Genomic DNA, 52,905 nt, shown 5'->3' with positions numbered 1-52,905 from the left:
CGGGACGACGCACTCCGACGCTAGGCACCGGTACCCGTTCGGGCCAGGGACAGATGTCCAGAACCGACCGCCGTGCTCTCATACAGATGTACAGCTCCAACGGCGGGAGGCGGCGGGATGCGGGACGACCTGCAGGAGCTCGTCGACGAGGTCTCGCGGCTGCTGTCCGCGCCGGCCACGCTCGAGGACGCCGACTTCACGCTGCTCGCGTTCTGCGCCCACGACGACAGCGCCGCGGGCGCCATGGACGCCGTCCGCACCCGATCGATCCTGACCCGCGGTTCCCCGGCAACCACCCGCACCTGGTTCGAGGAGTTCGGCATCGCTGCCGCGGAAGGGCCGCTGCGCACCCCGGCGGACCCGGCGGCCGGCATCCTGACCCGGCTCGTGGTCCCGGTGCGCCACGCGGGCCGGACGCACGGCTACCTCTGGCTCCTGGACGGCGGCCGGATCGACCCGGCCGACACGACCGATCCCGGGCTCGCCGCCGCCGTCGAGCTCGCCGCCGAGGCGGGCCGGCTGCTGGCCTGGCGCGCCGCCTCGGACGACGACCTGGGCCGGCCGCTGTCCGATGCGCTCGGCGGGAGCGCCACCGGCCGCGCCCAGGGCATGCGGACGCTCGCCACGGCTCTCGCCGACGAGCTCCCGCTCGTGGTGGTCGCGCTGGTCCCCGGTCCCGACGGTCTCCCCGTCCGCTGGCAGCGGCCAGGAGCCGGCGCGGTCGCGGCCGTGCTCGACGACCCCGCCGGACCGGTCGCGGCCGTCCTGGTGCCCCTGACGCGATCGGCGGACCTCCGCCCCGCCGGTGCGCTCGCCGCCGCGTCCCTGGCCGGACTCCCCGCGGGAGCACGGCCGGGGTCTCCGAGGTGCGCGCGGGCGTCGCCGACGTGCCCCGCCAGTGGGCTCAGGCCCGGGCCGCGGCGCGCGTCGCCGCGGTCGAGCCCGCCCTCTCCCCGTGGCGCACTGGGCGGAGCTCGGGGCCTGGCGGCCGGTCACCGAGCTTCCCGGCCCCGACCCGGTCGTCGTCCCCTCCTCGCCGACGCCGTGCTCACCGGGACGGCCGAGGCGTTCCTGGACTGCGCGGGCAGCGCGTCGCGGGCGGCCACGGCGCTGCGCATCCACCGGCAGACGCTCTACTACCGGCTCTCCCGCATCGAGGCGGTCACCGGACTCGACCTCGCCGACGGGGGCGCACGCCTGCTGCTGCACACATCCCTGCGCGCAGCCCGCCTGGGCGCCGGCGGCTGAGGGCCCGACCGGGACGGCCACCGGTCGCCTAGGCTCGACCTGATGGCTCCGGGGCAGAGTGCTGCGCGCGCCGGCGACCGCAGCGGGACCGACGTGCTGCGCAGGCTCCGCGCCGGCACGGCCGTGGAGCACGAGCACGTCGAGCGCATCCTCGACCTGCTCGACCGGGACCTGCACCGTGGACGGCTGGCCGACGTGCTGGACCGGATGCACGGATTCTGGGCCGCCGCCGAGGCAGGTCTGGACCGGTGGGCCGCCCGCCACCCGGACGACGCCGCGGCCGTCGACTGGCCGAGCCGACGGAGGACCGGGCTCTTCGCCGCCGACCTCGTCGCCCTGGGTGGGGCACCGACCGACGCCGCACCGGACCTGCCTCCGCTCGACGGCACCGACGCGGCCCTGGGCCGGCTGTACGTACTGGAGGGGTCCACGCTCGGCGGCGTCCTCATCGACCGGCACCTCGCCGCGCTCCCCCACCTCCGCGACGTCCGCCTGCGCGCCTTCTCCCCTACGGCGCCGAGACCGGCGCGATGTGGGCGGCGTTCCGTCGGGCGACGCGCGACCGCGTCGACGCCGGCGGGGACGCCGACAAGATGGTCGAGTCCGCTCGGGCCACGTTCCGCGCGCTCGGCGACTGGTGCCGCACGGCCGCCCCCGCGGCGCCCGCGTGACCGCCCCCGGTCGGCCCGTCGACCACCGGGCCCCGGGAAGCCCCCGTCGACCTCGGCAACGGCGAGCGCGAGCCGATACACCGGCCGCCCCGCGGGAGGGCTGGGTCAGTCGTCCAGCTCGGGCGCGGTGAACAACGGCGTCAGCCCGTCGTCGGGTGGACCGCCCTGCCCGGGCAGCGGCCTCTCGTCCTCGGCGGCGCGCACCTGCAGCAGCGATTCCTCCACCGAGGGCTGCCGCAGTCCGCGGGCGTCCCGCTCCAGTGCAGCCAGGAGCCGTTCCTCGTCGGGCGCCAGGTCGCCGGGGCCCAGGTGCCCACCGGCTCCGCCCGCGTCGGAGCCCGACGCCATGCCGGTGTCCGGGTCGCTGCCGTGCGGTCCGGCCATGCTCATGACGTCTCCTCGTCGGCCTGGCTCGTCGGTGGGATGGCTCATCGGGGAAGTTCGGCTCGAGGCGAGGCACGATCTGCATCTCCGGCACGAAGCTCGTCGGGTGCAGGCACACCAGGGTGCAGACCATGTCCGCCACCGCCGACGGCGGCATCATCAAGTGGGACGGGATCCCCCACTGCGCCATCATCGGGGTGTCCATCGCAGCCGGGATGACCGCCTGCACGCGGCACGGGAACGGACGCTCGGAGCCGTCGGGCTGACGGACCGCCTTCTCCCGCAGCTCCCGCTGGATGCACCGGGTGGCGTTGAGGAATCCGGCCTTCGAGCCGTTGTAGGCGATCGCGCCGCTGCCGGAGGTGATGGCCGACAGGGACACGACGTGCACGACGTCGGCCGTCCGGCCCTCGGGCAGGTCCTGCACCCGCTTCATGAACTCACTGGTCAGGAAGACCGGCCCTCGCAGTTGACCGCCTGGACGCGGCGGTAGTCGTCGAGATCGATGTCAGTGATGTAGCCCGGGCGGTCGATGCCGGCGACGTTGACCAGGACGTCGAACGCGTCGCCGTGCCGGTCGAACAGGTCGGCGACGACCTCCCGGCGGCTGCCGTCATCGGTCACGTCCAGGGGGACGACCTCCGCCGCTCCGCCGGCTTCGGTGACCCGGGCCCGCGTCTCCTCGCTGCCCGCGGCGTCGATGTCGGCGACGACCACGTGCGCCCCGGCCTCCGCCAGGGCCACCGCCGTCGCCCGGCCCAGCCCGCTCGCTGCGCCCGTCACCAGTGCGACCCGGCCCTTCAGGGCACCGTCGTCCCCCATCACCCCTCCGTTCCCCGCGCGGCTCCGTCCCCCACAGCCTGTCCGAAGACGCGAGCGCGCGCAGGTCGGCCGCCGCCGGTCAGGAGATGGCGGCCCGCCCGTGCGCGGTGCCGCCGCGCAGCCGCTGCGCAGGGGTCGCCCAGACGTCGGCGAGGGTGACGGTGCGCAGCCCGCGCTCGGCGATCAGCGCGAGCAGGTCGCCGTACACGGTGGTCACGGTCGGGTGGTTGGCGTGGCCGACGACGATCCGCTGCGCCGTGCACCACGTCCGGGCTGCCGCCATCAGCTCCTCGGCGGTCAGGACCCGGGAGTCCTCGAGCGTCCCGTCCCACATGACCACGGTCGGGTGCCCCTGGTCGGCCGCGATCCGGTCGATGCGCTCGTCGCGGGATCCGAAGGGCGGCCGGAAGAAGGGGCTGTCGCGCACCCCGAACACCGTGCGCAGGAAGTCCCGGTTGCGGCCGATCTCCTCGGCCACCTCGCGATCGCCGAGGGTCCGGAGACCGGGGTGGGACCAGGTGTGGTTGCCGAGCGCCACCTGACCGGACTCGACGAGGGGCCGGATCAGCCGGGCGTTCTCCTCCCACGAGCGGTAGCAGCCGTTCGGGAAGAAGGTCAGCCGGACGCCGCTGTCGGCGGCGAAGGTGGCGAAGGCGGCGACGACCTCAACGCTGGTGCCGTCGTCGATGGTGAGCGCCAGCGACGCGCCGTCGCCGGGCAGCCCCTGGACGACGCCGGTGGGCGGTAGCAGGAGGTCGGCGGCGGGCGCCTCGACCGCGCTCGCCGCGACGGGCGCCAGCGGCGGCGCCGGTGGGGCGGCGACCGGCAGGGGCCGCTCCTGGCCGACAGTGCCGCGGCCCACCGCGGCTCCGGCGAGCCCGGCCGCGAGGGCGAGCAGGAAACTCCGTCGCTCCATGCCGCGGGACCGTATGCAGCCCTCCGGGCGTGTCCGGGAAGCGACATCCGCGACGCGCCGCACCACTTCGGGGCGCTGTCGAGCGGCCGCGAACCGTGACCGGAGCAGTTACCGCTCGTACGCGGGACACGACGTGCCGTCACCCGAGTGAGTGGAACCGCTCCAGCGAGCTCCTCAAATGTTTCAGCACTTCGCCGCGCCTGCCGAAGGGACTCCGCACACACATGGAAGTGCGGATCCACCAAGGAGGTGTACGGAATGAGCAGCAGCAACCTGCATGGACACCCTCCAGACGCGCCGAGTCACGGCGTCACCTGGGGCGGGGTACCCATGCACGCCACGCGGGCGATGACCGTCGCCGTGGCCACGCTCGTGGCGGCAGGGCTCACCGGCCCCGCTACCGCGTCCGCGGCCACGCTGACGTCGTCGGCCGATGCGGTGTCGGTCATCGTGCGCGAGGCCGCCGGTTCGGGGACGCCCCGAGCGCGCGGTCGCGGCGTTCGGGGCTCGGTCACCCGCCAGCTCGGGATCATCGGCGGTTTCACCGCCCAGGTCCCGGCTGACCGGATCGAGGCCCTGCGCGGCGTGCCCGGCGTCCAGTCGGTCAGCGAGAACGCGAGCCTCGCCCTGCAGAACACCGACGTGCAGAGCCAGGCGGCGCAGGCCGGTTCGCTCTACACGATCGCCAACGAGGTCACCGGCGCCTCGGCGATGTGGGACGCCGGCTACACCGGCGAGGGCGTCGACGTGGCGGTCATCGACTCGGGCGCCGTCCCGGTCGACGGCTTCACCGCCGACGGCAAGCTCGTCTTCGGCCCGGACCTCTCCTTCGAGGTCGGCACGCCGCTGGAGAATCTCGACACGAACGGTCACGGCACCCACATGGCCGGCATCATCGCCGGCCGGGACGACGCTGCGAGCGCTCCGTACTCCGGGGATTCGAGCAACTACATCGGCATGGCGCCGGACGCCCGCATCGTCAGCATCAAGGTCGCTGACGCCCTGGGGCACACCGACGTCTCGCAGGCCATCGCGGCCATCGACTGGGTCGTCGAGCACGGGGACGACAACGGGCTGAACGTGCGCGTGGTCAACATGTCGTTCGGCACCGACGGCGTGCAGAGCTACCACCTCGACCCGCTGGCCTACGCGGCCGAGCAGGCGTGGCACGCGGGCATCGTGGTCGTCGTCGCGGTCGGCAACGAGGGCTTCGGGACGGGCAAGGTCAACAACCCGGCCACCGACCCTACGTCATCGCCGTCGGCAGCAACGACGCCAAGGGCACGGCCGACCCGTCCGACGACGTCGCCTCGGCGTTCTCGAACGACGGTGACGGCACGCGCAACCCCGACGTGGTCGCCCCCGGCGAGCGCGTGGTGAGCCTCCGAGCCCGAACTCCTTCCTGGACCAGGAAGCTCCGGCTGCCCGCATCGGGGAGAAGCTGTTCCGCGGGAGCGGCACCTCGCAGGCGGCAGCCGTCGTCTCGGGCGCCGCGGCCCTGCTGATCGACCAGCGGCCGGACATCACGCCGGACGAGGTCAAGGCCCTGCTGATGGGGACCGCCAAGCACCTGCCGAACGCCACGGCGAGGCAGCAGGGCGCGGGGCTCATCGACCTGGCGGCGGCCATGGACGCGCCCACGCCGCAGGGCGTCGTGCAGTCGTACCCGCGCTCCACCGGCAACGGTTCGCTGCAGGCGGCCCGTGGGTCGGTGCAGGTCGAGGTCGAGGGCCAGGCGGTCACCGGTGAGGTCGACGTGGCCGGTCAGGCCATCGGTCACTCGAACGCCCAGACGCTCGCCAAGGGCGTCAAGGACCGGGTCGAGAAGCAGGCCCGCGGGCGTGCCGCGGCGATCGGGAAGCTGCCGGCCGGCAAGCAGGTCCGGGAGATCGCAGCGCTCCCGGCTGCGCAGAAGGCGGCGGTGCTCGACAAGCTGCCGCCGGGGCAGCGGGCCAAGGTGCTCGCGCAGATGCCGGCCCAGGAGAAGACCCAGCTGTCCGGGGTCAGCTGGAGCGGCGTGAGCTGGTCCGGCGTCTCCTGGTCCGGGGTCAGCTGGAGCGGCGTCAGCTGGTCCGGCGTCTCCTGGTCCGGCGTCTCCTGGTCCGGCGTCAGCTGGAGCGGCGTCAGCTGGTCCGGCGTCTCCTGGTCCGGCGTCAGCTGGTCCGGCGTCTCCTGGTCCGGCGTCAGCTGGTCCGGGTCGGACTGGGCGTAAGAGGGAGGTGACGACGATGACGAACGGTGTCTCCGACGCCCGGACCGGTGCAGACCGGCTGAGCGTTCCCCAGCGGATCATGCTGCTCACGGCCGTGCTGGCCGCGGTCGCGGTGGCACTGTTCGTCGTCGTCGTCCGCCCGCTGCCCGCAGCATCCACGGCCGTGGCCCTGCCGTGGGTGCTCTGGGCGGCCGCCTTCGCGCTCAGCGAGGCCTTCCCGGTGCACGTGCAGGTCAAGCGGGATGCGCACACCTTCTCGGTGAGCGACCTCGTGATGGCCGCCGGCCTCGTCCTCACCACCCCCGGCGATCTGGTCCTCGCCCAGGTGGTCGGCGTGGCCGCCGCGCTGGTGCTGCACCGTCGTCAGCGCGGGCTCAAGCTGGCCTTCAACACCGCACTCTTCGCTCTCACCGCGGGCGTGGCCACCAGCCTCTACGCGGCGCTCTGCGCCCCGATGACCCCGGACTGGTTCTGGTTCGCGGCACTGGTGGCCATCGTGGTCGCCACGGTCGTCGGCAACGCCTGCATCTTCGTCGTCATGAGCCTCTCCGAGGGGCGGGTCGACCCGAGCAACCTCCTCGCGATGTGCACCCTCACGGTGCCCGCGGCGGTCGCCGCCGCGGCCATCGGGCTCCTCGTGGCGCGCACCGCGGCGCACGACCCGGCCGCGCTGGCCCTGCTGGCGCTGCCGACCATCCTGATCATCGCCGCCTACCGCGCCTACACCGGCGCACGGGAGCAGCAGGAGAACCTCCGGCTGCTGCACGAGGTCACCTCCCTGCTGCACGCCGGCGACAGCCAGGCGGCGCTGGGCGACTTCCTGGACTCGGTGCGCACGGCCTTCCGGGCCGAGATGGCGGAGCTGGTGCTGATCGGTCCCGGTGGTCCGGAGGGCGCCACCGTGAGCCGGAGCCGCGAAGGCGCGGAACCGGTCGTCATGGCCCCGCTGGACGCACCGGAGAACCAGCAGCGGCTGCTCCGCCTGACCACCGCCTCGGGCGCCCTCACCACCCGCACCGGCACCGGCCGCAGCGAGCCGCTGGACACCTACGCCGCCGCCTGCGGCCTCAAGGACGCCGTCGCCGCGGCGCTGCGCACCGAGGACCGGGTCCACGGGCTGCTGCTCGTCGGTGGCCGCGTCGGCGACGTCACGACCTTCACCTCGCGCGACCTCGCGCTGCTGGACACCTTCGCCCGCCACGTCGCCACCTCGCTGGAGCGCGGCCGGCTCGAGGAGAACCTCCGCCAGGTCACCGACCTGAAGGAGCAGCTGCGGCACCAGGCCTTGCACGACCCGCTCACCGGGCTGCCGAACCGCACCCTGTTCCTCGACCGTGTCCGGCAGGCCGTGGACGCCTCCGGTCGCACCGGCGTCTGGCCGGCCGTCCTCTACCTGGACCTCGACGGCTTCAAGCCGGTCAACGACACCTTCGGCCACGAGGCCGGCGACATCCTGCTGCGCACCGTGGCCGACCGGTTGCGCGGCTGCCTGCGCCCGGCCGACACCGCCGCCCGGCTCGGTGGCGACGAGTTCGTCATCCTGCTCAACGGCCCGATCGACCGGTTCGGCGTGACCCGTGTGGTGGAGCGGATCCGCGCGCAGCTCGAGGTGCCCGTGCTGCTGGGCGACGACGTCGTCACGACCGTGGGCGCCAGCATCGGCGTGGCACTGGGCGAGCCCGGCATCCCCGACGCCGACACCCTCGTCCGGCACGCCGACGTCGCGATGTACGCGGCCAAGCGCTCGGCGGGCACCGACTTCGTCGTCTACGAGCCGGGGCTGGGCAACACCACGTCCACCCGGAAGGACGTCGTGGCCGAGCTGGCCCAGGCGATCGAGGACGGCGAACTGCGGACCGTGTACCAGCCGCTCATCGACCTGCGCAGCGGCCGGCCCATCGGGGCCGAGGCACTGGTCCGCTGGCAGCACCCCGTCGACGGTCTCCGCTCGCCGGACCAGTTCATCGGACTGGCCGAGGAGAGCGGGCTGATCACGAGGATCGGCGAACTGGTGCTGGGCGACGCCTGCCGGCAGGCCGCCCGTTGGGTCGCCGAGTGCCAGGGCCAGGACGACCTGCTGGTGACGGTGAACCTCTCCGCGCGGCAGGTCGCCGACGACCAGATCGTCGACCAGGTGCGCGAGGCCCTCGCCGCCTCCGGGCTCGACCCGCACCGTCTCGTCCTGGAGATCACCGAGACCGTCCTCATGCAGGACCGCGACGCCGCCGCCGCGACCCTGTGGTTGCTCAAGGGTCTCGGGGTGCGGATCGCGATCGACGACTTCGGCACCGGGTACTCCTCGCTGGCCTACCTCCGCCGCTTCCCCATCGACATGCTGAAGGTGGCCCGGGAGTTCGTCGACGGGCTCGGTCGCGACGCCCACGACGACGTGATCACCCGCGCGATCGTGGAGCTGGCCGGGACGCTGGGTCTGCTCACCGTGGCCGAGGGCGTCGAGACGACGCAGCAGTCGGAGACGGTGACCGCGCTCGGGTGCGACATCGCACAGGGCTACCTGTTCTCGCGGCCCATCGAGGCCGACGCGGTGAGCGCCGTCATGTCGGCGTCCTGGCTCTCGGACAACGTCCGTCCGCTGCCGGTCGAGCTGGGCCGCTTGGGCTCGACCGGCGAGCTCGCCTCCGCCTGAGTTCGGCAGCAGGGTGATCTCGGGGTGGAAGATGAAGGGTAGGTGGAGCCGCTCCACGGGATGTTGAGCCGCGTCACGGCGCGGCTCGACGTCCGTTGGCGCGGCTCGACCCGCATGCCGACAGGGCGCTGAGGGACTCGGCAGGGCCTGTCATGACGGGCGGGGACTCCCCACCCGGGAGTCACCTTGCTGCCCAACTCACCCCGGCTTGACGACTCAGGTGGCGGGAACCAGCCCGGCGTCCTCGATCATGCGGGCCTGCTCGCGGCACCACGGGGACCAGGCGTCGCCCTCGGTCTCCTGCCGCCGGCGGAAACCGGCCCAGTCCAACAGCTCCCACTCCTCCACCTCGCTGGCGTCGGGATCGGGCGTGCCGGTGAAGCGACCGAGGTACACCGGGCAGATCTCGTTCTCGACGACGCCCTGGAACTCGGCGCGGTATCGGTAGCCGGGCAGCGCCGGGCGGATGTCGGCCACCCCCAGGCCGAGCTCGAACCGGGCGCGCCGGGCGATCGCGGTGGCGTCGTCCTCGTCGGGACCCGGGTGCCCGCAGACGGTGTTGGTCCACATCCCGGGAACGTCGCCTTGTCCACCGCCCGGCGGGTGATCAGCAGGCGTCCGGCAGCGTCGAACAGGTAGGCGGAGAAGGCGCGGTGCAGCGGGGTCTCGCCGTGGTGCACCAGCGGCTTGGGCATGGTGCCGATCGACCGCCCCTCGTCGTCGACCAGCACGATCAGTTCCATGAAGGGCATTGTCTATTACTTCTGTCGTCCTCCGGACGACACCGCGGCCAGGTGCCCTCCCGCTGCTGCGTCGAGCCCTTCCCGGCCTTCCTCGCGACACCCTCCGGGCGCCACTCGTCACGCCGCCTCGCGGGGCGGCTCCGTCGCCTCCTCAGCGGACCCTCCGGGCCCCCTTCGTCGCGACATCGCGCTTCGCGCGAGGCAGCATCTGGTGAGTGGACAGCTTCCGCCGCGACGGCCTGACCTTCGACGTCCTCGACGCCGGCGCCTCCGACGGCGATCCCGTCGTCCTGCTGCACGGCTTCCCGCAGGACGCGACCGCCTGGGCCGGTGTGGCCCCCGCACTCCACCAGCACGGGCTCCGGACCCTGGCCCCGGACCAGCGGGGCTACTCCCCATGGCCCGGCCACGCGGGCGGTCCCGGTACACGCTCCGTGAGACGACGGCCGACGTCCTCGCCCTGCTCGACGCCGCCGGACTGGAGGGCGCGCACGTCGTCGGCCACGACTGGGGCGGCCTCGTCGCCTGGGCCCTGGCCAGCTGGCACCCCGACCGGGTGCGCACGCTCACCGCCCTCTCCGTCCCGCACCCCGCCGCGATGAGCAAGGCGATGGTGACCAGCGACCAGGCACTGCGCTCGTCCTACGTGGGGCTCTTCCAGCTGCCCCTGGTGCCCGAGCAGCTGCTGCTCGCGGGCGGCGGCGCGGCACTGCGCCGGATGCTGCGCTCCGGCGGGCTCCCCGACGACGCGGTCGAGCACTACGTCGCCAGGATGCGCGAGCCGCGGGCGCTGTCGTCCGCGCTCGGCTGGTACCGGGCGCTCCCTGGAGCGGGCGCGACCCGGTGGGCAGGGTCCGCGTGCCGACGCTGCACGTGTGGAGCACCGGCGACGCCTTCCTCGGGCGGGCGGCCACCGAGGCCACCGCGCAGTTCGTGGAGGCTCCCTACCGGCTCGAGGTGCTCGACGGCGTCAGCCACTGGATCCCCGAACTGGCCCCCGACCGCGTGGCGGAGCTAGTCACCGCCCACGTCCGCACCTCCTGATCTGCGATGACGGAGACCGACACCTCGCTCACCCGGGCCGAGCGGCTCGATCGGCTGCCCTTCACCCGTGAGCACGGCCGGCTGGTCGTCGGCTCCGGGCTCGGCTGGGCGCTCGACGCCATGGACGTCGGGCTCATCTCCTTCGTCATGGCCGCCCTCGCGGTGCAGTGGCAGCTGTCGGCCACCGAGCTCTCCTGGATCGGGTCGATCGGCTTCGCCGGGATGGCGATCGGGGCCACCGTGGGCGGCCTCCTGGCCGACCGGTTCGGACGGCGGCAGGTCTTCGCGATCACCCTGCTGGTCTTCGGGCTGGCGACCGGTGCCGCCGCGCTGTCCTGGTCGGTCGGTGCCCTGCTGGTGTTCCGGTTCGTCATCGGGCTGGGCCTGGGTGCAGAGCTGCCGGTGGCCTCCACGCTGGTCAGCGAGTTCGCCCCCGCCCGGGTGCGCGGCCGCATGGTGGTGCTGCTGGAGGCGTTCTGGGCGGTCGGTTGGACGCTCGCCGCCCTGATCGGCTATTTCGTCGTCCCCGGCAGCGACGACGGGTGGCGGTGGGCGCTGGCGATCGGCGCCGTGCCCGCCCTGTACGCGGCCTTCGTCCGCCGGGCGCTGCCGGAATCCGTGCGCTTCCTGGAGACGCGCGGTCGGGTCGAGGAGGCGGAGGCGGCCGTCCGGCGTTTCGAGGAGGCCGCCGGCGTGCCGGCGGTCCGGTCTCCCGTGGCTCGGCCGGCGCCGTCCCCGGGACCGCGCGCACTGTGGGCCGCCGGCACCCGGGTGCGGACGGCCGCCCTCTGGGTCGTCTGGTTCAGCATCAACTTCGCCTACTACGGCGCCTTCATCTGGCTGCCGACGCTCCTGGTGGCCAACGGGTTCTCCCTCGTCAGGTCCTTCGGGTACACCCTCGTGATCACGCTGGCGCAGCTGCCGGGCTACGCGGTTGCGGCCGTGCTCATCGAGCGGTGGGGACGGCGGGCGACGCTCGCCACGTTCCTCGCCGGCTCCGCGGTCGGCGCCGGCCTGTTCGCCGCCGCCGACGGCGAGACCGCGGTCCTGCTCACCGGAATGGTGCTGTCGTTCTTCAACCTGGGCGCCTGGGGCGCGCTCTACGCGGTGACGCCGGAGGTCTACCCGACGGTCCTCCGGGCGACCGGGGCCGGCGCCGCGGCGGGCTTCGGCCGGCTCGCCTCGATCGCCGCCCCGCTGTGCGTGCCTCCGCTGCTGGCCATCGGAGGCACCGGGATGGTCTTCGGCACCTTCGCGGCATTCTTCGTGCTCGGCGGGATCGCGACGTGGTGGCTGCCCGAGCGCCGCGGCCAGGCACTGGAGGACGTCGCGCACGACCCCGCACGATCGGCTTGAGCCGCGCGTCGCGGGGCCTGGTGGGCCCACCGCGGCCGGAGGACAGTCCCGGCCATGAGCCTGGACCCGGTGCTGACCAACCCGGAGCACTACACCGTCGTCTTCGAGAACCGCCGGGTCCGTGTCCTGGAGTACACCGATCGACCCGGCGAACGGACGACGCCCCACGAGCACCCCGACAGCGTGATGCACACCCTGAGCGCGTTCACCCGCCGGTTGCACGTCGGCGCCGCCCACCGGGACGTCGAGCTGCCGGCGGGCGCGACCGGCTGGCTCCCCGCCCAGGAGCACTGGGGCGAGAACATCGGCGAGACCCCCACGCACGTGCTGTTCGTCGAGCTCAAGGAGGTCGTGGCGGACGAGCTGGAAGAGGTGTACCTGGGCCCCGAATGATCGGCCAGGATGGCTCCTTGACCTCACCTGGAGCGTTTCCCCGCGCTATCGGCCGGCCGGCGACCGGCGCGCTCCTCGCCGAGGGATACACCGACCTCACCCAGCTCGACGGCCTGGCGGAAGCCGACCTCCTGACGATCCACGGGGTCGGGCCGAAGGCCGTCTCGGTCCTCCGCGCCGCCCTCGCGGAGCGGGGCCTGTCCCTGCGCTAGCTCGACCGCAAAGATCCCTTTGCAAAGCTTTCTTGCGGTCTACGGTCGTCGGCATGGCCGACATCCCGCCCGGCAGAGCCATCGACGTCCACGACACCCGCGCCCTCCGCGCGCTGGCGCACCCCTGCGCATGAGCCTGCTCGCGGCGCTGCGCAGTGACGGACCGTCCACCGCGAGCCGGCTGGCCGACCGGCTCGGCGAGAGCAGTGGGGCGACGAGCTACCACCTGCGCCAGCTGGCCGGGTTCGGTTTCGTCGAGGAGATGCCGGACGAGGGCAACGCCCGCGAGCGGTGGTGGCGCGCCCTGCACCGGAGCACCCGGTGGAACACCGAGGACTTCCTCGACCAGCCCGACGGCCGGGAGATCGTCGACGAGCTCACCGACCGCCTCGTCGCGCACCAGCGCCGGATGCTCGCCGCCTTCGCCGCGGAGCGGAGACGTGCGACGACGACTGGCACGCCGCCTCCTCGCTCAACGACTGGGCGCTGCGCCTGTCCCCCACCCGCGCCCGGCAGCTCGTCGACGAGCTCAACGGCGTCCTCCAGCGCTGGCGCGACGAGGAGGAGGAACCCGACGAGCCCCTGGTGCACGTACTGCTGGACCTCTTCCCGCTGCGGAACTACCCGCTGTGAACGCCGTCCTGACGCCCGACCAGGCACGCCGGCGGTTCGTCGGGCTCACCGCGCTGCGCTGGCTGCCCGTCGGCGTCGCCGTCCCGGTCTCGGTCCTGCTGGCGACGGCGCGCGGCCTCTCACCGGCCGACATCGGGGTGGTCGTGGCCCTCTACGGAGCCGTCACCCTGCTGCTGGAGCTGCCCACCGGCGGGCTGGCCGACGCCATCGGGCACCGCCCGGTGCTGGCCCTCTCCGGCCTGTTCACCACCGCCGGGCTGCTGACCATGGCCGTCGCCGACTCCATGCTCGTGTTCGCCGTCGCCTGGGCGCTCAAGGGGTCGCCCGGGCACTGGATTCGGGACCGCTGGAGGCCTGGTACGTCGACACCGTGCACCGGACGGACCCGGGTGCGGACATCACCACCGGGCTGTCCCGCGCGGCGGCGGCCGACGCGGCCGGGCTCACCCTCGGCGCGGTCCTCGGTGGCGCCCTCCCGCTCCTGACCGGTCGCGACGGCGCGGCGGCGCTGGCACTGCCACTGCTGCTCGCCGCTGGATTCGCGGTGGTCCACGTGGCGGCCGTGCTGCTGCTCGTCGTCCCGGTCGCGGCGGCCCGGGCGTCCGGCCGCACCGCGCTGCGCTCCGGTGTGCGCGACGTCCCCGTGGTGGTCTCGGCGACCGTCCGGCTGGTGCTGCACGACCGGCTGCTCCGGCTCCTGCTGGCCATCTCCTTCCTCGTCGGGGTCGTGCTCACGTCGCTGGAGCTGCTCGGGCCGCTGCACTTCGCCGACCTGGCCGGCTCCCCGGAGGTCGGGTCCGCGGTGTTCGGCGTCGTCACGGCGGTCTCGTTCGCCGCCGCGGCGGTGGGCTCGCTGCTCGCCCCGGCCGCCGGGCGCGCCGCCGGCGGTTCGGTGGTGCTGGTCAGCGCCGTCACCTCGGTGCTCGCCGCCGGCGCGATCGCGGCGTTCGCCGTGGCACCCGGCGTCGTCCTCGCCGCCGTCGCCTACTCGACGTTCTACCTGCTCAACTCGGCGGCCTGGCCGCTGCGCAAGCGGCTCATGCACGACCGGACGACGTCGTCGCAGCGCTCGACGACCGTCTCGGCGTCCTCGCTCGCCCTCATGCTGGGCGGGATCCTCGGCAACCTGCTCCTCCCCGGCTGGCCGACTCCGCCGGGCTGCCCGCCGGCCTGCTGGCCGGTGCCGCGGGGATGCTGCTCCTGGCCGTGGTGTCCCTGGGGCTGCGCGCCCGCGCGGGGATCGACGAGCCGGCGCCGGCCGTCGCGCGCTGACGACCGGTTGGTCGCGATCCGGTCGGGTAGCGGCAGCCCATGCCCGATTCCTCACCCGGCCGCCTGGACGGCCTCACGGTCGCCGTCACCGGCGCCTCCGGCAACGTCGGCACCGCCCTGCTCCGCCGACTCACCGCGCCGGGCTCCGGCGTCGCCGAGGTGCGCGGCCTGGCCCGCCGGCAGCCACCCGACGTCGCGCCGTACTCCGGGGTCCGGTTCCACCTGGCCGATCTCGGGGAGACGGCGAGCGAGGAGGCGCTGACCGACGTCCTCGACGGCGTCGACGCGGTCGTCCACCTGGCGTGGGCGCTGCAGCCGGGCCGGCGCCCCGACGACCTCCGGCGGGTGAACGTCGAAGGGACCCTGCGGGTCGCGCGGGCGGCCGCGGCAGCCGGCGTCGGGCAGTTGGTGCACATGTCGTCGATCGGTGCCTATGCGGCCGGCGCCGTCGGCCAGCGGGTGACCGAGGACTGGCCGACGACCGGCATCCCCAGCGCCCAGTACAGCCGGGACAAGTCCGAGGCCGAGCGCCTGATCCGCCAGGTGGCAGCCCGGCACCCCGATCTCACGCTGACCGTGGTGCGGCCGACGCTGGTGCTGCAGCCCGAGGCCAGCAGCGAGATCGGCCGCTACTTCCTCGGGCCGCTGGTGTTCGGCGCCGCACGGCTGCTGCCGGGGGCCATCGCCCGGCGACTCCCCTCCCGCTGCCGGCCGTCGCGGTGTCCTTCGTCCACGCCGACGACGTCGCGGACGCCCTGGTGCGCATGCTCGACCGGCGTGCCGAGGGCCCGTTCAACATCGCCGCGGAGCCGGTGCTCGACGCGAGCGCCATCGCGCGTGCCCTGGGCACGGTCCGGATCCCCGTGCCGGCGGCCGGTGTCCGCGCCGCGCTGCACGCCGCGTTCGCCGCGCACCTGGTCCCGACCGAGCCCGGGTGGCTGGACATCGGGACGGGCGTGCCGGCCCTGGACACCTCCCGTGCCCGGCGGCTGCTGGACTGGACGCCGTCGCACCGCAGCGACGAGGTGCTGGCCCAGTTCGTGGCCGCGCTCGGCCGAGGCGACGGTGCACCCGGCCCGCTGCTCTCCCCGTCGGGCGGCCGCTCGCTGGACCCGGGCGGGGATCCGGCGAACTCTCCGGGCCCGCGCACCGACTAGGTCAGTTGCGGCTGGTCCAGGCGCCGACGTCGCGGCCGGTGGCGGCGAACACGTCGGCCGCGCGCTCCGGGCGCAGCGCGACGAACAGGCCCTCGGCCTCGGCGAGCGTGGTGGCGGGGTCCTCCTCGGCGACCAGCCGGGCGGTCGCCGTGGTGCGGCGCCCGTCGATGGTCCCCATCTCGGCGGTGGCCAGCAGCGGGACGCCGAGCTGCACCGGCCGCCGGTAGGTGACCGTCAGCGTCGCGGTGAGCCCGCCGCGGACGGCCGCGCGCACGGCGCGGGCCAGCACGTGGTCGAGCAGTGTCGCGGCGATCCCGCCGTGCACCAGCCCGGGCGGTCCCTCGTGCGGCTTGCCGAGGGTCACTCGGCCCGTCGCCCGGCCGTCCGGCGTGCTCGAACCTTCCATCGGGTGCGCGACCGGGTTGCCCGGCCCGTAGACCGGGCTGTACCAGCGCTCGCCGGTCTCGGGGTCGTCGACTTCGGCGATGTCGTGCAGCCCGCGCGTGTCCGCCCGCAGACGCGCGGCCAGCGACCGGGCGACTCCGGTGGCCGCGGCGAGCTCGTCCAGGGAGACCTCGGTACGGACGGCGGAGTCGACGAGATCCCGCAGCGCGGCGCCCAGCTCGCCGACCGCCGCGCGGCGGATCTCCCGACTCACCGAGCCATCCCGGCCTCGCGCAGCAGGCCGCTGCCGATGATCACCCGCTGCACCTCGCTGGTGCCCTCGTAGAGCCGGAACAGCCGGGCGTCGCGGTAGAAGCGCTCGACCGGCGTCGTCCGCAGGTACCCCATGCCACCGTGCACCTGGACCGCGGCGTCGGTGGCCCGGCCGACCATCTCGGTGCAGAACAGCTTGGCCGACGAGGGGCCGATCGACATGTCCTCGCCGCTGTCGTAGCGCTCGGCCACCTCGCGCACCAGGCTGCGGCCGGCCAGCAGCTCGGCGTGCATGTCGGCGATCAGCCCCTGGACCAGCTGGAAGCGGCCGATGGGGGCTCCCCTGCTGGGCGGTGGCCGCGTAGGCGACCGACTCGTCGAGCACCCGCTGGGCCATGCCGACGCAGAGGGCGGCGATGTGCAGGCGACCGCGGGAGAGCACGGTGAGCGCCTTCGAGTAGCCGCGGCCCTCCTCACCGATGAGCGCGGCGGCGGGCACCCGGACGTCGTCGAAGAACACCTCCGCGGTCCAGGCGCCCGACTGGCCCATCTTCTTGTCCTTGGGCCCGACGCTCACGCCGGGCGTCGTGGTCTCGACGACGAAGCTGGAGATCCCGCGACCGCCACGCTCGTCGGGGTTGCTGCGGGCGAAGACGACGAAGAGGTCGGCGATCGGCGCGTTGGTGATGTAGCGCTTGCTGCCGTTGAGGACCCACTGGTCGCCGTCGCGGCGGGCCGTCGTCCGCAGCCCGGCCGGGTCGGAGCCGGCCTCCGCCTCGGTGAGCGCGAAGGACCCGACGAGTTCGCCGGCAGCCAGCCGCGGCAGGTACGTCGCCTTCTGCTCGTCGGTGCCGAACTTGGCGATGACCTGGCCGGCGATGCCGTTGTTGGTGCCGAACAGCGAGCGGAACGCCGGAGTGGTGTAGCCGAACTCGAAGGCGAGCTGGACGTCCTCGGTCATGGTGACCCCGAGCCCGCCGTGCTCCTCCGGGAGCGCGTAGCCGAACAGGCCCATCTCGGCGGCCCGGGCCCGGAGGTCGTCCGGGATGCGGTCCTCGTCCTCGATCTGCTCCTCGCGGGGCACGACGGACTCGCGGACCAACTGGCGCACGGCGTCCCGGATCTGGCGGAAGTCTTCAGCGTCCACGCGGCCATCGTGACGCCCCTGCGGTCGGGATCGACGACCGGGGTCCGCGCGGGGCGCCGTCGCGCAATCTGAACTTCATGCAATCACATGGTCGCTCTCCGTTGCTAAATCCCGAGGAGGCGACCTAGGCTCGGAAATGGCCACCGACGCCCGGGTGGCCGCTGCGTCCCAGTCGTCGGAGGCATGGTGCCCCTGCTCAACGCCACGCTCGTCCCGGGGCCGGACCAGGTCGTCGTCCGCTTCACCGGCGACGCCGACCTGTCCACCGCACCGTTCGTCGCCGACGTGCTCTCCCAGGCCGGCGGGGTGGGCACGCGCCAGGTCGTGGTGGATCTGGGCAGCGCGCGCTTCTGGGACTGCTCCGGTCTGCACGCGATCGCCGGGTTCACGAAGGAGCTGACGATGGCCGACCGGGCCTGCCGCGTCGTGGGGCCCAGCCGCACACCCGCCGGCTGATCGGCATGGCGAACCTGGCCGGTGACCTGCAGCTCGACGGGGTCGCGGCGGCACCGGCCCGGCGAGCCGCCCAGGTCGTGAGCACGCCGGGACCGGCGGATGCGCCGCTGGCCGGCGGCCTGGTGGCCGCCGGCCGTTGACGGTCAGGCCAGGGCGTCCAGCCGGGTCACGTCCTCGCCGGACAGGGTCAGCCGCGCGGCGCCCAGGTTCTCGGTGAGGTGGTCCACCGACTTGGTGCCCGGGATCGGCAGCACGACCGGCGACTTCTGCAGCAGCCACGCCAGCGCCACCTGCGACGGGGTCGCGTCCAGCTCACGGGCGATCTCGGCGACCGGGCTGTCGGGCGCCGCGAGGTCACCCGTGGCGATCGGGAACCACGGGATGAACGCGATGCCCTCGGCGGTCGCGTAGTCGAGCACGTCCTGGCTCTGCCGGTTGGTCAGGTTGTACAGGTTCTGCACGCTGACCACGTCGACGATCTCGCGGGCGGCCTTCAGCTCCTCGACCGACACCTCGGAGACGCCGATGTGGCGCACCTTGCCCTGGTCCTGCAGCTCCTTGAACGCACCGAGCTGGTCTGCCAGCGCCACCTGCGGATCGATGCGGTGCAGCTGGATGAGGTCGATGCGGTCGACCTTGAGGTTCCGCAGGGAGAGCTCGACCTGCTGCGTCAGGTACTCGGGGCGGCCGCACACCGGCCACACACCCGGGCCGGTACGGGTCAGCCCCGCCTTGGTGGCGATCACCAGACCCTCGGGGTAGGGGAACGCCGCCTCGGCGATGATCTGCTCGCTGACCTGCGGACCGTAGGAGTCGGCCGTGTCGATGAAGTCGACGCCCTGCTCGATGGCCGCCCGCACGACGGCGAGGGCGCCCGGGCGGTCCTCCGGCTCGCCCCAGACACCGGGCCCGGTGATCTGCATGGCGCCATACCCGAGGCGGTGGACGGGCAGGTCCCCGCCGATGCTGAACGTGTCACTGATCTGTGCGGTGGTCATGCTGCTGGCCAGCACGCCACGGCGCGCGGGTGTTCCCGTCGCCGGTGTTCGATGGCCGCATGGGAGAGATCATCGGCGGGCGGGTGGGGCAGCTGGTCGTGCTGCGGCACGGGCAGACCGAGTGGAGCCGGGACGGGAAGCACACCGGGATCACCGATCTGCCACTCCTGCCCGAGGGCGAGCACCAGGCACAGGGAGCGCGCCGGGGCCTCGCCGGGCGCAGGTTCACCGAGGTCCGGGTGAGCCCCCGGCAGCGCGCGCGACGGACCGCCGAGCTGGCCGGCCTGCGGGAGACGGCGATCGACGAGGACCTGGTCGAGGTGGACTACGGCGGCTACGAGGGGCGGACGACCGCGGAGATCAGTGACGAGCTGGGCCGGGAGTGGTCGGTCTGGCGGGACGGCACCGTGCCCGGGGAGACCCCGGGGAGACGCTGGCCGCGGTCGGCGAACGGGTGGACCGGGTGCTCGACCGCGTCCGCCCGCGACTGCGCGACGGCGACGTCGCGCTCGTCGCCCACGGCCACGTGCTGCGGATCCTCACCGCGCGGTGGCTCGGCCTGGCCCCCGAGGCCGGCGCCCTGTTCGCGCTCCCCGCGGGGAGCTACGGCGTCCTCGGCCACGAGCACCGCCGGCCGGTGCTCACCGCCTGGGCGCTCCACTGACCGGGACCACCGGCTGCCATCGACCCTCGGGCTCCTCGACCGGCGGGTCGGGCCGCACCGGTCGGCCGAACAACCAGCCCTGACCCATGTCCGCCCCCAGGGCGGTCACCTCCTCGGCCAGCCGCTCGGTCTCGATCCCCTCGGCCACCACCACGGCGCCCAGCTGGTGAGCCAGCTCCGTGACCGCCTTCAGGACCGTGCGGGCCCCGTCGTCGGGCAGCTCCTGCACCAGCCGCTTGTCGAGCTTCACCACGTCGGGCCGGACGGCGGCCAGCAGCGACAGGCTCGACCACCCGGCGCCGACGTCGTCCATCGCGACCCGCCAGCCCAGCGACCGGTAGTGGTCGAGGATCGAGACGAGATGGCCCCGGTCGGCGATCGCGTGGGACTCCACGACCTCGAAGACCAGCTGCCCGGGTGCGATGCCGACCTCGTGGGCGACGCGTTCGGTGCTGGCCAGGCAGACCTGCGGCCGGTAGATGGAGGTCGGGTTGAAGTTGACGAACAGTCCGTCGTCCCCGAGCCAGGGCACCGTGCCGGCGATCGCCGACTCCCGGCCGATCCGGTCCAGCCGGTGCAGCCACCCGGCCTGCTCGGCGACGAAGAAGAGGTCCCCGCCGCCGACTTCGCGGCCGTCGACGACGCCACGCAGCAGCGCCTCGTGGGCGACGACGGAGCGGTCGGCCAGGGAGACGATCGGTTGGTAGACCGACCAGAACTCCGCCTCCGCGAGCACCCCGACCTCGACGGTCACGCCCCGGCGGGCCAGCTCTACGGCCAGGGTCGGCGCGGTCAGCAGCCGGGCGGTGAGCGCCGCCCCGTCGGGCGGGGGTCGGTGACCATCCGGACGGCCTCGGTCTCGGCGGCGGTGAGCTCTCGGGCGAGGCGCTGGAACAGGACGTCCAGACGCCGCCCTCCGCGGTCGTCGATGATGTCGACGAGCTGCGGGGACGAGTGGACGGTCAGTCCCATCGACTTCGCCAGGCGCGAGACGGTCGGCAGGACATGGCCGATGGAGGTCGCCAGCAGGGCGCGGGTCGCCGACCCGGGCACCGCCCAGTTCTGGCGGCACCCGCAGACGCCGCCGCAGATGGTTCCCACGCCCGCAGGATGACTCACGCCACGGCACCGACCGGGCAGGCGCGCGGCGCGCCCGCCCGCCCTCGTCCCGGTGTTTGCCAGGCAGCTGACAGCGAAGTTCTGGAACGTTGCCAGCTTTATTGTCTAAGGTCAGCCGCATGACCGCCCCTGCCTCAGTCGACGTCGTCCGTCCGAGCCGGGGTGGTCGTCCCCGCGACCCCAGCCGGGACGGCGTCATCCGCGCGGCGATCCTGCGGCTGCTGGCCGAGGTGGGCTACGGGTCGCTCACCATGGACGCCGTCGCGTCGGAGGCCGGCGTCGGCAAGGCGACCATCTACCGCCGCTGGCGGACCAAGCAGGACCTCGTGGTCGACACGATCTCCGACCTGAACCGCGCCGAGGCCACGCGGATCGACACCGGCTCCCTCGAGGGCGACCTGCGCGCCATGATGCGCTCGCTGGTCTCCGTGATCACCGGCCCGGCCGGCGCGGCCACGCTGTCGCTGCTGTCGACGGTGCCGCACCAGCCGGCGCTCGCCGCCGCCTTCCACGATGGCCCGCTCGCCGTGTGGCGCCAGGCGTTCCAGGAGCTGTGGGCGCGGGCGGAAGAGCGCGGCGAGGTCCCGCCGGGGGTCGGCACCTCGGTGATCGCGGAGGTGCCGAGCGCGGTCCTCGTGCAGCGCTGGCTGCTCACCGGCCGCGCGGTGGACGAGGCCTTCGCCGACGAGGTGCTCGAGACCGTCGTCCTGCCCCTGATTCGCAGCGCCACCGCCGCCTGATCGCCGGCGGCTACCAGCCGAGGGTCCCCGGCTCGCCCTTGAACGGCCCGACGACCTCGTCGGTGATCCAGCCGCCGTAGAAGCCTCCGGCCTGAGCGCGCACCTGCTCGCCGTCGACGGTCACCCGGTCCACCCGGCCGGGATAGAAGGCCACCGCTCCCCGGAGGTGCGCGAAGCCGGGGTCGGGTCCTCGTAGGACCAGCCGACCGCCGCGGCACGGCGACCGTCGACGACGGCGTCCCAGTAGGTCGCCGCACCCTTCCACTCGCACCACGAACTACCCGACGCCCGCTCGAGCACTCCGTCGACGACGTCGTCGCGCGGGACGTAGTGGACCGGCGGGTGGCTGGTCTCGCAGACCCGGATCGAGCGTGTGGTGTCGGCGACCACGCGGCCGCCGAGCTCGATGACCACCCGCTTCGGGCTCACGTCGGCCGACGGCGGGCGGGGTAGTCCCACACCGACTCCTGGCCCGGACCGACCGGGTCGGGACGCGGGTGCACCGGATCAGTCGTTGCGGTGACGGATCTTCTGGACGACCACGACGGCGACCAGGAGCCCGACGGCAGCGGCCGTGGCCTGCCCCGCCGGGGTCTGCAGGAAGTGCTGGACGGCGTGCTTGCCCTTGGCCTTGAGGCGCGTCGGGCTGGTCCGGTACGTCAGCTGGTCCAGGGTGGCAGCCAGCGACTCGCGGGCGGCGTCGATCTCCAGCTGGATCTGTCGTGGGTCGCGAGGCACCTCGACAGCCTGCCAGACGCCGCCCGGCCCAGCTCGCCCGGGAACGGCGGCGACACCCGCGGGGGCTACTCCTAGACTCCGGGGGCCGAGCGGGAGTGGTGTAACGGCAGCCACGCCAGACTTAGGATCTGGTGCCTTCGGGCGTGGGGGTTCGACTCCCCTCCCGCACCGTGGTCAGCGCGCTCGACCGTCGTCCGGCGCCGAGGAACTGCACGTCCTGCGCCGGCACGCGATGGAGCTCGACCCGCACCGTGGCGGCGAGATCCTGACCGCGATGACCTCCGACGACCTGGATTCGGTGTCCGCGTTCACCGGGGCGACCCGACGGTCTCCGTCGTCCCACCCTCGGCCCGCTCGCTCCTGTCGCGGTTCGACGAGCATTCGATGCACGACACGTCGGTGGTTCGCTTCGGGCGCTGACGGCGCCGCTCAGATCTCGACGCGCAGGTCGATGGTGGACGACGGCGCCGAGGGGTCGTCGTCGTCGACGACGGCCAGCAGGCGGACACCGCTGTCGTCCACCCGACGCAGCGCCAGTCCCTCCACCTTGTGCACGTGGCCGTCCACCTCGGGGAGCGGCGCCACGTCCACCACGCGCTCCCCGTCGACCAGCGCGAGCGCGGTCGCGACCACGGGTCCGTCGTCGACGGCGTTGGGGCTGTCCTCCGCCGCGGCGCTCAGCAGCACCCGGCCGTCGGGCAGGGCGATGGCGTCGGTGACGGCGAGCCCGACACCGTCCACCTCGCCCAGCTCGTAGACGTGCGACCGGCCGATCGGGACCGAGTGCGCGTCGGACCGCCCGAGGACGGCGGAGACGAGCTCCTGCAGCGGCACGTCCACGCTGCTGGAGGACACCCCGCGGCGAGGTTGCCCCGGTTGAACCAGCGCACCGTGTCGCCGTGCCGGCTCGCCCCTCGAGGTTCACGGAGTCCATCGGCAGGCCGAGCCGGTCGGCGACGCGCCGATACAGCGGGCCCAGCTCGGCCGCCGTGACCTGCGGACGACCGTCGACGAGCCGCACCAGGACGCCGCGCATCCGCCGGTCCGTGGACCCGGACCCGAGCAGGAGGACGGCGGGCTCCCCGTCGACCTCGGCCGGGCAGGCCACCTCGAGGTCCGGCTTGAGCCGCTTGGTCCCCGCCGCCTCGCTGAACCTGTCGAGCCCCTCCACGGCCGGCAGCACCCGCACCCGGGTGACCGAGCTCCCATGGAGCCAGGCGGCGAGGGTGGAGTCGTCCTGCGCCACGAGCCACCCCTCCCCCAGTGGCGCGACCCCGAGGCGGCGGTCACCGGCATCCCGTCGTCGAAGCGCAGCTGCCTGACCCCGTCCACGTAGACCCGCACCGGCCCTGAGTGCCCTCGACGGGCTCCTCCTACGCAGCGGCCGGCCTCCTGCGGTGCGGCTCGGCGGCCGCCTCCTCGCCCGACGCTCGGCCCCGATGATCACCGACGTCCTGGTGGACCACTCGGCGCTCGTCCCGGTGGTCCTCGGGATCGTCGCGCTCACGTGTGCCGGCGCCGGCTACGCCGCGGTGCGGGGACCGCGGCATCGCGCGAGCGCCGGTTCCGTGCCCGCGCGCCGGGGGCATCCTCGACCGATGGGTTTCTACGGCCGCCACCTCCGGCCCCGGCTGCACACCTGGGCGTTGAACGACCGGATCACCGGTGAGGTCCGGGAGCGGGTGTGCAGCGGGCTGGCCGGTGACGTCCTGGAGATCGGCTACGGGTCCGGCCTGAACCAGCCCCACCTCCCGCCCGCCGTCACGGGTGTGTGGGCGGTCGAGCCGTCGGCCACGGCGCTGGCCCTGTCGCAGGACCGGCGGGACGCGTCGCCCGTCCCTGTCGTGGTCGCCGGGGGCGACGCGCAGTCGCTCGACCTGCCCGACGACCGGTTCGACGCGGCGTTGTGCACCTGGGTGCTCTGCGGCATCCCCGACGCCCGCGCGGCGCTCGAAGAGGTGGCACGCGTGCTCAAGCCCGGGGCGAGCCTGCACTTCGTCGAGCACGGGCTGGCTCCGGACCCGGACGTCGTCCGCTGGCAGCGGCGCGGCAACCCGCTCAACAAGGTGGTGTCCCGATGCCTGCTGGACAACGACGTCGACGCGCTGCTCGCCGCCTCGCCGCTCACGGTCACCGCGCGCTCCGCCTCGTACGAGAAGGCGGCGCCGAAGGTGGCCGGCTACATGTACGAGGGGCGCGCGACGGCCTGAACCCCTCCCCGGAAGGGGTGGGTGGGTGAGGTCGCCCCTCCGGATCGGCGGCGACCGGTCCGACGTCTCGGGTATGACCCCCAGCGCTTCCGCACAGGACGTGTCCCGCACCGGCCGCCACAGCGCACCCGAGGTGCCCGGCGCCCTGCGCATCGCGACCCCGGCCGACGTCGTCCGCCGCGGCCGGCACGCCGAGCCCGAGTGGGACGGCCGCCTGCCCATCCACGACGCCCTCCGCGACGAGCTCGCCGCGGTGGACTGGTTCAGCCTCGGCACCGGCCAGGCCTGATCTCCCCAGGACTCAGCGGGGGCCGAGGACCTCGGCCAGCACGGGCACCAGCGCCGCGAACGCCTGCCCGCGGTGGCTGCGCGCGTCCTTGTCGGCCGGGCTCAGCTCCGCCGAGGTGACCTCGAGCCCCTCCGGGACGAAGACCGGGTCGTAGCCGAAGCCGTTGGTGCCGCGCTTCTCGCGGATCAGCCGCCCGCGCCAGCGCCGCTCGATGACCCGCTCGTCGCCGACGGGCGTGACCAGCGCGGCGGCGCACACGAACGCGGCGCCCCGCCGCTCGTCCGGGACGTCGGCGACCTGCCCCAGCAGCAGCGCGGTGTTCGCGTCGTCGTCGCCGTGCCGGCCGGACCAGCGCGCGGACAGCACCCCCGGCATCCCGTTGAGGGCGTCCACGGTGAGCCCCGAGTCGTCGGCCACCGCGGGCAGCCCGGTGTACCGGACCGCCTCGCGCGCCTTGAGCAGCGCGTTGTCCTCGAAGGTCGCGCCGGTCTCGGGCGCCTCCGGGTACTGGGGCACGTCGCGCAGCCCGACGACCTCGACGCCGGGGACGGCGGCCTCCAGCAGCCGCTGCAGCTCGGCGAGCTTGCCCGCGTTGCGGGTGGCCAGCAGCAGGCGCGTCATCGATGCGCCGCAGGCCGGGACAAGGCGTCGGCCTGCAACCGGGTCAGCTCCCGCACCCGGCGACGGCGAGGTCCAGCAGCGCGTCGAGGGTCCTCCGGTCGAACACCGCTCCTCGGCGGTGCCCTGGACCTCCACGAAGTTGCCGTCACCGGTGCAGACGACGTTCATGTCGGTGCCGGCGGTGACGTCCTCCTCGTAGGCGAGGTCCAGGCGCGGCTCGCCGTCGATGACCCCGACGCTGACCGCTGCCACCGACTGCACGATCGCCGTCGGGCGCGCCAGCTTCTTGCGCTCCCCAGCCACGAGACGGCGTCGGCGAGGGCCACGTAGGCGCCGGTGATCGCCGCGGTGCGCGTGCCGCCGTCGGCCTGCAGGACGTCGCAGTCGATGGCCACGCTGTTCTCGCCCAGCGCCCCGAGGTCGATCGACGCGCGCAGGGAGCGGCCGATGAGCCGGCTGATCTCGTGAGTGCGGCCGCCGATGCGCCCCTTGACCGACTCGCGGTCGCTGCGGGTGTGGGTGGCGCGCGGCAGCATCGAGTACTCGGCCGTCACCCAGCCCAGGCCCGAGCCCTTGCGCCAGCGCGGCACGCCCTCGGTGACGCTGGCCGCGCACAGCACCCGGGTGCGGCCGAACTCGACGAGCACCGATCCCTCCGCGTGGTCGAGCCAGTTGCGGGTGATGGTCACCGGGCGGAGCTGGTCGGCGCTGCGGCCGTCGGGGCGGGTCACGGATCCCGAGGGTAGTTGGCACGGTCGAGCGCCTCGCCAGCGTGCGTCCCCCGGCGCCGACCGCGAGGATCGACCGCATGCGATCGGAGCTGCGTGCGGTCCGGACCGGCGGCGTCCCCGTCGTGGTGGACCTGACCGAGGAGTGCGCCGACTACGTCAAGGAGGAGGCCGACGGGCTGCTGCAGGTCTTCGTCCCGCACGCCACCGCCGGCATCGCGATCCTCGAGACCGGTTCGGGCAGCGACGACGACCTGCTGGCCCAGCTGGACGAGCTCCTCCCGCGGGACGATCGATGGCGCCACCGGCACGGCAGCGCCGGCCACGGCCGCGACCACGTCCTCCCGGCGTTCGTTCCGCCGCACGCCACCGTGCCGGTGCTCGAGGGCTTGATGCAGCTGGGCACCTGGCAGCGGATCTGCCTGGTCGACACGAACGTGGACAACCACACCCGCCACGTCCGCTTCTCGTTCCTGGCCGGCTGACCGGTTGCACCGCCCCGTGTGCCCACCCCAGGGCGGGACACGGCAGGATGCCTGGCATGAGCCAGACCGACAGCGGGACGGACACGGCACCCGTCCGCCTCTCCCCGGCGACCCGGCACCGGACTTCACCCTCCCGGACGCCGACGGCACGCCGGTGTCCCTCGCCGACCACCGCGGCCGCCGCGTGATCGTCTACTGCTACCCGGCGGCGCTGACCCCCGGCTGCACCACGCAGGCCGTCGACTTCACCGCATCGGCGGGCGACCTGGCCGAGGCCGGCCTGGACATCATCGGGATCTCCCCGACGAGCCGGAGAAGCTGCTGCGGTTCAAGGAGAAGGAGGAGCTCGGCATCACGCTGGTCTCCGACCCCGACAAGACGGTGCTGAAGGCGTACGGCGCGTACGGGCCGAAGAAGCTCTACGGCAAGGAGGTCGTCGGGGTGATCCGGTCGACGTTCATCGTCGACGCCGAGGGCCGGATCGAGCGTGCCTCGTACAACGTCAAGGCGACCGGCCACGTCGCCAAGCTGATGCGCGACCTGGGCATCGACTGATCTTCACGCCCGCCACGTCCCCGGTCGTGGCTGGCACTGCGGGCCGCACAGGTAGGCCTCGTCCCACGGGAACGTGCCGTCGGCGTGGTCCCAGGTGAGCTGGTAGGCGGGCACCGAGTACTCGACCGGGCGCTCGTAGAAGCGGTTCGCGGCCAGCACCACCTCGCCCGGGTTGGGCACGGCCTCGACGACGACCCGACCGCCCCAGTCGGACCAGGTGAGCAGCTCGCCCGCCACCAGGTCCCGGCCGTCGGCCACCATGCCGGCAACCCGGCCGAGGATGCCGTGCGTGTTGTCGTGGCCCAGCCCGACGATGACGAGCTCCGGATGCCCGAGACCGTAGAGGCCGATCGTGTAGCCGAATGCCGGCTCACCCGCCCCGTCGCCGGGGCCGACGTACTGCACCGCCCAGCGGTGGGCGCGGATGGTCTGCGCGAGGTGGGCGTCCTCCTGGTCCAGCCAGGCCATGGTCTGCGGGTCGCTCGTCATGCGGGACAGCGTCCGCTCCGGGACCGACAGAACGGCCGGTCGTCCACGGACCTGTGGATCGGCCTCAGACCTGGGGACGACGATCAGCCGCCCTCGCTGTCCCGCTTCGCCCTCGCCCGGCGCTTGCCCTCGTGCATGGCCTGCACCCGCGCGATCGGGATGGTGTGCCCCTCCGCGACCAGGTCGGCCGGCAGCCGCTGTGGCGCCGGCAGCGACTGCGCCCACGGATCGCCGGCGCCGAGCAGCGCGGGCGCCGTCGTGACGGTGAAGTCCACCGGGCGCACGTCGTCGAGGTCGTCCCACCCGACCGGGAACGACACCGGCAGACCCGGGCGGATCCGCGGGCTGTACGCGGCGACGATCGTGCCCTGCCCGGAGCGCGTGGAGTCGACGAAGACCCGGCCGCCCCGGTCCTCCCTGATGTACGCCGTGGTGGCGAGGTCGGGGTCCAGCGCGGCGGTGCGGGCGGCGAGGGCACGGGTGGCGGCGGCGACGTCCTCGAACGGCGAACCGCTCACCGGGACGACGACGTGCAGGCCCTTGGAGCCACTGGTCTTGACCGCGCCGGCGAGGCCGCAGTCGTCGAGGGCCCGCCTGACCAGTCGGGCGGCGGCCACGACGACCGGGAAGTCCGCACCCTCGGGCGGGTCGAGGTCGAGGACGAGACCGGTCGGGCCGGCGTCGCCCACCCGAAAGAACGGCACGTGGAGTTCGACGGCCCGTTGGTTCGCCAGCCACAGCAAGGTCCGCCGGTCGTCGCAGAGCACCTGGTGGATCTCCCGGTGGGAGCCCTCCGACCACATCGGCGCGGTCCGCACCCAGTCAGGTGCCCCTTGCTCACGTTGCGCTGCATGAAGGGCGCCTGGCCCGGCCGGACGCGCTTCACCGAGAGCGGTCGCCCGGCCACCAGTGGCACGAGCCGGTCGGCCACGAAGTCGGCGTAGTCGACCAGCGCCCGCTTGGTCACCTCGAGCCCGTCACCCAGCGGTGCGTCCAGGCTGGTCAGCCGGACGCCGTCGCGCTCCTCGTCCACCACGCGGCCACGGTGCCCGGCACCGCCGCGCGAGGCAAGCGCAGATCACCGCCGCGCGGCGCGGCCCTTCTCTCCGGGCGGGGCACGACGTGCGGCTAGATCTCGTAGGTGGCGCCCGAGCGCACCAGTTCGGTCTCGGAGAACACCGCGCTGGCGGCGAAGAGCTGCCCGATCTCGTCCACCCAGGCGGGGATGTGGGTGAGCAGCAGCCGGCCGACGCCGGCGGCGGCGGCGTGCTCGCCGGCCTCCCGACCGGTGAGGTGCAGCCCTGTCGGCAGGTCGCCGCCCGGCGGATGAGCCGCCTCGGCCAGCAGCACGTCGGCCCCGCGCGCGAGCTCGACGACCTGCTCGCTCGGGCCCGTGTCACCGGTGTAGACCAGTGACCGCCCCCGGCAGTGAGCCGGATCGCGTAGCACTCGATCGGGTGCGCGGTCCGCGCCAGCGTCACGTCGAACGGGCCGAGGACGAACGAGCCCGGGCCGACGGGCACGAAGTCGAAGACGTCGGTGATGCCATCGCCGTCGGAGTCGTAGGCGAGCGCGAGCCGTCGCTCGGCGGCGACCGGTGCGTACAGCGGCACCTGCTCCTTCGTCGCCCGGCCGGAGTACCGGTGCCAGACGACGAAGGGCGCGACGTCGAGGCAGTGGTCGGCGTGCAGGTGGGACAGGAACACCGCGTCGACCGAGGCGGGATCGGCCACTGCCTGCAGGGCGCCGAAAGCCCCGTTGCCGAGGTCCAGGACCAGCCGGAACCCGTCGTGCTCGACCAGGTAGCAGGAGGCGGCGGACTTCGGCCCCGGCGCGCTGCCCGAACAGCCGACGACGGTCAGCTTCACGCGGCGGCCTCCGGGCGACCGACACCGCTCCGCGGCCCGTCGCCCACCTGCACCATCTCCATCGCGGGTCAGGCTAGCGGCCGGCACCGACGCTTCGCCGCCCGCGTAGGGAGCGCTGCGACCCAGGGGCGACCGGCCGACCGCGCGCTAGGCCCAGAGCTGGCCCTCGAGCGAGGAGGTGGCCTCCTCGAGGGAGCCCGCGTAGGCGCCGGTGGAGAGGTACTTCCAGCCGCCGTCGCACACGATGAAGACGATGTCGGCGTGCCGGCCGGCCGCCACCTCCTTGTCGGCGACCCCGAGCGCGGCGTGCAGGATCGCGCCGGTCGAGATCCCGGCGAAGATGCCCTCCCGCTCCACCAGCTGGCGGGTGCGGTGGATGGCGTCCTCCGGCCCCACGGAAAAGCGGGAGTCCAGCAGCGAGGCGTCGTAGAGCTCGGGGATGAACCCTCGTCGATGTTGCGCAGGCCGTAGACCAGCTCGCCGTAGCGCGGCTCGGCGGCGATCACCTGCACCTCGGGCTTGTGCTCCTGCAGGAACCGGGAGACGCCCATGAGCGTGCCCGTCGTCCCGAGGCCGGCGACGAAGTGCGTGATCGACGGCAGGTCGGCGAGGATCTCGGGACCGGTGCCGTCGTAGTGCGCCTGGGCGTTGGCCGGGTTGCCGTACTGGTACAGCATCACCCAGTCCTCGTGCTCGGCTGCGAGCCCCTTCGCCACGGCGACGGCCTGGTTGGAGCCCCCGCCGCCGGGGAGAAGATGATCCGCGCGCCGAACATCTCCAGCAGCTGGCGCCGCTCCACCGAGGTGTTCTCCGGCATGACGCAGACCAGCTTGTAGCCGCGCTGCTTGGCGACCATGGCCAGCGAGATCCCGGTGTTGCCGCTGGTCGGCTCCAGGATCGTCGCCCCGGGCTGCAGCGACCCGTCCTTCTCCGCCGCCTCGATCATGGCGATGGCGGCGCGGTCCTTGATCGAACCCGTCGGGTTGTGGTCCTCCAGCTTGGCCCACAGCCGGACGTCAGAGGTCGGCGACAGGTTCGGCAGCCCGACCAGCGGGGTGCCGCCGAGGGAGTCGACGAGGGAGGCGAAGCGGGCCATCAGAACTCTTCCGTGACGGGGAGCGGGTGTCGGGCGGGCTCAGCCGCCGGCGACGGCGGGGAGGATGGTCACCGAGTCGCCGTCCTTGACCTGGGTGTCCAGGGCGCCGGTGAAGCGGACGTCCTCGTCGTTGACGTAGACGTTCACGAAGCGGTGCAGCTTGCCCTCCTCGGTGACGAGGCGGTTCTTCAGGCCCGGGTGCTGGGTGTCCAGGTCGTCGACGAGCGCGCCGAGCGTGGTCCCGCTGCCCTCGACGGTCTTGTTGCCGCCGGTGTGGGTGCGCAGGATGGTGGGGATCCGGACCTCGATGGCCATGGCGTGCGGTTCTCCTTGCGAGCTGGGTTGTCGGGGACGCCGCTCGATGGCGGCGTTCGTGCGTCTGGACGGGCCAACGCCCGTCCGCCGCCGGGGATTCCGGCGGCCCTGTCCAGGGGCCCGCCCCGAGCGTGCGAGGGCTGGGTGGGGACGGGGTCCTCGTTCAGTCGTAGACGACGGTCGTCGGGGTGTGCCCGAACAGGTAGGACTCGACGACCTCGACGTCCTCCTCGCGCACCTCGCCCTCGACGATGCGGAAGCTGCGGAACTCGACCTCGTCGTCGACCAGGCCGGTCTGCTTCTCGTGGTGCCGCGTCGAGACCAGCACGTAGTGCGTCGCCGGGTCCGTCATGGGGCCCGAGGCGTAGCTGATGTCGGTGCGCGACGGATAGGCCTCGGTGGCCGTGTGCGAGTGGTAGATGACGACCGGCACCTCGTCGCGGTCGTCCATGTCGCGGTAGAGCTTCAGCAGGTCGCCGGAGTCGAACTCGTAGAACGTGGGTGACCGTGCGGCGTTGAGCATCGGGATGAAGCGCTCGGGGCGGTCGCTGCCCTCAGGACCCGCGACGACGCCACAGGCCTCGTCCGGGTGGTCCTCCCGGGCGTGGGCCACGATGGCGTCGTAGGTCGCGCGGTCGATGCGCAGCACAGGGTCAGTCTATGCAGCCGGGTGCGGCGCCCTCGGTCGTGGGCCCGACGGTGCACGGGCGAGCGACCGGGCGATGGATGCACGCGATACGTTGCGGTACGTGCTGGTGAAGCTTCTGGTGGCCCTCGGGGTGCTCCTCCTCCCCGTGCCCGCCCTGGTCCTGGGCGTGCGGGGGCTGAAGGGGCGTCCCGGCTACAGCGTGGACGAACCGGCCGACCGGGTGTCCTACGCGCTTCTCGTGGCCCTGCGGTCGCTGGTGCTGCTCGTGGTCCTCGCCCTGTCGGCGGTGGTCCTGGTATCCACGATCGGCGCGGCCGTCGTCGACGTCCAGCTGCACGGGATGGTCTACGTGCTCTTCGGCCTCGACGTGCTGCTGGCGCTGCTGATCGTGCTCAGCTTCGGCCGGCGCGTCCGGCGACCAGTGCGTCGACGAGTGAGCCCTGCAGCGCCGTGAGCCAGTAGTAGACGGCGAGCTGCTGGTCCGCCTCGTCGGCGATCTCCTCCGGGGTTCGGTGTCGTCGCTGATCTCCAGGCGGGTGCCCAGCGCCAGCCGCAGGTCGTTGGTGCTGCGCAGCCACGCCGCGCCCTGGTCGGCGTCCAGCCGCACCTCGCCGCCCTCGGCCGGGATCGTCGCCCGCATCAGCGCGAGGTCGTCGGCCTTGTCGCTGCGCAGGGAGGCCTCGGTCAGCTCCCGGTAGTCCGCGGCGACCTCCGGGTCGCCGCGGTGCCCGTCGGGCAGGAGCCGGGTCATCACCGGATCGCCACGGACGTCGTCGGCGTCGGCCTCGAGCAACTGCTCCAGCTGGTCCAGCAGCAGGCCCATGATGCCGGCCTCGGCCGGCTCCAGGCGCGCCACGACGAGTCCCCCGCGGGCGGGACGGAAGGGCTTCATGAGTCCCGCTGGAAGCTGGCCCAGAGCCCGTAGGCGTGCAGCCGGTTCGTGTCGTGCTCCATCCGCTCGCGCGGGCCGGAGCTGACGATCGCCCTGCCCTCGTGGTGCACCTGCAGCATCAGCGTCGTCGCCGTCGGCTCGTCGTAGCCGAACAGCTCCTGCAGCACGAAGGTCACGTAGGTCATGAGGTTGACCGGGTCGTTCCACACGATCGTCACCCACGGGCGGTCGAGCTCACCGCGTTCCTCGTCCGTGGTCTCCGGCGTCCACGAGGGAGCGAGAGGTCCGGCCACCCGTCCACCTTAGGACGCCGAACTGCCCCGGTCCGCGCCCCCGCCTACGCTTCGGCGATCATGACTGTGGCTACCCGGACGGACACCGGGCTCACTCCCCACCGGCACCCGCGCTCTTCACCGACCGCTACGAGCTGACGATGGTGGCGGCGGCGCTCGCCGACGGCACCGCCGACCGGCAGTGCGTGTTCGAGGTGTTCGCCCGGCGCCTCCCGCACGGACGCCGTTACGGCGTGCTCGCCGGCACCGGCCGGCTGCTGGAGGCGCTTCCCCACTTCCGGTTCGGCGACCACGAGCTCGCCGCCCTCCGCGCGCAGGGGCTGACCGACGAGCGGCTGCTCGACTGGCTGGCCGGCTTCCGCTTCTCCGGTGACATCGAGGGCTACGCGGAGGGCGAGCTGTACTTCCCGGGCTCACCGGTGCTCACCGTCCGGGCGCCGTTCGCCGAGGGGTGCTGCTGGAGACCCTCGCCCTGTCGGTGCTCAACCACGACAGCGCCATCGCCTCGGCCGCGGCCCGCATGATCGCAGCGGCCTGCGAGCGGCCCTGCATCGAGATGGGGTCCCGGCGCACGCACGAGGAGGCTGCCGTCGCCGCGGCCCGCGCAGCCCACCTGGTCGGCTTCGCGTCCACGTCCAACCTCGAGGCGGGACGACGCTACGGCGTCCCGACGTCGGGCACCAGCGCGCACGCCTTCACGCTGCTGCACGACGACGAGCGGTCGGCGTTCCAGGCGCAGGTGGACACGCTCGGGCCCGGCACGACGCTGCTCGTGGACACCTACGACGTCGACCAGGGCATCCGGACGGCGGTCGAGGTCGCCGGGACGGAGCTGGGCGGCATCCGGCTGGACTCCGGCGACCTGCCCACGCTGGCCGCCCACGCCCGGGAGCTGCTCGACTCCCTGGGCGCGACCTCCACGCGGATCGTCGTCACCAGCGACCTCGACGAGTACGCCATCTCCGGGCTCATGGCCGCGCCGGTGGACCGCTACGGGGTCGGCACCTCGCTCGTGACCGGCTCGGGGGCGCCCACGGTCGGCATGGTCTACAAGCTGGTCGAGCGCGACGGCGTGCCGGTGGCGAAGAAGTCCGAGGGCAAGCGGTCGGTGGGTGGGCGCAAGCACGCCATCCGGCGACACGACGCAGACGGCATCGCGACCGGCGAGGTGGTCAGCAGCGCACCGGTGGCCCCACTGGCCGGCGACCGGGACCTCGTCGTCCCGCTGGTGCGGGGTGGCGAGCTCTGCGCGGACCTGAGCCCCGCGGACGCCCTGGCCCGGGCCCGTGCGCACCACGAGAAGGTCCGCCAGGCACTCCCGCAGGAGGGCTGGGCGTTGTCCCGGGGGAACCCGTGCTGTGGACGGTCTCGTCCTGAGGAGAACGCAGATGACCCGCGCACTGATCGTGGTCGACGTCCAGAACGACTTCTGCGAGGGCGGCAGCCTCGCCGTGGCCGGCGGCACCGCCGTGGCCGGGGCGATCACCGGCCTGCTCTCGGGCGCGCACGGCTACGACCACGTCGTCGCCACGCGCGACCACCACATCGACCCCGGGCACCACTTCGCCGACCGGCCGGACTTCCTGGAGACCTGGCCCGCGCACTGCGTCGTCGGGAGCGACGGGGTGGAACTGCACCCGGCGCTGGACCGGGAGCCACTCGATGCGGTCTTCGACAAGGGCGAGTACGCCGCCGCCTACTCCGGCTTCGAGGGGAAGGCCGGCGACGTGGCCCTCTCCGACTGGCTGCACGAGCGGGGAGTCGACGCCGTCGACGTCGTGGGCCTCGCCACCGACCACTGCGTCCGGGCCACGGCGCTCGACGCCGTCGGGAACGGTTTCGCGACGCGGGTGCTGCTGGGCCTGACCGCCGGCGTCAGCGAGGCGAGCACGGAGGCCGCGCTGGAGCAGCTCCGCACCGCCGGCGTCGAGCTGTCGGGCGAGGTCCACCGCGGCTGAGATCGCCGGTCGACGTCCTCCTCACCGTCCGGGGTCCTCCCGCACGGTCGACGCCGAGGGGGACCCAGAATGATCAGGTCTCCTGATCATCCTGAGGATCACCCGGCGTCGAGGACCTCGTCGCGGGTGAAGCCGAGCACCTGCAGCACGGCGTCCAGGTAGGGCTGGTTGAGCGCGGTGTGCGCCTGCTCGCGGACGAACGGCTTGGCGTTGAAGGCGATGCCCAGGCCGGCGGCGTTGAGCATGTCGAGGTCGTTGGCGCCGTCGCCGACGGCCACGGTCTGGTCGAGCGGGATCCCGTACTGCTCGGCGAACCGCGCCAGTGCCCGCGCCTTGCCCGGGCGGTCCATGATCTCCCGACCAGTCCCCCGGTGAGCTTCCCGTCCAGGACCTCGAGGGTGTTCGCCTCCGAGAAGTCCAGGCCAAGGGTCTGCGCGAGCGGCTCGGTGATCTGCGTGAACCCGCCGCTGACGATCCCGCACCGGAAACCCAGCCGCTGCAGCGTGCGGATCAGCGTCCGCGCGCCGGCCGTGAGGACGAGATGCTCGCGCACCTCGTCGAGCACCTCCACCGGCAGCCCCGCCAGCACTGCGACCCGCGCGCGGAGCGACTCGGCGAAGTCGAGCTCGCCGTTCATCGCGGCCGCGGTGATCCGGGCTACCTCGGCCGCCCGGCCGGCGCGGGCGGCCAGCTCGTCGATGACCTCGCCGCGGACGAGTGTCGAGTCGACGTCCAGCACGATGAGCCGCTTGCTGCGGCGGGCCAGGCCGACCTGTTCCACGGCGATGTCGGCGCCGGTGGTGGCGGCCACCGTCGCCAGGCCCGTGCGCAGCGTCGTCGCGTCGGCGCCCGAGACGGTCAGCTCGAAGCTGGTCACCGGATAGTCCGACAGCCGGCGGATGGCGTCGATGTTGCCGCCGACGTCGACGATCGCCCGGGCCGCTCCCGCCACCGCGTCCGGGGGCACCGGCCGGCCCAGCACGATCACGTGGTGCGGCCGCCCCGGCAGCGGCAGCGAGCCACCCGAGGACGCCGCCTCCACCTGCACGTCCATCCCGGTGTCCGCGGCCACCCCGGCCGCGAGGTCGGTGAGCCGGGCGACGAGCGCCGACTCCGGCTCCGGGGGTGCGCCCTCGGCGGGCAGCGCCGCGACCACCACGCCGAGCACCAGGTGCCCGTGCACGACGACCTGCTCGACGTCCACCACCTCCACCGGGCTGCCACCGGCGGACAACGCGGAGAACAGCCGGGCGGTCACCCCGGGCCGGTCCTCCCCGGTGACGGTGAGGACGGCGCGTGCAGCCGGGTACCGGTCGTCGACCGGGCGGGCGGGTAAGGGGTCGATCGGCACGCCGTCATCGTGCCCCACCTCGATTCGTCCCCCGCACCCGGACCGTTGGACCGGAGAGGCCCAGAACCGTGACGGTTCTGGGCCTCTCCGGTCCACTGCTGCGGCGGGCCGCTCAGGTCGGGTCGGGGTCGTTCGGACCCTGGCGAGGACCGGTGCCACCCACGAGCTCGCTGGCGTACGGCGTGTGCCGCTTGCCGGCGTGCGCCTCGTCCTGCAGCCGCTGGAGCAGGTGCGGGTAGTGCGCCTCGAACGCCGGCCGCTCCGAGCGGATCTTCGGGATCTCGACGAAGTTGTGCCGCGGCGGCGGGGACGACGTCGCCCACTCCAGCGAGTTCCCGGCCCCCACGGGTCGTCGCGCAGCGCGAGCTCCCCGTACTTCCACGACTTCACCACGTTGTAGAGGAACGGGATCACCGAGGCGCCGAGGATGAAGGAGCCGATGGTCGACACCATGTTCAGCGCGGTGAACGTGTCGGTGTCCAGGTAGTCCACGTAGCGGCGCGGCATGCCCTCGCCACCGAGCCAGTGCTGCACCAGGAACGTGGTGTGGAAGCCGATGAACGTCAGCCAGAACTGCAGCTTGCCGAGCCGCTCGTCCATCATCCGGCCACACATCTTCGGGAACCAGAAGTAGATGCCCGCGTAGGCGGCGAAGACCACGGTGCCGAAGACCACGTAGTGGAAGTGCGCGACGACGAAGTAGCTGTCGTTGACGTGGAAGTCCAGCGGCGGGCTGGCCAGCAGGACGCCGGTCAGGCCGCCGAGCAGGAAGGTGACCATGAAGCCGATCGAGAACAGCATCGGCGTCTCGAAGGTCATCTGGCCGCGCCACATCGAGCCGATCCAGTTGAAGAACTTGATCCCGGTGGGCACCGCGATCAGGTAGGTCAGGAAGGCGAAGAACGGCAGCAGCACCGCGCCGGTCGCGTACATGTGGTGGGCCCACACGGCGAGGAGAGCGCGCCGATGGAGATCGTCGCGAACACCATGCCCTTGTAGCCGAACAGCGGCTTGCGGCTGAACACCGGGATGATCTCGGTGACGATGCCGAAGAACGGCAGCGCGATGATGTAGACCTCGGGGTGGCCGAAGAACCAGAACAGGTGCTGCCACAGCATCGCGCCGCCGTTCTCATCGGAGTAGATGAGAGCGCCGAGGTTGCGGTCGGCCAGCATGCCGAAGATGGCGGCGGTCAGGATCGGGAAGGCCAGCAGCACGAGCACGCTGGTCACCAGCGCGTTCCAGGTGAAGATCGGCATCCGGAAGAGCGTCATCCCAGGGGCCCGCAGGCAGACGATCGTGGTGATGAAGTTGACGCCACCGAGGATCGTGCCCAGGCCGCTGACCGCCAGGCCGGCGAACCACAGGTTCGCGCCGGGTCCCGGCGAGTGCACGCCGTTGGACAGCGGGGCGTAGGCGTACCAGCCGAAGTCGGCGGCGCCGCCCGGGGTGAGGAAGCCCGACACGGCGATGAGGCTGCCGAAGAGGAACAGCCAGAAGGAGAAGGCGTTCAGCCGCGGGAACGCGACGTCGGGAGCACCGATCTGCAGCGGCATGATCAGGTTGCCGAAGGCGAAGAACAGCGGCGTCGCGAACATCAGCAGCATGACCGTGCCGTGCATGGTCAGCAGCTGGTTGTACTGCTCCGGTGACAGGAACTGCAGCTCCGGCCGGGCCAGCTCGGCGCGCATCAGCAAGGCCATCAACCCGCCCGCGATGAAGAACGCGAACGAGGTGACCATGTACATCAGGCCGATGGTCTTGTGGTCGGTCGTCCGCAGCAGGTTGGACAGCCGCGAACCCTTCTCCGCCACGTGGACCGGACTCGGCCGACTCACGATGGGCGCCGGTGCAATCGTCACGAGGCGCAGCTTAGACGGTGGCCGCGCGGCACCTCCGACCGACGAGGGAGGCGCGCCGGTCGCTGTACGGCAGGTGCCGCGTGACGGGGGACGCGGACACCTTCCTGCGACCTGCGACACGGTAGCGCCGGCCCACGGTCACCACCAGGGAGTGGGCGGCGGGGCCCTAGGATGCCGGCACCCGGTCCGCGCGTGCGGACCACGAGCGGAGGTCCCGTGGACGTCGGCGGCATCGTGCTCGTGCTCGGCATCGGTCTCGTGGCCGGACTCATCGCGCGGGCCGTCGTCCCCGGTAAGCAGGACCTCGGCATCATCGCCACGCTCGTGCTCGGCCTCGTCGGCTCCGTCGTCGGCAACCTGGTGGCGGGTCTGGTCCGCGACGGCGAGGTGCGGTTCGACCTGGGCGGCTGGTGGGCCTCGATCCTCGGGGCCGTGGTCGTCCTGGCGCTCTACGTCGCCGTGGCCGGCCGCCGCCGGTAGACCGCGACGTCGACCGCTGCGGTCACCTCGATCCGCTCCGGCATCGCGGCCAGGCCGGCGTCCACCGCGGCCGGCGTGGTGTGGCGGGCGTGCGGCCCCATGCCGATGAGCGTGGCAGCAGCCGCCCGGGACAGCGACAGCGGCCACCTGTGCGTCCGGGCCCGGACCGGCTGCAGGTGCGGTTCCAGGGAGGCCGCCAGGCGGGCCGCCTTGTCGGGATCCACGCGCAAGAGCCCCAGCGGGCCCACGAGCTCCCGCAGGTGCTCCGCCGCGGGAGTCACCACGACCAGCCGGCCGTCGGGCCGGAGGACGCGGGCGATCTCCAGCCCGTTGCGCGGCGCGAAGACCACGAGCACCCGATCGACGACGCCGTCGAGCACCGGCAGGCGGGCCCAGCTGTCGGCGACGACCGCCACCGCCCGCTCGTGCGCACGAGCCGCCCGCCGCGCGGCGTAGGGCGAGGAGTCGAGCACCACGCCGACCGCGTCGGGCCATCGCGCGAGCACGCCGGCCAGGTGGTGTCCGGTCCCCCACCGAGGTCGAGCAGGGATCCCGGTACCCCGTCCGCCTCCGTCGCCTCGGCGACCGCGGCCGTGATTCCGGCGTAGTGCCCCGCCTCGAGGAAGGCCACCCGGTCCGCGACCATGGCCGCGGAGTCCCCGAGGGAGCCCGGTGGCCCGGCGGCAGCAGGGTGACGTGCCCCTGGCGGGCGCGGTCGAAGGCGTGCCCCCTTCGCAGCGGAGCGCCGCCCCGTCCGGCACGGCCTCCAGCGGCCGGCCGCACACCGAGCAGGCCAGCAGGGCGACCGCCGGCCGGCACAGCCGCGGACGTGAGCTCACCGCCGCGGCGGGACGGCGTGGAAGGTCATGTCCCGCAATTCACCGGCGTCGGCGACGGCGGTGACGTAGGTGCCGTGCGGCTGCCGGCGCCGGTCGGTGGGCGAGCCGGGGTTGAGCAGCCGCAGGCCGCTGGGAGCGGTGGTGTCCCAGGGGATGTGGCTGTGCCCGAAGACCAGGACGTCGGTGTCGGGGAACCGGGCCGCGCACCGCAGCTCCCGCCCCTTGGCGTCGCCCGTCTCGTGCACGACCGCGAAGCGCAGCCCTTCGATCTCGGCGCGGGCGATCTCGGGCAGCCGTTCGCGGAGGGGGCCGTGGTCGTTGTTGCCGTACACGGCCACGAGCCGGCGGGAGCGGGCCTCGAACAGGTCGAGCAGGGCCGCGTCCACCCAGTCACCGGCGTGGATCACGACGTCCGCCTCGGAGATCGCCGCCCACAGGGGATGAGGTAGGTCACGCGCACGCTTCGGGACGTGCGTGTCCGAGGTGAACACCAGCGAAACAGGCACGACGACATGGTTGCAGGCCGCTACGTTCTTCGCGGCCGGCGACCCGGCCCGTCCCGCACGACATGAGGAACCTCCGTGACCGAACCCCGTCCCTCGACCACTGCTCACGGCACGGCGATCACTTCCGACGAGCCGTACGAGAAGCGCTGGCTGGCCCTCGGCGTCATCGCCATGACCGTCCTCCTGGTGATCCTCGACGCCACGATCGTCAACATCGCCCTGCCGGCCGTCACCGCGGACCTGGGCATCAGCGCCGCCTCCCAGCAGTGGATCGTCACCGCCTACACCCTGACGTTCGGCGGCTTCCTGCTCCTCGGTGGCCGCATCGCCGACTTCTGGGGCCGCAAGCGCACCTACCTGGTGGGCGCCGCCGGCTTCGCCGTGGCCTCGGCGCTGGGCGGCATCGCGCAGAACGAGGCGATGCTCTTCGGTGCCCGCGCCCTGCAGGGCGTGTTCGGCGCGCTGCTGGCCCCGGCCTCCCTCGCGCTGCTGACCGTGCTCTTCACCGATCCCAAGGAGCGCGCCAAGGCGTTCGGCGTCTACGGCGCCATCGCCGGCGGTGGCTCGGCCGTGGGCCTGCTCCTGGGCGGCGTGCTCACCGAGTACGCCGACTGGCGCTGGTGCTTCTGGGTGAACCTGCCGGTGGCGCTGCTCGCCATCGTCCTGGCGATACCGATCGTCCCGGAGAGCAAGGCCCCGGGCGACACCAGCTACGACATCCCCGGCGCCGTCCTCGTCACCCTCGGCCTGGCGTCCATCGTCTACGGCTTCACGCGGGTCGCCGAGGCGTCGCTGACCTTCGCGGCCGAGACCGCAGCGGCCAACGCCGAAGCCGCGGCGCAGGGCGCTCCGAGCCTGCTGACGCCGGACAGCGGCTGGACCGACGGCCTGGCGTGGCTGTTCATCGTCGCCGGGCTGGTGCTGGTGGCGCTGTTCGTCCTGCTGGAGCTGCGGACCCGCAACCCGCTGCTGCCGATGCGGATCGTCCTCGACCGCAACCGCGGCGGGGCCTACCTGACCTCGACCCTGGTGGGCGCCGGGCTCATCGGTGCGTTCTTCTTCCTGAGCCTGTACTTCCAGCAGGTGCTGGCCTACGAGCCGGTCGTGGCCGGCCTGGCGTCGCTGCCGACCACCCTCGGCGTCTTCATCTCCGCGGGCGCAGCCAGCGTGCTGGTGCCGCGGGTCGGGCCGAAGCCGCTCATGGTCCTCGGCGGGCTGCTCGCCGCGGCCGGGCTGTTCACGCTGTCGTTCGTGGGCCTCGACACCGGGTTCTGGCAGCTGCCCTTCCCGGGTCAGCTGCTGCTCGGGCTGGGCCTCGGGTTCACGTTCGTGCCGCTGTCGAACCTCGCGCTGGTCGGCGCGGGCGTTCACGACGCGGGAGCGGCCAGCGCCATGCTCAACGCCACGCAGCAGGTGGGCGCCTCCATCGGCACCGCCGTGCTGGCCTCGCTGTCCGTGGCCGCGATCAGCAGCTACACCGCCGACGCGCTCGGCTCCGGGGCCGACCCGCAGGACCCGACCGTGGCCTGGCGGCGCAGGTGGAGGGCTACACCACGGCCTTCACCTGGGCGGCTGCACTGCTGGTGCTGGGCGCGATCGTCTCCGCGGTGCTCATCAAGGCGACCAAGGAGGACCTGCCGGCCGAGGGCGACGCGGTCGTCCACGTCGGCTGAGAAAGGACCCCGCTGCCCCCACGCCTCGCAAGCTCGGCGCGGGCCCTGCAGCGGGGCCGTTCCAGCACGTCACTGGCGCTCTGCCATCGCCCTGAGCCTGGCGTTGTAGGCCTCGAGCTCGGCGTTCCCGTCCCGGTCGGCGGCCCGGTCCAGCGCCTTGGCGTGCCGGTCGTCGGAGCTGGCCCACGAGAAGAAGACGACGGCGAGCACCAGGACGGTCGGCAGCTCGCCGAACGCCCACACGATGCCGCCGGCCTCGCCCTGGTCGCGCAGCGGATCGATCCCCCATCCGGCCGGCGGCTGCGCGAACGTGTCGACCACCAGTGAGCCGGCCATCATGATCGCCACACCGAAGAAGGCGTGGAACGGAACCGGGAGGAAGAGCTCGAGCATCCGGCCCGGGTGGCTCAGCGTCCGCGGCCACGGGTCCTGCGCCACGATCGGCCCGAAGAACAGCAGCCCCGTGACGACGAAGTGGGCCAGCATCAGCTGGTGCCCCGCCGCGTTGCTCATCAGCGCGTCGAAGAGCGGTGTGAAGTAGACGCCGTAGAGGCTGGCGATGAACAGCGGGATCGTGAACAGCGGGTGCGCGAGGAACCGCGCCAGCCGGCTGTGCAGCGCGTCGAGCAGCAGCGCCCGCGGAACGCCGGCGGCGCCTCGGCCCCGGGGCAGGGTCCGCAGCGCCAGGGTCACCGGGGCGGCGACCAGGAGCAGCAGCGGCGTGATCAGGGACAGGACCATGTGCTGGGTCATGTGCACGCTGAACAGCACCATGCTGTAGCCGTTCAGCCAGGTGCCCGTGACGGCGAACAGGGACGCCGTCCCGCCGATCCAGGCGAGCACACGCCACCACGGCCACGAGACCCCGGTCCGCCGCAGCCGCACGACGGCTCCGAGGTAGACCACCAGCCCGACGACGCTCAGGACGGCGAGCACCGACCACGGCTCCAGGTGCGGGAGGAACATCCGTCCCCACGTCGGAGGCTCGCTGGGCACCCACATGCCCGAGTGGTGCCCGTGCTCCACCGATGCCTCCTCGATCCCGGTCCCTGCTTCCCCACTGTCCCACCCCAGGTGACGTGCTGGAACGGCCCCCGGCAGGGGCCAGCCGCGAGCCTGCGAGTGGTGCGGGGCCTGGGGTCTCCCGCCTCACTCGTGGACCGGCGCCTCGTGCCCGGCGTGCGACTCGGGCTCCAGCTGGAACGTGCAGTGCGCCATGTCGAAGTGCTCGCCGAGGCACTCGCACAGGGCGTCGAGGACCCGGCCACCGTGCCCGGCGGCGAGCGCCTCGTCGGCGACCACGACGTGCGCCGAGAGGACCGGGAGACCGGAGGTGATCGTCCAGGCGTGCAGGTCGTGCACCCCGAGGACGCCGTCGACCTCCAGGATGTGAGCCCGAACGTCGTCCAGGTCGACGCCCCGGGGAGCGGCCTCGAGCAGGACGTCGAGCGCCTCGCGGAGCAGGTGCCAGGCACGGGGGACGACGAGGATCCCGATGACGGCCGAGGCGAGAAGGTCCGCGGGCGTCCAGCCGGTCGTCAGGATGACGACGGCGGCCACGATCACGGCGACGGAGCCGAGGGCGTCGGCGAGCACCTCGAGGTATGCGCCTCGCAGGTTCAGGGACACCTCCCGTCCGCGGTGCAGGACCGCCAGGGACCCCAGGTTCACGACCAGGCCGACGATGGCGACGGCCAGCATCAGGCCGGACCCGATCTGGGGTGGTTCCCCGATGCGCCGCACGGCCTCGACGAGGACGTATCCGGCGACCACGAGCAGCAACAGCCCGTTGGCGACGGCGGCCAGGATCTCGGCGCGCTGCCAGCCGAAGGTCCGGCGGCCCCGCGCGGGCCGCTGGGCGAGGCTCACCGCCGCCAGGGCGAGGGCGATGCCGGCGGCATCGGTGGCCATGTGGCCGGCGTCGGCGAGCAGGGCGAGCGAGCCCGACACCAGACCGCCGACGATCTCGGCGGCCATCACGGCGAGGGTCATGGCGAGGACCACGGTCAGCCGGCGGCGCTGGCCGCCTCCCGCGGTGACGGGGGCGTGCGTGTGCCCGTGTCCCACCGACCGCCTCCTCCCCAGGTACCGGGGCCAGTGTCCCCTACGTCGACGCCCCCACCGGAAGTCCGGCAGGGGCGTCGCGTGGCGCGGTGAACTCAGATCTGGACGCCGCGCTCCCGGAGCCACGGCAGCGGGTCGATCTTCTGGCCGTTCAGACCGCCCACGTGCACCTCGAAGTGCAGGTGCGGGCCGGTGGACTGGCCGCGGTTGCCCAGCAGCGCGATGGTGTCGCCCGCACGGACGACCTGACCGGCCTCGACCAGGATCGAGTCCATGTGGCCGTAGACGGTGACGTCGCCGTTCTCGTGCTGGATGTAGACGGCCAGCCCGTAGCCGCTCGCGGGACCGGCCTCGAGGACGACGCCGTCCATGACGGCGTACTCGGGGGTGTGCATCGGGGCCGCGAGGTCGATGCCGGCGTGCAGGGTGCCCCAGCGCGGCCCGAACTGGCTCGTGAGGCGTGCCCCTGGACCGGCAGGACGGCCTTGGGACGCGCCGCCTCGGCAGCCGCCTCCGCCGCGATGCGGTCGGCTTCGGCCTGGACCTGCGCGGCCGCGGCCTGCTCGGCGTCGCGGGCGCTGCGGCTGGCCGCGAGCTCACCCAGGACCTCGGCCGCATCCGTGTCGGTGATCGCCTCGGCCGTCGTCGCCTCGATGCCGAGCTCCTCGGCCACGCTCACCGAGTGGCTCATCGTGGCGGTCGCCCGGGCAGTCGACTCCTCGGTCGTCACCGCGCTGAGGCTCATGGTGCTGATCAGTGCGGCCGCCAGGTACAGGGAGGGACGACGACCGATCGACGGCGGACGGCGACGCAGGAGGCGCGCGATCCGGGGCTCGGACGCAACCGCGGCCGGCGCCTGGCCGGCGGAGGCGGCCGGCTCGGCGGTCGCGGGCTCGGTCGACGCGGCCAAGGCCGCGAGGATCTGCGCGGCGGGCACGCTGCGCTTGTGCGGGGTGGGCCGGAGCCGCGGCGACTCGACGGACGCCGGCGCGGCCGACTCCGGGACGGAGGTCGCCGTGGACGAGGCCAGGCCTGCCTTCGTGGTGCGGGCCTTGGCGGTGCCCGCCTTGGCAGTGCCCGCCTTGGCAGTGCCCGCCTTGGCAGTGCCCGCCTTGGCAGTGCCCGCCTTGGCAGTGCCCGCCTTGGCAGTGCCCGCCTTGGCAGTGCCCGCCTTGGCAGTGCCCGCCTTGGCAGTGCCGGTCGGCTTCGCGGTGCCGGCCGGCTTCGCGGCCGTCGCAGCCTTGGCCGGAGCGGCCTCGGCAGAGGCGGCCTCCGCCCCGGCCTTCGCGGAGCCAGCCGTCGCAGCGGCGCCCGGCGTCGCGGCGGGGGCGGCCGTCGACGCAGTTCCCGTCGCCGTGGCCGAGCGGCCGCCGCTGCGGGCGGCGACCTTCGCGGTCGCCGCGGCCTTGGCAGCGGTCGCCGCCTTCGCCGTGGCGGCAGTGGCCGACGCAGCCTTCGAGGTGGCGGCCTTGACGGCCTTCGCCGACGTGACCTTCCTGGTCGCGGTGCCGGCAGACTTGGCGCGGGCGGCCAGGGAGCCGGCGGCGCCTGCGGCGGTCCTCGCTCCGGTGGTGCGCCGGGCCGTGGTCGCGGTGGAACCGTCGTCGGTGCTGGTGGTCTGGGTGGACCCGGAGCGCTGCGCCGTCCCCTGGCGCTGCGTCGGGAGCGAGCTGGTCGACTTCTCGGCAGCGGGCCGACGCGAGGTTCCGCGGGCCGTGGCGGGGGTCGAAGCGGGCCCGGTGGCGGGCTCCGATCCCTCTGCGAGGAGACCGTCCTGGTGGAGCGAACTCATGCACCTGACTTCCGTTGGCGGGCATTCCACGTGCACTCCCGGGGAGAGGAGCGGGGCCCATGTAAACATGCCGTGATGTTTTCGTGATCTGAGACCCCGGGTATTCACCTGCAGTTTTGTGTCCTGGGCCACCAGAACTCACAGATGTCATTCCGCTCAGTGTGATGCTCAAACTACGCAGCGTATGCGCCACGCAAGAAACCGTTGAAACTCGCGCGATCCAGGTCACGACGGGGCAGGAGTGCCTCGACGTGGCCGAATCACGGCCCGATCGAGGGAGAGCGAGACATGCGCGCAGTGACATGGCACGGCCGGGCGGACGTCCGCGTCGACACCGTTCCGGACCCCGTCATCCAGGCGCCGACCGACGTGATCATCGAGGTCACGTCCAGCGGCATCTGCGGCTCGGACCTGCACCTGATCGAGGTGATGGCGCCGTTCATGACGGTCGGCGACGTCATGGGCCACGAGCCGATGGGCATCGTCCGCGAGGTGGGCGCGGAGGTCACCGAGGTCAAGCCCGGTGACCGGGTCGTCGTCCCCTTCAACATCTCCTGCGGCACCTGCTGGACCTGCTCGCAGGGGCTGCAGTCCCAGTGCGAGACCACGCAGAACCGCGAGCAGGGCTTCGGCGCCTCACTGTTCGGCTACACCAAGCTCTACGGCCACGTGCCCGGCGGCCAGGCCGAGTACCTGCGCGTGCCCTTCGGCAACACGCTCCCGATCAAGGTGCCCGAGGGCCCTGCCGACGACCGCTTCGTCTACCTCTCCGACGTCCTGCCGACGGCATGGCAGGCGGTCCAGTACGCCGGGATCCCGAAGGGCGGCACCGTCCTCGTGCTGGGCCTCGGCCCCATCGGCGACATGGCTGCCCGCATCGCCCTGCACCTGGGTGCGGGCACGGTGTTCGCCGCCGACGTGGTGCCCGAGCGGCTCGCTCGGGCACGCGCGCGGGGCGTCACGGTGATCGATTCCACGAAGCAGGACGACGTCGTCCAGGCCGTTCGGGACGCCACCTCGGGGCGCGGCCCCGACGCCGTGATCGACGCCGTCGGCATGGAGGCCCACGGGTCTCCTCTGGCCTCGATCGCGCAGAAGGCGACCGCCGTCGTCCCCGACGCCATCATGGAGAAGGTCATGCAGGTGGCCGGCGTCGACCGGCTGGCGGCCCTGAACACCGCCATCGAGGCCGTGCGCCGCGGCGGCACGATCTCGCTGTCCGGCGTCTACGGCGGCGCCACCGACCCGCTGCCCCTCATGCGAATGTTCGACAAGCAGATCCAGCTGCGCATGGGTCAGGCCAATGTCTGGCGCTGGGTGCCCGACATCCTGCCGCTGCTCACCGACGAGGACCCGCTGGGCGTCGACGGCTTCGCCACCCACCACGTGCCGCTCGCCGACGCCCGCGACGCCTACATGAACTTCCGCGAGAAGAAGGAGGGCCACGTCAAGGTCCTGCTCCAGCCGTGACGTCGTCCGGGGCGCCGGCTCGGACGGCGCCCCGGCCCCCGGCGTCCGAACAGACCCACGCCGCGCGCGGGCACGAGGTCGTGCGTCATCCGGGTGCGGCCGCGCCGGCGCTCACGAACGCCTCGATCGCCACGTCGAGGGCGGCCTGCGTGGCCGCGGTGTCGCGGTCGACCAGCCAGGTCGTCGTCGCGCCGTCCACCAGCGTGATGAGCAGCCGGGCCAGCTCGGACACCGGCCGGGCCCACCGCCCACCGGTGAGCTCGGCGGCCCGCTCCAGCAGCCGGGTCGCGGCCTCGGTGTAGGCGCGGTACTGCTCGCGGGCCAGCGGCTGGAGCGCGGGGTCGCGGAGCGCGTGCAACGTCAGCTCCAGCATCAGCTGTTCGTGACCGGGCTCCCGCTCGAGGTGCTCGAGGTAGCCGGCGGCCGCGTGCCTCAAGCAGCCGACCAGCCCGCCGTCGCCGGTCATGCCGCCGGTGGCGGCGCTGAACTCCCGCCCCACGACTCCTCGGACCAGGTCGCGGAGCAGGTCGTCGCGCGAGTCGAAGGCGTAGTGGAAGCTCGCGAGAGACATCCCGGCCTCGCCGACGATCGCGCGCGTGGTGCCCGCCGCCAGCCCGCCGCGTGCCATCACCCGCAGCGCCGCGTCGACCAGTGCTGCACGCCGGTGCTCGACCGACACCCTGGCCATCTCAGCCGCCGACCGGGCCGAGCACGTGCTCGAGGTAGGCATTGGTGAAGACGCCGGCCGGGTCCAGCCGGTCGCGCAGCGCGGTGAACTCGCCCAGACGCGGGTAGCGCCGGCGGAGCGCACTGGCGTCCAGACCGTGCAGCTTCCCCAGTGCGGGCGGCCGGCGACCGTCCCGGCGATGGCCTCGAGCGCGGCGAACCACGGCCCCGGGTCCACGCCTGCGGGAACGTGCGCGGCGATGTAGGCGGTCTCGCGGCCGCCGGCCGTGGAGAGCGGGATGTCGTCGGCCGCCGCGACCCGGACCTCGACCGGGAAAGCCGTCCGCCAGCCGCTGGCCTCGTGCACGCGACGGAGCTCGGCGAGCACCGCCGGGGCGTCGGCCCGCGGCACGGCGTACTCCATCTCCTGGAAGCGCACCCTCCGCCGGCTGACGAAGACGTCGTGCGAGCGGTCGGTCCACGCGCGCGGTCCCAGCGCCCGCGCCGAGACGCGGGCCAGCGGAGGCACGAGCGCCGGCACCCGGCGGCCGGTGGCGATCACCGCGCCGAAGAGGGCGTTGGCGAGTACCTCGTCGTCCCAGACGGCCCGCAGGCGCCCGAGCGGCGCGAGCTCGGTCAACGGCACGCGGGTGTTGCGCTTGGTCAGGCAGCGGTCGGTGTGGGGGAACCAGTAGAACTCGACGTGGTCGGCCGAGGTCATGTACTCGGCGAACCCTCGATCAGCTCCGGCAGCCGTCCCGGGCCCTCCTCCGCGCGGAGCGCGAACGCCGGCTCGGCCTGGAGCGTCACCGAGCTGAGGACGCCGAGCGCTCCGAGGCCGATCCGTCCGAGAGCGAAGACGTCGGGGTTCTCGGTCGGCGAGCAGTGCAGCAGCGACCCGTCGGCGACGACGAGCTCGAACCCGCGCAGCTGCGTGGCCAGGCCGCCGAAGCGGGCGCCGGTGCCGTGGGTACCGGTGGAGAGCGCGCCCGAGATCGTCTGCCGGTCGATGTCGCCGAGGTTGGTGAGCGCCCACCCCGCGCGGCGAGCTCCGCGTTCAGCCGGTGCAAGGGCATCCCCGCCTGCACCGTCACCAGACCCGAGGCGTCGACGCCGACCATCGCCGCATGCCGGTCGAGCGCGAGCTGGATGTCCTCGGGCCGGCCGATCGCGGCGAAGGAGTGCCCGCTCCCGATGGGCCGCACCCGCCGGCCCGATGCGGCCGCCCGGCGTACCTGGGCAGCGATCTCCTCGGCACCCGCCGGGCACACGACCTCGATCCCCGCGGCGCGCTGGTTGCCGGCCCAGTTGCGCCAGGTCCGCGTGCGCAGCACGGGCCCTCCTCGTCCTCGTCCTCGTCCTCGGCCGCGGCACGGGCGCGGGCGCGGGCGCGGGCGCGGGCTCCAGGCAGCCTGGCTGTCGGCACACCTCGGGTCAAGCGTCTGGGACGGTTGACCCAGTGGTGTTGGCGGCAGAATGCTGCCCGCATGACCTCCGCGGCCTCCTCCTCCCCCGACGACGCCGCGCGGGCCCGGGCCCGGCTCGACCGGGCCACCGCGTCCCTCGATCCACCGCTGGCGGTGCTCGATCTCGATGCGCTCGACGCCAACGCCGGCGACCTGGCGCGTCGCGCTGCCGGCAAGCCCGTCCGCGTGGCCAGCAAGTCCGTACGCAACCGCAGCGTCCTGCGCCGGGTGCTGGCCCGGCCCGGGTTCACGGGTGTGCTCGCCTACTCGCTGTCCGAGGCGCTGTGGCTGGCCGGTGGCGAGGACCCGGTGAGCACCGACGTCGTCGTCGGCTACCCGTCGGCCGACCGGGGGCGCTGCGCCGGCTGGCGGCGGACGGGACGGCGGCGGAGCGGGTGACCCTCATGGTCGACTCGGTGGCGCAGCTGGACCTGATCGACGCCGTCGTCCCGCCCGGGCAGCGCGCCGAGCTCGGATCTGCCTCGACGTCGACGCCTCCCTGCGCGCCGCGGGTGGGCGGGTGCACGTCGGCGTCCGCCGGTCGCCGGTCCACTCCCCGCGGACGCCGCGGCGCTGGCCCGGGAGGTGGTGTCCCGCCGCGACTTCCGGCTGGCCGGCGTCATGGTCTACGAGGCGCAGATCGCCGGCGTGCAGGACGCTCCGGCGCACCGGCCGCTGCGCGGTCTCGCCGTCCGGCGGGTGCAGGCCTTCTCCCGCCGTGAGCTGGCCGCACGGCGGGCCGGGGTGGTCGCGGCCGTCTCCGAGGTGGCCGATCTGGAGTTCGTCAACGGCGGTGGGACGGGCAGCGTGGAGCGCACGGCCGCCGAGGCGGCGGTGACCGAGGTGGCCGCCGGCTCGGGCCTCTACAACCCGGTGCTCTTCGACGGCTACCGCGCCTTCACCGGACGCCCGGCCGCGTTCTTCGCCCTTCCGGTCACCCGTCTCCCGGCCCTCGGCACCGTGACCGTGGCGGGAGGTGGCTGGATCGCCTCGGGTCCGCCGGGTGTCGACCGGCTGCCCGTGCCGACCTTCCCGGCCGGCCTGCGCTGGCTGCCCGCCGAGGGCGTGGGCGAGGTGCAGACGCCGCTGCGGGGCGCGGCCGCGGCGGAGCTCACCGTCGGCGACCGGGTGTGGTTCCGCCACGCGAAGGCCGGCGAGATCTGCGAACACGTGGACGGGCTGCACGTTCTCGCCGGCGACGAGCTGACCGGCACGATGCCCACCTACCGGGGAGAGGGCCGCTCCTTCGGCTGAACCCAGGCATAGGTACCTATACCTGCGTGTGGAGGTCGCATCCGCACGTATAGGTACCTATGCCTGAGGAGAACGGGGTCCCTCGTCAACGGGCGCGCTGGACCCGCGTCTCGTCGAACACCGGCTCGGCCGACTCGTACACCCGGCCGTCGGTGCCGAAGACGACGAACCGGTCGAAGGAGCGGGCGAACCACCGGTCGTGGGTGACCGCGAGCACCGTCCCGTCGAACGCGGCGAGCGCCTCCTCCAGGGCCTCGGCGGAGAGGACGTCGAGGTTGTCGGTGGGCTCGTCGAGCAGCAGCAGCGTCGACCCCGACAGCTCCAGCAGCAGGATCTGGAACCGCGCCTGCTGACCGCCGGACATGGTCCGGAACGGCTGCTCGCCGGCCTCCGCCAGGCCGTACCGGCGCAGCGCCGCCATCGCCCGGCCGCGGTCGACGCCCGGGCGCCCCGGCTCGCCGTGCCACAGCAGGTCGACCGGCGTCCGGTCCTGCCAATCGGGATGGGCGTGGGTCTGGGCGAAGAACCCGGGGACGACGCGGGCGCCGAGCCGCCACGCGCCGGTGTGCGCCACGGTCTGCCCGACCAGCAGGCGCAGGAAGTGCGACTTGCCCGCGCCGTTGGCCCCGAGGACCCCGACCCGGTCGCCGTAGAAGATCTCGAGGTCGAACGGCTGCATCAGGCCGGTCAGCTCGAGCTGCTCGGCCATGACCGCCCGCACGCCGGTGCGTCCGCCGCGCAGCCGCATCGACACCTTCTGCTCCGGCGGCCGCTCCGGGGCGGTCCGGCGGCCTCGAACTTGGCCAGCCGGGTCTGCATCGCGTGGTACCGGTTGGCCATGTCGGGCGAGTTGGCCGCCTGCTGCTGGAGGGTGCGCACCAGGTCGACCAGCCGCTGGTGCTCCTCGTCCCAGCGCCGGCGCAGCTCGGCCAGCCGCTCGTGCCGCGCTGTCCGGGCCGCGTGGTAACTGACGAAACCGCCGCCGTGCACCCACGCCGTCCCGCCCTCGACGGTGACCACCCGGTCGGCGACGCGGGCCAGCAGCTCCCGGTCGTGGCTGACGAACAGCACGGTCTTGCGGGTGTCGAGCAGCCGCTCCTCCAGCCACCGCTTGCCGGGGACGTCGAGGTAGTTGTCCGGCTCGTCCAGCAGCAGCACCTCGTCGGGTCCGCGCAGCAGGCACTCCAGTGCGAGCCGCTTCTGCTCACCACCGGAGAGGGTGTTCAGCTCGCGGTACTTGCAGCGGTCGTAGGGGACGCCGAGGGCGGCGACGGTGACCGTGTCCCAGGTGACCTCGATGTCGTAGCCACCGACGTCGCCCCAGTGCGCCAGCGCGTTCGCGTAGGCCATCTGGGTGGGCTCGTCGTCGGCCTCCATCATCGCCAGCTCGGCTGCCTCGACCGCGTGCCAGGCCTCCCCGACGGCAGACGGCGCGAGGTCGACGAGCATCCGCTGGACGGTGGTGTCGTCGCGGACCGATCCGATGAACTGGCGCATCACGCCGAGCCCGCCGGTCCGCGCGATCGACCCGGCCTCCGGGGTCAGGTCACCGGCGATGATCCGCAGCAGCGTGGTCTTCCCGGCGCCGTTCTCGCCGACCAGCGCCGCGCGGGCGCCCTCACCGATGCGGAAGCTGACCTCGTCCAGCAGCACCCGGCCGTCGGAGAGGGTGTGCCGTACCGCGCTCACATCGACGTAGCCCACCCGGACATCCTCCCGGTCCGGGCAATCGCGTTCCCGGCGCGGGGCGCGCTCAGTCCAGGGAGACCCGCAGGCGCTGCCGGGCCAGGCGCTCGACCAGCTCGGGGAGGGCGCCGTCGGGCGAGCCGCGCAGCTCCTCGCGACAGGTGCGGACGACGAGCACGATCGGGCCGGGACCGAGCTCGGGGAACTCCTGCCTCAGCCGCTCGATGGCGGAACGGACGGACGGGTCGGGGACGATCGGCGGGACAGCCAACGTCATGGACGGTCCTTCGGTGCGCGGCCGCGGTGCGGCGGAGTGTTCCCCCGAGGCCACCTGGTCCGGCGGCCGATGTCGTGCTGGAACACCGTGACGTGTCGGCTGCCGGCGGGCCAGGGACCAAGGTCCCCTCGGCTGTTCGCCCTCGGCGTGGCGGCCGGTCAGGACGACGAGTAGGCGTTCCCACCGGCCGCGGTGACGGCCACCGCGTCCCGCACGAGGGCGCTCAGCTCCTCGACGTCGACCGCGTCGAGGGAGGTGAAGCGGATGCAGCTCTTGCCGCAGGAGACCTTCCCGAGCCGACCGGCGCGCTGCTCGGCGATGTACCCGCCGTCGACGACCGCGCACACGTACAGCGACAGGTGCCGCTTCTGCGCCGCCAGGGAGATCAGCGGCCACATCGTCGTCTCCTTCGCCGACCTCGGCCGGTAGGACATCAGGCCGTAGCCGAGCATCGCCGAGGAGCCCATCGGCACCAGCTGCCGGTCGATGCCGGGCGCGGCGGCCGTCACCAGCGCGTCGACCCGGCGCAGCTCCTCGCTCCGGGGACCGGCGGCGTCGAACCAGGCCTCGATCTCGTCGGACACGGCGCGCCCTCAGCTGAGCACGAGAGAGAGCAGCGTCGCCCCGACCGCGAGCACCATCGCGAACACGATCACCATGGCCAACAGCCGTCTGCGCCGGTCGCCTGCGCCGCCCATTCCCATCATGATCGGCACGCTACCGTCGGCATCCGCTGTTCAGGCAGTCCGACGACCCCACAGGACGGTGTCCAGTGCGATGCCGGCCGGGGTCTGCCGGCGCACCTGTTCCAGCCGGTCGACGGCCAGCAGCCGGGCCACCGG

The 52,905-nt window shown here is 73.4% G+C and carries 62 protein-coding genes, 1 tRNA gene and 12 pseudogenes (1 of these 75 cut by a window edge); 35 read left to right on the top strand and 40 right to left on the bottom strand.

Going from position 1 to position 52,905, the window contains the following annotated elements:
* Positions 1 to 117 precede the first annotated feature (117 nt).
* Positions 118 to 1,248: a helix-turn-helix domain-containing protein gene (locus tag U6N30_RS06025; RefSeq protein WP_324276546.1), complete on the top strand. Its 1,131-nt coding sequence runs from the start codon at positions 118 to 120 to the stop codon at positions 1,246 to 1,248.
* A 530-nt stretch (positions 1,249 to 1,778) separates the two neighbouring features.
* The gene (locus U6N30_RS06020; RefSeq protein ID WP_324276545.1) at positions 1,779 to 1,919 is read left to right on the top strand and encodes a hypothetical protein; all 141 of its coding nucleotides are present in this window, start codon (positions 1,779 to 1,781) and stop codon (positions 1,917 to 1,919) included.
* Positions 1,920 to 2,024: 105 nt separating this feature from the next.
* Here the strand turns inward: U6N30_RS06020 and U6N30_RS06015 are convergent, their stop codons facing one another.
* Entirely contained in the window at positions 2,025 to 2,309 is a 285-nt protein-coding gene (locus U6N30_RS06015) for a hypothetical protein (protein WP_324276544.1), read from the bottom strand.
* 125 nt (positions 2,310 to 2,434) lie between these two features.
* Here U6N30_RS06015 and U6N30_RS06010 point away from each other — a divergent pair, with 125 nt between their 5' ends.
* Positions 2,435 to 2,569 carry a hypothetical protein gene (locus U6N30_RS06010; protein WP_324276543.1) on the top strand — a complete coding sequence of 45 codons (135 nt, stop codon included), beginning with the start codon at positions 2,435 to 2,437 and terminating at the stop codon, positions 2,567 to 2,569.
* Positions 2,570 to 2,750: 181 nt separating this feature from the next.
* On the opposite strand, the gene U6N30_RS06005 is transcribed toward U6N30_RS06010, so the two are convergent.
* Entirely contained in the window at positions 2,751 to 3,125 is a 375-nt protein-coding gene (locus U6N30_RS06005) for an SDR family NAD(P)-dependent oxidoreductase (RefSeq protein ID WP_324276542.1), read from the bottom strand.
* A 79-nt stretch (positions 3,126 to 3,204) separates the two neighbouring features.
* Positions 3,205 to 4,041 carry a polysaccharide deacetylase family protein gene (locus tag U6N30_RS06000; protein ID WP_324276541.1) on the bottom strand — a complete coding sequence of 279 codons (837 nt, stop codon included), beginning with the start codon at positions 4,039 to 4,041 and terminating at the stop codon, positions 3,205 to 3,207.
* Positions 4,042 to 4,371: 330 nt separating this feature from the next.
* Here U6N30_RS06000 and U6N30_RS05995 point away from each other — a divergent pair, with 330 nt between their 5' ends.
* Genes U6N30_RS05995 through U6N30_RS05985 form a run of 3 tightly spaced genes read left to right on the top strand, consistent with a single transcriptional unit; the run spans position 4,372 to position 8,900 of the window.
* Entirely contained in the window at positions 4,372 to 5,421 is a 1,050-nt protein-coding gene (locus U6N30_RS05995; RefSeq protein ID WP_324276540.1) for a S8 family serine peptidase, read from the top strand.
* Between the two features lie 22 nt (positions 5,422 to 5,443).
* Positions 5,444 to 6,253, top strand: coding sequence for a S8 family serine peptidase (locus tag U6N30_RS05990; protein ID WP_324278181.1), 810 nt, complete (start codon positions 5,444 to 5,446; stop codon positions 6,251 to 6,253).
* A 16-nt stretch (positions 6,254 to 6,269) separates the two neighbouring features.
* Positions 6,270 to 8,900, top strand: coding sequence for a putative bifunctional diguanylate cyclase/phosphodiesterase (locus U6N30_RS05985; RefSeq protein WP_324276539.1), 2,631 nt, complete (start codon positions 6,270 to 6,272; stop codon positions 8,898 to 8,900).
* A 216-nt stretch (positions 8,901 to 9,116) separates the two neighbouring features.
* Here U6N30_RS05985 and U6N30_RS05980 read toward each other — a convergent pair whose 3' ends face one another.
* On the bottom strand, positions 9,117 to 9,470 hold the full coding sequence (locus U6N30_RS05980) for an NUDIX domain-containing protein (protein WP_324276538.1): 354 nt from the start codon (positions 9,468 to 9,470) through the stop codon (positions 9,117 to 9,119).
* A 388-nt stretch (positions 9,471 to 9,858) separates the two neighbouring features.
* Here U6N30_RS05980 and U6N30_RS33455 point away from each other — a divergent pair.
* From U6N30_RS33455 to U6N30_RS05940, 10 genes and pseudogenes are all read left to right on the top strand, one after another.
* Positions 9,859 to 9,984: pseudogene (locus U6N30_RS33455) on the top strand (alpha/beta fold hydrolase); the annotation flags it as partial.
* Positions 9,985 to 10,040: 56 nt separating this feature from the next.
* Positions 10,041 to 10,661 carry an alpha/beta fold hydrolase gene (locus tag U6N30_RS05975; RefSeq protein WP_324276537.1) on the top strand — a complete coding sequence of 207 codons (621 nt, stop codon included), beginning with the start codon at positions 10,041 to 10,043 and terminating at the stop codon, positions 10,659 to 10,661.
* A gap of 32 nt (positions 10,662 to 10,693) precedes the next feature.
* Positions 10,694 to 12,043, top strand: coding sequence for an MFS transporter (locus tag U6N30_RS05970; protein WP_324276536.1), 1,350 nt, complete (start codon positions 10,694 to 10,696; stop codon positions 12,041 to 12,043).
* Positions 12,044 to 12,097: 54 nt separating this feature from the next.
* The gene (locus U6N30_RS05965) at positions 12,098 to 12,436 is read left to right on the top strand and encodes a cytoplasmic protein (protein ID WP_324276535.1); all 339 of its coding nucleotides are present in this window, start codon (positions 12,098 to 12,100) and stop codon (positions 12,434 to 12,436) included.
* A gap of 17 nt (positions 12,437 to 12,453) precedes the next feature.
* A complete protein-coding gene (locus U6N30_RS05960) occupies positions 12,454 to 12,648 on the top strand; it encodes a helix-hairpin-helix domain-containing protein (protein ID WP_324276534.1) in 195 nt (64 codons plus the stop codon).
* Between the two features lie 130 nt (positions 12,649 to 12,778).
* Positions 12,779 to 12,895 (top strand): annotated as a pseudogene (locus U6N30_RS33450) (helix-turn-helix domain-containing protein); the annotation flags it as partial.
* A gap of 74 nt (positions 12,896 to 12,969) precedes the next feature.
* The gene (locus U6N30_RS05955; RefSeq protein WP_324276533.1) at positions 12,970 to 13,281 is read left to right on the top strand and encodes a hypothetical protein; all 312 of its coding nucleotides are present in this window, start codon (positions 12,970 to 12,972) and stop codon (positions 13,279 to 13,281) included.
* Complete coding sequence (locus tag U6N30_RS05950) at positions 13,278 to 13,766, top strand: MFS transporter (RefSeq protein WP_324276532.1); 489 nt, start codon at positions 13,278 to 13,280, stop codon at positions 13,764 to 13,766. The genes U6N30_RS05955 and U6N30_RS05950 overlap by 4 nt, the downstream gene beginning before the upstream one ends.
* Positions 13,767 to 14,592: 826 nt before the next feature.
* A pseudogene (locus tag U6N30_RS05945) lies at positions 14,593 to 15,111 on the top strand (NAD-dependent epimerase/dehydratase family protein); the annotation flags it as partial.
* A 161-nt stretch (positions 15,112 to 15,272) separates the two neighbouring features.
* The gene (locus tag U6N30_RS05940) at positions 15,273 to 15,710 is read left to right on the top strand and encodes a Rossmann-fold NAD(P)-binding domain-containing protein (RefSeq protein ID WP_324276531.1); all 438 of its coding nucleotides are present in this window, start codon (positions 15,273 to 15,275) and stop codon (positions 15,708 to 15,710) included.
* 1 nt (position 15,711) lies between these two features.
* On the opposite strand, the pseudogene U6N30_RS05935 reads toward U6N30_RS05940, so the two are convergent.
* Together U6N30_RS05935 and U6N30_RS05930 are read right to left on the bottom strand one after the other, a co-directional pair.
* A pseudogene (locus U6N30_RS05935) lies at positions 15,712 to 16,029 on the bottom strand (PaaI family thioesterase); the annotation flags it as partial.
* Between the two features lie 335 nt (positions 16,030 to 16,364).
* Positions 16,365 to 17,451, bottom strand: a pseudogene (locus U6N30_RS05930) (acyl-CoA dehydrogenase family protein).
* Between the two features lie 246 nt (positions 17,452 to 17,697).
* Here U6N30_RS05930 and U6N30_RS05925 point away from each other — a divergent pair.
* Together U6N30_RS05925 and U6N30_RS05920 are read left to right on the top strand one after the other, a co-directional pair.
* Complete coding sequence (locus tag U6N30_RS05925) at positions 17,698 to 17,970, top strand: STAS domain-containing protein (RefSeq protein ID WP_324276530.1); 273 nt, start codon at positions 17,698 to 17,700, stop codon at positions 17,968 to 17,970.
* A 5-nt stretch (positions 17,971 to 17,975) separates the two neighbouring features.
* Positions 17,976 to 18,110 carry a hypothetical protein gene (locus tag U6N30_RS05920; protein WP_324276529.1) on the top strand — a complete coding sequence of 45 codons (135 nt, stop codon included), beginning with the start codon at positions 17,976 to 17,978 and terminating at the stop codon, positions 18,108 to 18,110.
* Between the two features lie 3 nt (positions 18,111 to 18,113).
* Here the strand turns inward: U6N30_RS05920 and U6N30_RS05915 are convergent, their stop codons facing one another.
* A complete protein-coding gene (locus tag U6N30_RS05915) occupies positions 18,114 to 18,968 on the bottom strand; it encodes an aldo/keto reductase (RefSeq protein WP_324276528.1) in 855 nt (284 codons plus the stop codon).
* A gap of 59 nt (positions 18,969 to 19,027) precedes the next feature.
* Between U6N30_RS05915 and U6N30_RS05910 the strand changes: the two are divergent.
* Together U6N30_RS05910 and U6N30_RS05905 are read left to right on the top strand one after the other, a co-directional pair.
* Positions 19,028 to 19,333: pseudogene (locus tag U6N30_RS05910) on the top strand (histidine phosphatase family protein); the annotation flags it as partial.
* 17 nt (positions 19,334 to 19,350) lie between these two features.
* Complete coding sequence (locus U6N30_RS05905; RefSeq protein WP_324276527.1) at positions 19,351 to 19,632, top strand: histidine phosphatase family protein; 282 nt, start codon at positions 19,351 to 19,353, stop codon at positions 19,630 to 19,632.
* Here U6N30_RS05905 and U6N30_RS05900 read toward each other — a convergent pair.
* Both U6N30_RS05900 and U6N30_RS05895 read right to left on the bottom strand, forming a co-directional pair.
* Complete coding sequence (locus tag U6N30_RS05900; protein WP_324276526.1) at positions 19,610 to 20,386, bottom strand: EAL domain-containing protein; 777 nt, start codon at positions 20,384 to 20,386, stop codon at positions 19,610 to 19,612. The genes U6N30_RS05905 and U6N30_RS05900 overlap by 23 nt on opposite strands.
* 38 nt (positions 20,387 to 20,424) lie before the next feature.
* Positions 20,425 to 20,733: a hypothetical protein gene (locus U6N30_RS05895; RefSeq protein ID WP_324276525.1), complete on the bottom strand. Its 309-nt coding sequence runs from the start codon at positions 20,731 to 20,733 to the stop codon at positions 20,425 to 20,427.
* 137 nt (positions 20,734 to 20,870) lie between these two features.
* Between U6N30_RS05895 and U6N30_RS05890 the strand changes: the two genes are divergently transcribed.
* Entirely contained in the window at positions 20,871 to 21,491 is a 621-nt protein-coding gene (locus U6N30_RS05890) for a TetR/AcrR family transcriptional regulator (protein WP_324276524.1), read from the top strand.
* Between the two features lie 120 nt (positions 21,492 to 21,611).
* Here U6N30_RS05890 and U6N30_RS05885 read toward each other — a convergent pair whose 3' ends face one another.
* Positions 21,612 to 21,950 carry a DUF427 domain-containing protein gene (locus U6N30_RS05885; RefSeq protein WP_324276523.1) on the bottom strand — a complete coding sequence of 113 codons (339 nt, stop codon included), beginning with the start codon at positions 21,948 to 21,950 and terminating at the stop codon, positions 21,612 to 21,614.
* A 48-nt stretch (positions 21,951 to 21,998) separates the two neighbouring features.
* Positions 21,999 to 22,229, bottom strand: a complete 231-nt coding sequence (locus U6N30_RS05880; RefSeq protein ID WP_324276522.1) for a DUF3618 domain-containing protein — start codon at positions 22,227 to 22,229, stop codon at positions 21,999 to 22,001.
* An 89-nt stretch (positions 22,230 to 22,318) separates the two neighbouring features.
* Between U6N30_RS05880 and U6N30_RS05875 the strand changes: the two genes are divergently transcribed.
* Positions 22,319 to 22,397 (top strand) — tRNA-Leu (locus U6N30_RS05875).
* A gap of 261 nt (positions 22,398 to 22,658) precedes the next feature.
* Here the strand turns inward: U6N30_RS05875 and U6N30_RS05870 are convergent.
* Positions 22,659 to 23,114, bottom strand: coding sequence for a DUF6910 family protein (locus tag U6N30_RS05870; RefSeq protein WP_422678093.1), 456 nt, complete (start codon positions 23,112 to 23,114; stop codon positions 22,659 to 22,661).
* A gap of 64 nt (positions 23,115 to 23,178) precedes the next feature.
* A pseudogene (locus U6N30_RS33445) lies at positions 23,179 to 23,475 on the bottom strand (DUF6910 family protein); the annotation flags it as partial.
* A 193-nt stretch (positions 23,476 to 23,668) separates the two neighbouring features.
* On the opposite strand from U6N30_RS33445, the gene U6N30_RS05865 reads away from it, so the two are divergent.
* Both U6N30_RS05865 and U6N30_RS05860 read left to right on the top strand, forming a co-directional pair.
* Positions 23,669 to 24,439, top strand: coding sequence for a class I SAM-dependent methyltransferase (locus tag U6N30_RS05865; protein ID WP_324276520.1), 771 nt, complete (start codon positions 23,669 to 23,671; stop codon positions 24,437 to 24,439).
* Positions 24,440 to 24,464: 25 nt separating this feature from the next.
* Positions 24,465 to 24,728 carry a hypothetical protein gene (locus U6N30_RS05860; protein ID WP_324276519.1) on the top strand — a complete coding sequence of 88 codons (264 nt, stop codon included), beginning with the start codon at positions 24,465 to 24,467 and terminating at the stop codon, positions 24,726 to 24,728.
* Between the two features lie 12 nt (positions 24,729 to 24,740).
* Here the strand turns inward: U6N30_RS05860 and rdgB are convergent, their stop codons facing one another.
* On the bottom strand, positions 24,741 to 25,601 hold the full coding sequence (rdgB, locus tag U6N30_RS05855; RefSeq protein WP_324276518.1) for an RdgB/HAM1 family non-canonical purine NTP pyrophosphatase: 861 nt from the start codon (positions 25,599 to 25,601) through the stop codon (positions 24,741 to 24,743).
* On the bottom strand, positions 25,514 to 26,080 hold the full coding sequence (gene rph, locus U6N30_RS05850; RefSeq protein WP_324276517.1) for a ribonuclease PH: 567 nt from the start codon (positions 26,078 to 26,080) through the stop codon (positions 25,514 to 25,516). Before rph ends, rdgB begins: the two co-directional genes overlap by 88 nt.
* A 77-nt stretch (positions 26,081 to 26,157) precedes the next feature.
* Between rph and U6N30_RS05845 the strand changes: the two genes are divergently transcribed.
* Positions 26,158 to 26,562, top strand: coding sequence for a YjbQ family protein (locus U6N30_RS05845; protein ID WP_324276516.1), 405 nt, complete (start codon positions 26,158 to 26,160; stop codon positions 26,560 to 26,562).
* A gap of 16 nt (positions 26,563 to 26,578) precedes the next feature.
* Positions 26,579 to 27,117: pseudogene (locus tag U6N30_RS33440) on the top strand (peroxiredoxin).
* A 3-nt stretch (positions 27,118 to 27,120) separates the two neighbouring features.
* Here U6N30_RS33440 and U6N30_RS05830 read toward each other — a convergent pair.
* The 9 genes from U6N30_RS05830 to clpS form a co-directional block, all read right to left on the bottom strand.
* The gene (locus U6N30_RS05830; RefSeq protein WP_324276514.1) at positions 27,121 to 27,606 is read right to left on the bottom strand and encodes a DUF4262 domain-containing protein; all 486 of its coding nucleotides are present in this window, start codon (positions 27,604 to 27,606) and stop codon (positions 27,121 to 27,123) included.
* 83 nt (positions 27,607 to 27,689) lie between these two features.
* On the bottom strand, positions 27,690 to 28,424 hold the full coding sequence (gene ligD / locus U6N30_RS05825) for a non-homologous end-joining DNA ligase LigD (RefSeq protein ID WP_324276513.1): 735 nt from the start codon (positions 28,422 to 28,424) through the stop codon (positions 27,690 to 27,692).
* Positions 28,425 to 28,583: 159 nt separating this feature from the next.
* Complete coding sequence (locus tag U6N30_RS05820; RefSeq protein ID WP_324276512.1) at positions 28,584 to 29,474, bottom strand: MBL fold metallo-hydrolase; 891 nt, start codon at positions 29,472 to 29,474, stop codon at positions 28,584 to 28,586.
* 68 nt (positions 29,475 to 29,542) lie between these two features.
* Positions 29,543 to 30,190: a pyridoxal-phosphate dependent enzyme gene (locus tag U6N30_RS35295; RefSeq protein ID WP_479690577.1), complete on the bottom strand. Its 648-nt coding sequence runs from the start codon at positions 30,188 to 30,190 to the stop codon at positions 29,543 to 29,545.
* Positions 30,151 to 30,570, bottom strand: a complete 420-nt coding sequence (locus U6N30_RS35290; protein WP_479690576.1) for a pyridoxal-phosphate dependent enzyme — start codon at positions 30,568 to 30,570, stop codon at positions 30,151 to 30,153. The genes U6N30_RS35295 and U6N30_RS35290 overlap by 40 nt, the downstream gene beginning before the upstream one ends.
* 39 nt (positions 30,571 to 30,609) lie before the next feature.
* Positions 30,610 to 30,885: a ubiquitin-like small modifier protein 1 gene (locus tag U6N30_RS05810; RefSeq protein WP_324276511.1), complete on the bottom strand. Its 276-nt coding sequence runs from the start codon at positions 30,883 to 30,885 to the stop codon at positions 30,610 to 30,612.
* A 163-nt stretch (positions 30,886 to 31,048) separates the two neighbouring features.
* Positions 31,049 to 31,534, bottom strand: coding sequence for a M67 family metallopeptidase (locus tag U6N30_RS05805; RefSeq protein WP_324276510.1), 486 nt, complete (start codon positions 31,532 to 31,534; stop codon positions 31,049 to 31,051).
* A 4-nt stretch (positions 31,535 to 31,538) separates the two neighbouring features.
* Positions 31,539 to 32,390: a DUF2017 family protein gene (locus U6N30_RS05800; protein WP_324276509.1), complete on the bottom strand. Its 852-nt coding sequence runs from the start codon at positions 32,388 to 32,390 to the stop codon at positions 31,539 to 31,541.
* Between the two features lie 32 nt (positions 32,391 to 32,422).
* Positions 32,423 to 32,719 (bottom strand): ATP-dependent Clp protease adapter ClpS, encoded by a 297-nt coding sequence (gene clpS / locus U6N30_RS05795; RefSeq protein ID WP_324276508.1) that lies wholly within the window; start codon positions 32,717 to 32,719, stop codon positions 32,423 to 32,425.
* 140 nt (positions 32,720 to 32,859) lie between these two features.
* Here clpS and U6N30_RS05790 point away from each other — a divergent pair, with 140 nt between their 5' ends.
* The 3 genes and pseudogenes from U6N30_RS05790 to U6N30_RS05780 all read left to right on the top strand — a co-directional run bounded on the left by U6N30_RS05790 (position 32,860) and on the right by U6N30_RS05780 (position 34,677).
* Positions 32,860 to 33,243 carry a beta/alpha barrel domain-containing protein gene (locus U6N30_RS05790; protein ID WP_324276507.1) on the top strand — a complete coding sequence of 128 codons (384 nt, stop codon included), beginning with the start codon at positions 32,860 to 32,862 and terminating at the stop codon, positions 33,241 to 33,243.
* Positions 33,240 to 33,752 (top strand): annotated as a pseudogene (locus U6N30_RS05785) (beta/alpha barrel domain-containing protein); the annotation flags it as partial. The gene U6N30_RS05790 and the pseudogene U6N30_RS05785, both read left to right, overlap by 4 nt.
* 355 nt (positions 33,753 to 34,107) lie before the next feature.
* Entirely contained in the window at positions 34,108 to 34,677 is a 570-nt protein-coding gene (locus U6N30_RS05780) for an isochorismatase family protein (protein ID WP_324276506.1), read from the top strand.
* Positions 34,678 to 34,775: 98 nt separating this feature from the next.
* Here the strand turns inward: U6N30_RS05780 and U6N30_RS05775 are convergent, their stop codons facing one another.
* Both U6N30_RS05775 and U6N30_RS35285 read right to left on the bottom strand, forming a co-directional pair.
* On the bottom strand, positions 34,776 to 35,027 hold the full coding sequence (locus U6N30_RS05775; protein WP_324278178.1) for an HAD hydrolase family protein: 252 nt from the start codon (positions 35,025 to 35,027) through the stop codon (positions 34,776 to 34,778).
* A gap of 56 nt (positions 35,028 to 35,083) precedes the next feature.
* Positions 35,084 to 37,731 (bottom strand): annotated as a pseudogene (locus U6N30_RS35285) (HAD-IB family phosphatase); the annotation flags it as partial.
* Between the two features lie 375 nt (positions 37,732 to 38,106).
* On the opposite strand from U6N30_RS35285, the gene U6N30_RS05765 reads away from it, so the two are divergent.
* Complete coding sequence (locus tag U6N30_RS05765) at positions 38,107 to 38,370, top strand: GlsB/YeaQ/YmgE family stress response membrane protein (protein WP_324276505.1); 264 nt, start codon at positions 38,107 to 38,109, stop codon at positions 38,368 to 38,370.
* Here U6N30_RS05765 and U6N30_RS05760 read toward each other — a convergent pair.
* Positions 38,340 to 38,876, bottom strand: coding sequence for a class I SAM-dependent methyltransferase (locus U6N30_RS05760; protein WP_324276504.1), 537 nt, complete (start codon positions 38,874 to 38,876; stop codon positions 38,340 to 38,342). The genes U6N30_RS05765 and U6N30_RS05760 overlap by 31 nt on opposite strands.
* Positions 38,877 to 39,205: 329 nt before the next feature.
* The gene (locus U6N30_RS05755) at positions 39,206 to 39,715 is read right to left on the bottom strand and encodes a metallophosphoesterase family protein (protein ID WP_324276503.1); all 510 of its coding nucleotides are present in this window, start codon (positions 39,713 to 39,715) and stop codon (positions 39,206 to 39,208) included.
* 75 nt (positions 39,716 to 39,790) lie between these two features.
* Between U6N30_RS05755 and U6N30_RS05750 the strand changes: the two genes are divergently transcribed.
* Positions 39,791 to 41,497, top strand: a complete 1,707-nt coding sequence (locus U6N30_RS05750; protein WP_324276502.1) for an MFS transporter — start codon at positions 39,791 to 39,793, stop codon at positions 41,495 to 41,497.
* Here the strand turns inward: U6N30_RS05750 and U6N30_RS05745 are convergent.
* The 3 genes from U6N30_RS05745 to U6N30_RS05735 form a co-directional block, all read right to left on the bottom strand.
* A complete protein-coding gene (locus U6N30_RS05745) occupies positions 41,458 to 42,414 on the bottom strand; it encodes a cytochrome c oxidase assembly protein (protein ID WP_324276501.1) in 957 nt (318 codons plus the stop codon). The genes U6N30_RS05750 and U6N30_RS05745 overlap by 40 nt on opposite strands.
* A 123-nt stretch (positions 42,415 to 42,537) precedes the next feature.
* Positions 42,538 to 43,455 carry a cation diffusion facilitator family transporter gene (locus U6N30_RS05740; RefSeq protein WP_324276500.1) on the bottom strand — a complete coding sequence of 306 codons (918 nt, stop codon included), beginning with the start codon at positions 43,453 to 43,455 and terminating at the stop codon, positions 42,538 to 42,540.
* 92 nt (positions 43,456 to 43,547) lie between these two features.
* Entirely contained in the window at positions 43,548 to 43,847 is a 300-nt protein-coding gene (locus tag U6N30_RS05735) for a M23 family metallopeptidase (protein WP_324276499.1), read from the bottom strand.
* Between the two features lie 126 nt (positions 43,848 to 43,973).
* Here U6N30_RS05735 and U6N30_RS05730 point away from each other — a divergent pair, with 126 nt between their 5' ends.
* Complete coding sequence (locus U6N30_RS05730; protein WP_324276498.1) at positions 43,974 to 45,320, top strand: hypothetical protein; 1,347 nt, start codon at positions 43,974 to 43,976, stop codon at positions 45,318 to 45,320.
* 212 nt (positions 45,321 to 45,532) lie between these two features.
* A complete protein-coding gene (locus U6N30_RS05725; RefSeq protein WP_324276497.1) occupies positions 45,533 to 46,714 on the top strand; it encodes a zinc-dependent alcohol dehydrogenase in 1,182 nt (393 codons plus the stop codon).
* An 85-nt stretch (positions 46,715 to 46,799) separates the two neighbouring features.
* Here the strand turns inward: U6N30_RS05725 and U6N30_RS33425 are convergent, their stop codons facing one another.
* The 3 genes and pseudogenes from U6N30_RS33425 to U6N30_RS33415 form a co-directional block, all read right to left on the bottom strand.
* Positions 46,800 to 47,402, bottom strand: a complete 603-nt coding sequence (locus U6N30_RS33425; protein ID WP_422678037.1) for a TetR/AcrR family transcriptional regulator — start codon at positions 47,400 to 47,402, stop codon at positions 46,800 to 46,802.
* A gap of 1 nt (position 47,403) precedes the next feature.
* Positions 47,404 to 48,101: pseudogene (locus U6N30_RS33420) on the bottom strand (D-arabinono-1,4-lactone oxidase).
* Between the two features lie 218 nt (positions 48,102 to 48,319).
* A pseudogene (locus U6N30_RS33415) lies at positions 48,320 to 48,651 on the bottom strand (FAD-binding protein); the annotation flags it as partial.
* Positions 48,652 to 48,867: 216 nt separating this feature from the next.
* Between U6N30_RS33415 and U6N30_RS05710 the strand changes: the two are divergent.
* Both U6N30_RS05710 and U6N30_RS05705 read left to right on the top strand, forming a co-directional pair.
* Positions 48,868 to 49,245: a type III PLP-dependent enzyme domain-containing protein gene (locus tag U6N30_RS05710; protein ID WP_324276494.1), complete on the top strand. Its 378-nt coding sequence runs from the start codon at positions 48,868 to 48,870 to the stop codon at positions 49,243 to 49,245.
* A 186-nt stretch (positions 49,246 to 49,431) separates the two neighbouring features.
* Positions 49,432 to 50,100 (top strand): type III PLP-dependent enzyme domain-containing protein, encoded by a 669-nt coding sequence (locus U6N30_RS05705; protein WP_324276493.1) that lies wholly within the window; start codon positions 49,432 to 49,434, stop codon positions 50,098 to 50,100.
* Positions 50,101 to 50,185: 85 nt separating this feature from the next.
* On the opposite strand, the gene U6N30_RS05700 is transcribed toward U6N30_RS05705, so the two are convergent.
* The 6 genes from U6N30_RS05700 to U6N30_RS05670 form a co-directional block, all read right to left on the bottom strand.
* On the bottom strand, positions 50,186 to 50,848 hold the full coding sequence (locus tag U6N30_RS05700) for an ATP-binding cassette domain-containing protein (RefSeq protein ID WP_324276492.1): 663 nt from the start codon (positions 50,846 to 50,848) through the stop codon (positions 50,186 to 50,188).
* Positions 50,788 to 51,804, bottom strand: a complete 1,017-nt coding sequence (locus U6N30_RS33410; protein ID WP_422678036.1) for an ATP-binding cassette domain-containing protein — start codon at positions 51,802 to 51,804, stop codon at positions 50,788 to 50,790. The genes U6N30_RS05700 and U6N30_RS33410 overlap by 61 nt, the downstream gene beginning before the upstream one ends.
* A gap of 49 nt (positions 51,805 to 51,853) precedes the next feature.
* Positions 51,854 to 52,063 (bottom strand): three-helix bundle dimerization domain-containing protein, encoded by a 210-nt coding sequence (locus U6N30_RS05685; RefSeq protein WP_324276491.1) that lies wholly within the window; start codon positions 52,061 to 52,063, stop codon positions 51,854 to 51,856.
* A 158-nt stretch (positions 52,064 to 52,221) separates the two neighbouring features.
* Entirely contained in the window at positions 52,222 to 52,647 is a 426-nt protein-coding gene (locus U6N30_RS05680; protein ID WP_324276490.1) for a DUF1801 domain-containing protein, read from the bottom strand.
* 9 nt (positions 52,648 to 52,656) lie between these two features.
* Positions 52,657 to 52,779 (bottom strand): hypothetical protein, encoded by a 123-nt coding sequence (locus U6N30_RS05675; protein ID WP_324276489.1) that lies wholly within the window; start codon positions 52,777 to 52,779, stop codon positions 52,657 to 52,659.
* 21 nt (positions 52,780 to 52,800) lie between these two features.
* Positions 52,801 to 52,905 carry the final stretch of a class I SAM-dependent methyltransferase gene (locus U6N30_RS05670; protein WP_324276488.1) on the bottom strand. The gene runs 231 nt beyond the window's last position, so only the last 105 of its 336 coding nucleotides appear in the window; its start codon lies beyond the right edge, outside the window; it ends in the stop codon at positions 52,801 to 52,803.

Source organism: Blastococcus brunescens, assembly GCF_035320885.1.
GTDB classification, from domain to species: domain Bacteria; phylum Actinomycetota; class Actinomycetes; order Mycobacteriales; family Geodermatophilaceae; genus Blastococcus_B; species Blastococcus_B brunescens.
This window is presented reverse-complemented; position numbering and strand designations above follow the sequence as displayed.

Bases quoted from the DNA above. Each gene is read 5' to 3' on its own strand.
- U6N30_RS06015 (WP_324276544.1), bottom strand. From the start codon at position 2,309: ATGAGCATGGCCGGACCGCACGGCAGCGACCCGGACACCGGCATGGCG.
- U6N30_RS05985 (WP_324276539.1), top strand. From the start codon at position 6,270: ATGACGAACGGTGTCTCCGACGCCCGGACCGGTGCAGACCGGCTGAGC.
- U6N30_RS05970 (WP_324276536.1), top strand. From the start codon at position 10,694: ATGACGGAGACCGACACCTCGCTCACCCGGGCCGAGCGGCTCGATCGG.
- U6N30_RS05775 (WP_324278178.1), bottom strand. From the start codon at position 35,027: ATGGACCGCCCGGGCAAGGCGCGGGCACTGGCGCGGTTCGCCGAGCAG.
- U6N30_RS05975 (WP_324276537.1), top strand. From the start codon at position 10,041: ATGGCCCGGCCACGCGGGCGGTCCCGGTACACGCTCCGTGAGACGACG.
- U6N30_RS05890 (WP_324276524.1), top strand. From the start codon at position 20,871: ATGACCGCCCCTGCCTCAGTCGACGTCGTCCGTCCGAGCCGGGGTGGT.
- U6N30_RS05790 (WP_324276507.1), top strand. From the start codon at position 32,860: ATGGTGGCGGCGGCGCTCGCCGACGGCACCGCCGACCGGCAGTGCGTG.
- U6N30_RS05725 (WP_324276497.1), top strand. From the start codon at position 45,533: ATGCGCGCAGTGACATGGCACGGCCGGGCGGACGTCCGCGTCGACACC.
- U6N30_RS05780 (WP_324276506.1), top strand. From the start codon at position 34,108: ATGACCCGCGCACTGATCGTGGTCGACGTCCAGAACGACTTCTGCGAG.
- U6N30_RS05995 (WP_324276540.1), top strand. From the start codon at position 4,372: ATGCACGCCACGCGGGCGATGACCGTCGCCGTGGCCACGCTCGTGGCG.
- U6N30_RS35290 (WP_479690576.1), bottom strand. From the start codon at position 30,570: ATGGCCCGCTTCGCCTCCCTCGTCGACTCCCTCGGCGGCACCCCGCTG.
- U6N30_RS05865 (WP_324276520.1), top strand. From the start codon at position 23,669: ATGATCACCGACGTCCTGGTGGACCACTCGGCGCTCGTCCCGGTGGTC.
- U6N30_RS06025 (WP_324276546.1), top strand. From the start codon at position 118: ATGCGGGACGACCTGCAGGAGCTCGTCGACGAGGTCTCGCGGCTGCTG.
- U6N30_RS05915 (WP_324276528.1), bottom strand. From the start codon at position 18,968: ATGACCACCGCACAGATCAGTGACACGTTCAGCATCGGCGGGGACCTG.
- U6N30_RS05925 (WP_324276530.1), top strand. From the start codon at position 17,698: ATGGTGCCCCTGCTCAACGCCACGCTCGTCCCGGGGCCGGACCAGGTC.
- U6N30_RS05685 (WP_324276491.1), bottom strand. From the start codon at position 52,063: ATGACGTTGGCTGTCCCGCCGATCGTCCCCGACCCGTCCGTCCGTTCC.
- U6N30_RS05965 (WP_324276535.1), top strand. From the start codon at position 12,098: ATGAGCCTGGACCCGGTGCTGACCAACCCGGAGCACTACACCGTCGTC.
- U6N30_RS05810 (WP_324276511.1), bottom strand. From the start codon at position 30,885: ATGGCCATCGAGGTCCGGATCCCCACCATCCTGCGCACCCACACCGGC.
- U6N30_RS05980 (WP_324276538.1), bottom strand. From the start codon at position 9,470: ATGTGGACCAACACCGTCTGCGGGCACCCGGGTCCCGACGAGGACGAC.
- U6N30_RS05730 (WP_324276498.1), top strand. From the start codon at position 43,974: ATGCGGTCGGCTTCGGCCTGGACCTGCGCGGCCGCGGCCTGCTCGGCG.
- U6N30_RS06005 (WP_324276542.1), bottom strand. From the start codon at position 3,125: ATGGGGGACGACGGTGCCCTGAAGGGCCGGGTCGCACTGGTGACGGGC.
- U6N30_RS05830 (WP_324276514.1), bottom strand. From the start codon at position 27,606: ATGACGAGCGACCCGCAGACCATGGCCTGGCTGGACCAGGAGGACGCC.
- U6N30_RS05920 (WP_324276529.1), top strand. From the start codon at position 17,976: ATGGCGAACCTGGCCGGTGACCTGCAGCTCGACGGGGTCGCGGCGGCA.
- U6N30_RS33425 (WP_422678037.1), bottom strand. From the start codon at position 47,402: ATGGCCAGGGTGTCGGTCGAGCACCGGCGTGCAGCACTGGTCGACGCG.
- U6N30_RS05845 (WP_324276516.1), top strand. From the start codon at position 26,158: ATGCGATCGGAGCTGCGTGCGGTCCGGACCGGCGGCGTCCCCGTCGTG.
- U6N30_RS05735 (WP_324276499.1), bottom strand. From the start codon at position 43,847: ATGCACACCCCCGAGTACGCCGTCATGGACGGCGTCGTCCTCGAGGCC.
- U6N30_RS05710 (WP_324276494.1), top strand. From the start codon at position 48,868: ATGACCTCCGCGGCCTCCTCCTCCCCCGACGACGCCGCGCGGGCCCGG.
- U6N30_RS06010 (WP_324276543.1), top strand. From the start codon at position 2,435: ATGTCCGCCACCGCCGACGGCGGCATCATCAAGTGGGACGGGATCCCC.
- U6N30_RS06000 (WP_324276541.1), bottom strand. From the start codon at position 4,041: ATGGAGCGACGGAGTTTCCTGCTCGCCCTCGCGGCCGGGCTCGCCGGA.
- U6N30_RS06020 (WP_324276545.1), top strand. From the start codon at position 1,779: ATGTGGGCGGCGTTCCGTCGGGCGACGCGCGACCGCGTCGACGCCGGC.
- U6N30_RS05700 (WP_324276492.1), bottom strand. From the start codon at position 50,848: ATGCGGCTGCGCGGCGGACGCACCGGCGTGCGGGCGGTCATGGCCGAG.